The organism is Streptomyces sp. NPDC050535 (genome assembly GCF_044457665.1).
In the GTDB taxonomy this organism is placed as follows: Bacteria; Actinomycetota; Actinomycetes; order Streptomycetales; family Streptomycetaceae; genus Streptomyces.
The window spans coordinates 339,377-396,545 of record NZ_JBITHE010000003.1 but is presented as its reverse complement, the minus strand read 5'-3'; the positions used below and the strand labels follow the sequence as shown (position 1 = coordinate 396,545).

52 protein-coding genes, 3 pseudogenes and 1 riboswitch (2 of these 56 cut by a window edge) are annotated in these 57,169 nt (G+C 69.2%); of the genes and pseudogenes, 26 read left to right on the top strand and 29 right to left on the bottom strand.

The window, feature by feature from the left end; all coding sequences use genetic code 11:
- From ACIBLC_RS09830 to ACIBLC_RS09815, 4 genes and pseudogenes are all read left to right on the top strand, one after another.
- On the top strand, positions 1-3,453 hold the 3' portion of the coding sequence (locus ACIBLC_RS09830; protein ID WP_399210235.1) for a LamG domain-containing protein. It extends 240 nt beyond the left edge of the window; the window shows 3,453 of its 3,693 coding nt (coding positions 241-3,693); its start codon lies beyond the left edge, outside the window; the stop codon is at positions 3,451-3,453.
- A 162-nt stretch (positions 3,454-3,615) separates the two neighbouring features.
- A complete protein-coding gene (locus ACIBLC_RS09825; RefSeq protein ID WP_399210234.1) occupies positions 3,616-10,035 on the top strand; it encodes an RHS repeat domain-containing protein in 6,420 nt (2,139 codons plus the stop codon).
- Between the two features lie 124 nt (positions 10,036-10,159).
- Positions 10,160-10,915: a tetratricopeptide repeat protein gene (locus tag ACIBLC_RS09820; RefSeq protein WP_399210233.1), complete on the top strand. Its 756-nt coding sequence runs from the start codon at positions 10,160-10,162 to the stop codon at positions 10,913-10,915.
- A gap of 321 nt (positions 10,916-11,236) precedes the next feature.
- Positions 11,237-11,546 (top strand): annotated as a pseudogene (locus ACIBLC_RS09815) (transposase family protein); the annotation flags it as partial.
- Here the strand turns inward: ACIBLC_RS09815 and ltrA are convergent.
- Positions 11,493-13,052, bottom strand: coding sequence for a group II intron reverse transcriptase/maturase (gene ltrA / locus ACIBLC_RS09810; RefSeq protein WP_399210232.1), 1,560 nt, complete (start codon positions 13,050-13,052; stop codon positions 11,493-11,495). The pseudogene ACIBLC_RS09815 and the gene ltrA sit on opposite strands and share 54 nt — an antisense overlap.
- Positions 13,053-13,717: 665 nt before the next feature.
- Between ltrA and ACIBLC_RS09805 the strand changes: the two are divergent.
- From ACIBLC_RS09805 to ACIBLC_RS09780, 6 genes and pseudogenes are all read left to right on the top strand, one after another.
- A pseudogene (locus tag ACIBLC_RS09805) lies at positions 13,718-13,891 on the top strand (transposase family protein); the annotation flags it as partial.
- Between the two features lie 232 nt (positions 13,892-14,123).
- Positions 14,124-14,270 (top strand): annotated as a pseudogene (locus tag ACIBLC_RS09800) (IS110 family transposase); the annotation flags it as partial.
- Positions 14,271-14,307: 37 nt separating this feature from the next.
- The gene (locus ACIBLC_RS09795; RefSeq protein ID WP_399210230.1) at positions 14,308-14,886 is read left to right on the top strand and encodes a transposase; all 579 of its coding nucleotides are present in this window, start codon (positions 14,308-14,310) and stop codon (positions 14,884-14,886) included.
- A gap of 3 nt (positions 14,887-14,889) precedes the next feature.
- A complete protein-coding gene (locus ACIBLC_RS09790) occupies positions 14,890-15,189 on the top strand; it encodes a transposase (protein WP_399210451.1) in 300 nt (99 codons plus the stop codon).
- A 385-nt stretch (positions 15,190-15,574) separates the two neighbouring features.
- The gene (locus ACIBLC_RS09785) at positions 15,575-15,802 is read left to right on the top strand and encodes a hypothetical protein (RefSeq protein WP_399210229.1); all 228 of its coding nucleotides are present in this window, start codon (positions 15,575-15,577) and stop codon (positions 15,800-15,802) included.
- Between the two features lie 791 nt (positions 15,803-16,593).
- Positions 16,594-17,718, top strand: a complete 1,125-nt coding sequence (locus ACIBLC_RS09780; RefSeq protein ID WP_399210228.1) for an 8-amino-7-oxononanoate synthase — start codon at positions 16,594-16,596, stop codon at positions 17,716-17,718.
- 18 nt (positions 17,719-17,736) lie between these two features.
- Here ACIBLC_RS09780 and ACIBLC_RS09775 read toward each other — a convergent pair whose 3' ends face one another.
- Together ACIBLC_RS09775 and ACIBLC_RS09770 are read right to left on the bottom strand one after the other, a co-directional pair.
- On the bottom strand, positions 17,737-17,961 hold the full coding sequence (locus ACIBLC_RS09775; RefSeq protein ID WP_399210227.1) for a DUF397 domain-containing protein: 225 nt from the start codon (positions 17,959-17,961) through the stop codon (positions 17,737-17,739).
- A gap of 9 nt (positions 17,962-17,970) precedes the next feature.
- Positions 17,971-18,828 (bottom strand): helix-turn-helix domain-containing protein, encoded by an 858-nt coding sequence (locus ACIBLC_RS09770; RefSeq protein WP_399210226.1) that lies wholly within the window; start codon positions 18,826-18,828, stop codon positions 17,971-17,973.
- 212 nt (positions 18,829-19,040) lie between these two features.
- Here ACIBLC_RS09770 and ACIBLC_RS09765 point away from each other — a divergent pair, with 212 nt between their 5' ends.
- Positions 19,041-19,499 (top strand): ATP-binding protein, encoded by a 459-nt coding sequence (locus ACIBLC_RS09765; protein WP_399210225.1) that lies wholly within the window; start codon positions 19,041-19,043, stop codon positions 19,497-19,499.
- 43 nt (positions 19,500-19,542) lie between these two features.
- Here ACIBLC_RS09765 and ACIBLC_RS09760 read toward each other — a convergent pair whose 3' ends face one another.
- The 4 genes from ACIBLC_RS09760 to ACIBLC_RS09745 all read right to left on the bottom strand — a co-directional run bounded on the left by ACIBLC_RS09760 (position 19,543) and on the right by ACIBLC_RS09745 (position 22,337).
- Entirely contained in the window at positions 19,543-20,061 is a 519-nt protein-coding gene (locus ACIBLC_RS09760) for a DUF6328 family protein (RefSeq protein WP_399210223.1), read from the bottom strand.
- A 222-nt stretch (positions 20,062-20,283) separates the two neighbouring features.
- On the bottom strand, positions 20,284-20,757 hold the full coding sequence (locus ACIBLC_RS09755) for a C40 family peptidase (protein WP_399210222.1): 474 nt from the start codon (positions 20,755-20,757) through the stop codon (positions 20,284-20,286).
- Between the two features lie 3 nt (positions 20,758-20,760).
- Positions 20,761-20,947: riboswitch (cyclic di-AMP (ydaO/yuaA leader) on the bottom strand.
- 438 nt (positions 20,948-21,385) lie between these two features.
- A complete protein-coding gene (locus ACIBLC_RS09750; protein ID WP_399210221.1) occupies positions 21,386-21,694 on the bottom strand; it encodes a hypothetical protein in 309 nt (102 codons plus the stop codon).
- Between the two features lie 7 nt (positions 21,695-21,701).
- Entirely contained in the window at positions 21,702-22,337 is a 636-nt protein-coding gene (locus tag ACIBLC_RS09745) for an ATP-dependent Clp protease proteolytic subunit (protein WP_399210220.1), read from the bottom strand.
- A gap of 262 nt (positions 22,338-22,599) precedes the next feature.
- On the opposite strand from ACIBLC_RS09745, the gene ACIBLC_RS09740 reads away from it, so the two are divergent.
- Complete coding sequence (locus ACIBLC_RS09740; protein WP_399210218.1) at positions 22,600-22,878, top strand: type II toxin-antitoxin system Phd/YefM family antitoxin; 279 nt, start codon at positions 22,600-22,602, stop codon at positions 22,876-22,878.
- 97 nt (positions 22,879-22,975) lie between these two features.
- Here ACIBLC_RS09740 and ACIBLC_RS09735 read toward each other — a convergent pair whose 3' ends face one another.
- Positions 22,976-23,944: an ABC transporter permease gene (locus ACIBLC_RS09735; protein ID WP_399210217.1), complete on the bottom strand. Its 969-nt coding sequence runs from the start codon at positions 23,942-23,944 to the stop codon at positions 22,976-22,978.
- 188 nt (positions 23,945-24,132) lie between these two features.
- Between ACIBLC_RS09735 and ACIBLC_RS09730 the strand changes: the two genes are divergently transcribed.
- From ACIBLC_RS09730 to ACIBLC_RS09695, 8 genes are all read left to right on the top strand, one after another.
- The gene (locus ACIBLC_RS09730) at positions 24,133-24,762 is read left to right on the top strand and encodes a TetR/AcrR family transcriptional regulator (RefSeq protein WP_399210216.1); all 630 of its coding nucleotides are present in this window, start codon (positions 24,133-24,135) and stop codon (positions 24,760-24,762) included.
- 174 nt (positions 24,763-24,936) lie between these two features.
- Positions 24,937-25,239, top strand: a complete 303-nt coding sequence (locus ACIBLC_RS09725) for an urease subunit gamma (protein WP_383688526.1) — start codon at positions 24,937-24,939, stop codon at positions 25,237-25,239.
- Positions 25,240-25,255: 16 nt separating this feature from the next.
- Positions 25,256-25,567, top strand: coding sequence for an urease subunit beta (locus tag ACIBLC_RS09720; protein WP_266580711.1), 312 nt, complete (start codon positions 25,256-25,258; stop codon positions 25,565-25,567).
- Entirely contained in the window at positions 25,560-27,281 is a 1,722-nt protein-coding gene (locus ACIBLC_RS09715) for an urease subunit alpha (protein ID WP_399210215.1), read from the top strand. Before ACIBLC_RS09720 ends, ACIBLC_RS09715 begins: the two co-directional genes overlap by 8 nt.
- 13 nt (positions 27,282-27,294) lie before the next feature.
- Positions 27,295-27,969: an urease accessory protein UreF gene (locus tag ACIBLC_RS09710; protein WP_399210214.1), complete on the top strand. Its 675-nt coding sequence runs from the start codon at positions 27,295-27,297 to the stop codon at positions 27,967-27,969.
- A gap of 160 nt (positions 27,970-28,129) precedes the next feature.
- Positions 28,130-28,807, top strand: coding sequence for an urease accessory protein UreG (gene ureG / locus ACIBLC_RS09705; protein ID WP_399210213.1), 678 nt, complete (start codon positions 28,130-28,132; stop codon positions 28,805-28,807).
- A complete protein-coding gene (locus tag ACIBLC_RS09700; RefSeq protein WP_399210450.1) occupies positions 28,804-29,568 on the top strand; it encodes an urease accessory protein UreD in 765 nt (254 codons plus the stop codon). Before ureG ends, ACIBLC_RS09700 begins: the two co-directional genes overlap by 4 nt.
- A 138-nt stretch (positions 29,569-29,706) precedes the next feature.
- The gene (locus ACIBLC_RS09695) at positions 29,707-31,302 is read left to right on the top strand and encodes an alpha/beta hydrolase (protein WP_399210212.1); all 1,596 of its coding nucleotides are present in this window, start codon (positions 29,707-29,709) and stop codon (positions 31,300-31,302) included.
- A 44-nt stretch (positions 31,303-31,346) separates the two neighbouring features.
- On the opposite strand, the gene ACIBLC_RS09690 is transcribed toward ACIBLC_RS09695, so the two are convergent.
- The 5 genes from ACIBLC_RS09690 to ACIBLC_RS09670 all read right to left on the bottom strand — a co-directional run bounded on the left by ACIBLC_RS09690 (position 31,347) and on the right by ACIBLC_RS09670 (position 36,198).
- Entirely contained in the window at positions 31,347-32,360 is a 1,014-nt protein-coding gene (locus tag ACIBLC_RS09690) for an NAD-dependent epimerase/dehydratase family protein (protein ID WP_399210448.1), read from the bottom strand.
- Positions 32,361-32,415: 55 nt separating this feature from the next.
- Positions 32,416-33,141: a lysophospholipid acyltransferase family protein gene (locus ACIBLC_RS09685; RefSeq protein ID WP_399210211.1), complete on the bottom strand. Its 726-nt coding sequence runs from the start codon at positions 33,139-33,141 to the stop codon at positions 32,416-32,418.
- 392 nt (positions 33,142-33,533) lie between these two features.
- Positions 33,534-34,760 (bottom strand): ornithine--oxo-acid transaminase, encoded by a 1,227-nt coding sequence (gene rocD / locus ACIBLC_RS09680; protein ID WP_399210210.1) that lies wholly within the window; start codon positions 34,758-34,760, stop codon positions 33,534-33,536.
- On the bottom strand, positions 34,757-35,569 hold the full coding sequence (gene ddaH, locus ACIBLC_RS09675; protein ID WP_399210209.1) for a dimethylargininase: 813 nt from the start codon (positions 35,567-35,569) through the stop codon (positions 34,757-34,759). The genes rocD and ddaH overlap by 4 nt, the downstream gene beginning before the upstream one ends.
- Positions 35,570-35,694: 125 nt before the next feature.
- Positions 35,695-36,198, bottom strand: coding sequence for an Lrp/AsnC family transcriptional regulator (locus ACIBLC_RS09670; RefSeq protein ID WP_399210208.1), 504 nt, complete (start codon positions 36,196-36,198; stop codon positions 35,695-35,697).
- A 123-nt stretch (positions 36,199-36,321) separates the two neighbouring features.
- Between ACIBLC_RS09670 and ACIBLC_RS09665 the strand changes: the two genes are divergently transcribed.
- Genes ACIBLC_RS09665 through ACIBLC_RS09650 form a run of 4 tightly spaced genes read left to right on the top strand, consistent with a single transcriptional unit; the run spans position 36,322 to position 40,428 of the window.
- On the top strand, positions 36,322-37,077 hold the full coding sequence (locus tag ACIBLC_RS09665; RefSeq protein WP_399210207.1) for a LytR/AlgR family response regulator transcription factor: 756 nt from the start codon (positions 36,322-36,324) through the stop codon (positions 37,075-37,077).
- A gap of 9 nt (positions 37,078-37,086) precedes the next feature.
- Positions 37,087-37,446: a hypothetical protein gene (locus ACIBLC_RS09660; protein ID WP_399210206.1), complete on the top strand. Its 360-nt coding sequence runs from the start codon at positions 37,087-37,089 to the stop codon at positions 37,444-37,446.
- 2 nt (positions 37,447-37,448) lie between these two features.
- On the top strand, positions 37,449-39,176 hold the full coding sequence (locus ACIBLC_RS09655) for a cation acetate symporter (RefSeq protein ID WP_399210205.1): 1,728 nt from the start codon (positions 37,449-37,451) through the stop codon (positions 39,174-39,176).
- A gap of 46 nt (positions 39,177-39,222) precedes the next feature.
- Positions 39,223-40,428: a sensor histidine kinase gene (locus tag ACIBLC_RS09650; RefSeq protein WP_399210204.1), complete on the top strand. Its 1,206-nt coding sequence runs from the start codon at positions 39,223-39,225 to the stop codon at positions 40,426-40,428.
- Between the two features lie 3 nt (positions 40,429-40,431).
- Here ACIBLC_RS09650 and ACIBLC_RS09645 read toward each other — a convergent pair whose 3' ends face one another.
- The 7 genes from ACIBLC_RS09645 to ACIBLC_RS09615 all read right to left on the bottom strand — a co-directional run bounded on the left by ACIBLC_RS09645 (position 40,432) and on the right by ACIBLC_RS09615 (position 48,655).
- The gene (locus ACIBLC_RS09645) at positions 40,432-40,602 is read right to left on the bottom strand and encodes a hypothetical protein (protein ID WP_399210203.1); all 171 of its coding nucleotides are present in this window, start codon (positions 40,600-40,602) and stop codon (positions 40,432-40,434) included.
- Between the two features lie 92 nt (positions 40,603-40,694).
- The gene (locus ACIBLC_RS09640; protein WP_399210202.1) at positions 40,695-42,650 is read right to left on the bottom strand and encodes a protein kinase; all 1,956 of its coding nucleotides are present in this window, start codon (positions 42,648-42,650) and stop codon (positions 40,695-40,697) included.
- 39 nt (positions 42,651-42,689) lie between these two features.
- On the bottom strand, positions 42,690-44,219 hold the full coding sequence (locus tag ACIBLC_RS09635; RefSeq protein ID WP_399210201.1) for a DUF6777 domain-containing protein: 1,530 nt from the start codon (positions 44,217-44,219) through the stop codon (positions 42,690-42,692).
- A gap of 145 nt (positions 44,220-44,364) precedes the next feature.
- Positions 44,365-45,318 carry a cytochrome c oxidase assembly protein gene (locus tag ACIBLC_RS09630; RefSeq protein WP_399210200.1) on the bottom strand — a complete coding sequence of 318 codons (954 nt, stop codon included), beginning with the start codon at positions 45,316-45,318 and terminating at the stop codon, positions 44,365-44,367.
- A 113-nt stretch (positions 45,319-45,431) separates the two neighbouring features.
- Complete coding sequence (locus ACIBLC_RS09625) at positions 45,432-46,457, bottom strand: 6-phosphofructokinase (protein ID WP_399210199.1); 1,026 nt, start codon at positions 46,455-46,457, stop codon at positions 45,432-45,434.
- Positions 46,458-46,668: 211 nt separating this feature from the next.
- On the bottom strand, positions 46,669-47,397 hold the full coding sequence (locus ACIBLC_RS09620; RefSeq protein ID WP_399210198.1) for a type 1 glutamine amidotransferase: 729 nt from the start codon (positions 47,395-47,397) through the stop codon (positions 46,669-46,671).
- 19 nt (positions 47,398-47,416) lie between these two features.
- Positions 47,417-48,655 carry a MurT ligase domain-containing protein gene (locus tag ACIBLC_RS09615; RefSeq protein WP_399210197.1) on the bottom strand — a complete coding sequence of 413 codons (1,239 nt, stop codon included), beginning with the start codon at positions 48,653-48,655 and terminating at the stop codon, positions 47,417-47,419.
- A 153-nt stretch (positions 48,656-48,808) separates the two neighbouring features.
- Between ACIBLC_RS09615 and def the strand changes: the two genes are divergently transcribed.
- Positions 48,809-49,348: a peptide deformylase gene (def, locus tag ACIBLC_RS09610; RefSeq protein WP_399210196.1), complete on the top strand. Its 540-nt coding sequence runs from the start codon at positions 48,809-48,811 to the stop codon at positions 49,346-49,348.
- 22 nt (positions 49,349-49,370) lie between these two features.
- Here def and ACIBLC_RS09605 read toward each other — a convergent pair whose 3' ends face one another.
- Positions 49,371-50,015, bottom strand: a complete 645-nt coding sequence (locus tag ACIBLC_RS09605; RefSeq protein ID WP_399210195.1) for a TetR family transcriptional regulator — start codon at positions 50,013-50,015, stop codon at positions 49,371-49,373.
- A 170-nt stretch (positions 50,016-50,185) separates the two neighbouring features.
- On the opposite strand from ACIBLC_RS09605, the gene ACIBLC_RS09600 reads away from it, so the two are divergent.
- Positions 50,186-51,412: an acyl-CoA dehydrogenase family protein gene (locus ACIBLC_RS09600; RefSeq protein ID WP_399210194.1), complete on the top strand. Its 1,227-nt coding sequence runs from the start codon at positions 50,186-50,188 to the stop codon at positions 51,410-51,412.
- A 30-nt stretch (positions 51,413-51,442) separates the two neighbouring features.
- Here ACIBLC_RS09600 and ACIBLC_RS09595 read toward each other — a convergent pair whose 3' ends face one another.
- The 8 genes from ACIBLC_RS09595 to ACIBLC_RS09560 all read right to left on the bottom strand — a co-directional run.
- On the bottom strand, positions 51,443-51,964 hold the full coding sequence (locus ACIBLC_RS09595; RefSeq protein ID WP_399210193.1) for a cupin domain-containing protein: 522 nt from the start codon (positions 51,962-51,964) through the stop codon (positions 51,443-51,445).
- A gap of 7 nt (positions 51,965-51,971) precedes the next feature.
- Entirely contained in the window at positions 51,972-53,186 is a 1,215-nt protein-coding gene (locus ACIBLC_RS09590; RefSeq protein WP_399210447.1) for a cytochrome P450, read from the bottom strand.
- 5 nt (positions 53,187-53,191) lie between these two features.
- Positions 53,192-54,256, bottom strand: a complete 1,065-nt coding sequence (locus ACIBLC_RS09585) for a type III polyketide synthase (RefSeq protein WP_399210192.1) — start codon at positions 54,254-54,256, stop codon at positions 53,192-53,194.
- 99 nt (positions 54,257-54,355) lie between these two features.
- The gene (locus ACIBLC_RS09580) at positions 54,356-54,589 is read right to left on the bottom strand and encodes a hypothetical protein (protein ID WP_399210191.1); all 234 of its coding nucleotides are present in this window, start codon (positions 54,587-54,589) and stop codon (positions 54,356-54,358) included.
- Between the two features lie 246 nt (positions 54,590-54,835).
- Positions 54,836-55,075, bottom strand: a complete 240-nt coding sequence (locus ACIBLC_RS09575; protein ID WP_399210190.1) for a DUF6213 family protein — start codon at positions 55,073-55,075, stop codon at positions 54,836-54,838.
- Between the two features lie 25 nt (positions 55,076-55,100).
- Positions 55,101-56,486 (bottom strand): NADP-dependent succinic semialdehyde dehydrogenase, encoded by a 1,386-nt coding sequence (locus ACIBLC_RS09570; protein ID WP_399210189.1) that lies wholly within the window; start codon positions 56,484-56,486, stop codon positions 55,101-55,103.
- 99 nt (positions 56,487-56,585) lie between these two features.
- Complete coding sequence (locus ACIBLC_RS09565; protein ID WP_399210188.1) at positions 56,586-57,053, bottom strand: NUDIX domain-containing protein; 468 nt, start codon at positions 57,051-57,053, stop codon at positions 56,586-56,588.
- Positions 57,050-57,169, bottom strand: the 3' end of a protein-coding gene (locus ACIBLC_RS09560; protein WP_399210187.1) for an ATP-dependent DNA ligase. Its footprint extends 1,419 nt past the window's final position; 120 of the gene's 1,539 nt are visible here — the last part of the coding sequence; its start codon lies beyond the right edge, outside the window; it ends in the stop codon at positions 57,050-57,052. Before ACIBLC_RS09560 ends, ACIBLC_RS09565 begins: the two co-directional genes overlap by 4 nt.

Below are 57,169 nucleotides of genomic sequence, written 5' to 3'. Positions count from 1 at the left end.
CTCGTGAAGCGCGGGGACGGATCCATCGGGCCGAAAGCGGCCACGGTGGATCTGTCCTTCTCCGGTGGGGGTAACGGCAAAGATCTGGTGACGATCGCGGAGGACGGGCAGTCGGTCACTCTGGGCTGGCCCGGGACTCTGCCGGAGCCGCGGCTGGAGGGCACGCGGGCGGTCTACGAGGACGTGCGCCCGGATGTGAACCTGATCCTGACGGCGACGGTCGAAGGCTTCCGGCAGGTGCTGGAGGTCGAGACCCTGGAGGCTGCGAAGGACCCGGCGCTGGCGTCGCTGGACTACTCGATGGGCGTCGAGGGCCTGCGGGTGCGTGAGGGCACGGCCGGAAGCATGGAAGCTGTCGACGGCAACGGGCAGGTCGTCTTCCGTTCGCCCTCGGCGCGGATGTGGAACTCCGCCGGTGATGCCGCAGACAACGAAGGCGTGAGCGCGCAGAGCCTCGCGGTGCGACCGCTCGCCAGGACCTCCTCAGCAGAAAAACCTGTGGCGGCCTCGGAGGAAAGCCCGTCGGCGACCCCTGCCGACGGGCGTCCCGCCGGGCCGGTCGAGGAAGGCGACCCTTTCGCGGGCCCCGGTGCCGGGGACGAAGCGGCGGTGATGGCCGTGGACGTGACGCAGACTCAGGTCACCGTCATCCCGGACGCCGCACTGATCGCGGACACGACGAGCTCCGAACTCCCGCTCTACATCGATCCGTCGGTGGAGATGAACGAGTCCGAGCGAACAGTGCTGTCCTCGGACGGCGACGTGTTCTACAACTTCTCCGGCGGCGACAACGGCATGAGTGTGGGCCGGTGTAGCTCGGCGGTAATTGGCGGAGTGCGCTATTACTGCACCGCCGGCAGCGCCTACACCAACCGCATGTACTTCGAGTTCACGCCGGGCAAGCTCAAGGGCAAGCAGGTGCTGGACGCGACGTTCGCGGTGACGGAGACGTGGTCGTTCTCGTGTGATGCGCGCTGGGTGGACCTGGAGCGCACGGACGGCATCTCGTCCTCGACGCACTGGCCCGGGCCAGGCGGTACGAACTCTGACAACTCCCGGGACCAGATAGGTGACCGGAACGTCTCGGCCGGCCGCGGCGACGCATGCAGTCCGTCGCAGCCTCGCAAGCCGATCGAGTTCAACGACAACCCGGCGGAGCCGGACGAGAACCTCACCTCGACGGTGAAGGCCTTCGCCGACGGCAAGTTCAAGACGCTGACGCTGATGCTGAAGGCCAAGGACGAGTCGGACGCGATCGCGTGGAAGCGGTTCGACGATGATGCCGTCATCAGGGTGACCTACGTCGGCAAGCCGGCCGTTCCCACTGAATACGGCCTGGAGACCGGCACTGACGAGATCTGCTCCAAGAGTCCCACGGCGCCGACGACGTGGAGCGATCCCACCCCGAACCTTGCTTCCACGCCGCAGACGGCCGCAGGCGGTGAGGGCTCGGCCTCGCTGCGCATCTACTTCGATCTCGATGTGAAGAATGCGGACGGCACCTGGTCGGATGCGAAGGAGCCCTCCACTGGCTCCGAGAGCCCTACTAGTGGATATGTCGGTGACGGCGTCGACCAGAACAAGGTGTGGAACGCGGCGCTGGCGGACAAGGGGCAGTACCGCTACCGAGCGTGGACCCGCTCGTACTACAACAGCGGGGACAGCATTCTGGGCGGTACAGCGACGCCGTTCTGCTACTTCACGATCGACAGCACTGCGCCGAAGCCGCCGACAGTCACCTTCACCTCGACGTACTCCGTGTGTGTGACCGGGGGCGACTGCACTCCCAAGGGGCGTCCGGGCATGCCGGGGCTTGTGACGTTCGGGCCTGCCAGCGGGGACACGAACACCGCCTACACCTACATGCTGTCCACGGACAGCGCCTGGCGGCCGTGGAGGACAGGGGCGACGGTGATCGAGACCGTCACCCCTGTCGACTCGGGCACGGTCACGCTGGAGGTCATGGCCAAGGACTCGGTGGGGAGAACGGGATCGAACAAGGTCCGGTTCTTGGTCGGGGAGGGCGGTGGTCCGGTCGGGAAGTGGACGTTCAACGAGGCTTCCGGTGCCGCTGTCGACGTCTCCGCCGCCTCGACTGCCCTGCGGGACGACGCGACCATCAGCGGTGCGACCCGCGTGAATACGGGCCGGCGGGGCGTGGTTACCGAAAACGGTGCGACGGGCGAGGACAAGGCGCTGAAGGTCGGCGGCACCTCGTACGCGGCGACCGCCGGAAAGGTGCTGGAGACGCAGGCGTCTTACACCGTCTCGGCGTGGGTGCGGCTGGATGCTGCCAGCACTACAGCAACCGTCCTGGGGCAGGACGGCACCTACTACAGCCCGTTCTTCCTCGGATACTGCTTGGCGGCGAACCGGTGGTGCCTGCGCCTGGCCGATGTCGACGCGGCGACCAGTCCGATGGACAACCAGCGGGTCAACTCGCTGGACGCGCCGCAGGTGAAGGTGTGGACCCATCTGGCAGCGGTGGTCGACACCGAGGGCAAGACACTCACCCTCTACGTCAACGGCGTTGCGCAGGGCAGCGACACCCTCACCACCGGCAACTGGTCGGCGGCGGGCGCGCTGCAGATCGGCCGGGTGAAGTTCAAGGGCTCCTACGTCGACTACTTCCCCGGCGAGGTGGATGAGGTCACCGTGTGGCAGGACGTCAGGACGCCCGAGTTGATCGCCCGTGAGGCAAACCCGGCCGACACGGCCGGCAAGGCGTACACCGAACTCGTCGCGCAGTACACCCCGGAAGGCGCAACCGGCACCACGCTGACCGACACTTCCGGCTACGGCAACGACCTCACCCTCACCTCGGGTGCGTCGCTGGACGGCGAGGCCCTCGTGCTGGACGGCACAGCGGGGACGGCGACGGCGTCGAGGCCGCTGGTCTCCGACAACGGCTCCTTCACCGTCGCCACCACCGCCAGCGTCAACACCGAGGCGCTGACGGGCAAGCCGGACAACTACCGTGCGCAGATCCTGGGCCAGCGCACGGCGACCGGGTCGTCGTGGAGCCTGTGGGTGGAGAAGACCGGCACGAGGGACGAGCCGAAGTACGACGATGACGGCAACATTGTCCTGGACGATAACGGCGTACCAGTGACCACCACGGTCGCGACGGCCCGATGGCACTTCGGCCAGCTGACCGCTGGCGGCACCGGCACCTCTGTGGCCAGCGACGAGGTGGCAGTCCTGGACAGCGAGGTCGGTCTGGTCGGCGCCTACAACGCGCACACGCGCCAGATCACGCTGTTCGTCGGCAGCATGCGTCAGGGCGATCCGCTCGACTACACCGCCTCCGTCGGAAGCGGCGAGTTCGCCGTGGGCAAGGGCTATGTCGACGGCGCATGGGGCAACCCCCTGTCCGGCAAGATCACCGACATCCGCCTGTGGGCGGGCGCGGTGACCGACCCGACCCAGGTCGAGAACCTCATCGGCTACTAAATCCCAACTGTTGTGCTCGCACCACCCCTGACCAGGGGTGGTGCGAGCACAACAGCCGGTTTTCACCTTCTTGGAGAACTCGCTGTGTCCTTTCGCTTGTATCCACCCGGCCCACGTGGCCGGCGGAGCGCGCTGACCGTTCTTCTCGCGGCGGTGTTGTCCGTGCCGGCCTCGCTGACACCGGTGGCGTCCGCGGCCGAACTTCCGGGCCGTCCTGATGTACCCGGCGTCGAGTCCGCCAAGGTGCGGCAGCTCACCGGCCCTGGGGCCAAAGAGGCCCGGGCTCAGGTGGCCCAACAGAAGAAGACCAACGAGAAGATGGCGGAGTCGGCCCAGGCCGAACGCGAGGCCGCTTGGCCGAAGCCGTCTGACTCCACGACCGACCTGACCGCCGCTGCGAAGACGAAGTCCGTGGTCGCGGTGGAGCCGGTGCAGGCTGGTGCCGCGTCCGCCTCGGGCAAGGCGAAGGTCACGGTCCTGGACCAGAAGGCCGCCCGCCGCGCGGGCGTGACCGGAGTCATCTTCACAGTGGCGGCGGACCAGCCGGGAGCGGCTCAAGTCACCCTCGACTACAGCTCGTTCGCTTCCGTCGTCGGCGGCAACTGGTCCTCGCGCCTCGGCTTGGTGCGGCTCCCTGCGTGTGCCTTGACGACCCCCGCGAAGGCGGCCTGCCGTACGGCGGCTCCAGTGACATCGGACAACGATGTGACCGGGCAGAAGGTCACCTCCCGTACTTCGGTCGCTTCGACCGCCGCCCCAACTGTCATGGCCCTGACTGCCACGTCGGCCACGACTTCCACTGCGGGCTCGGGTGACTTCAAGGCCACCCCGCTCTCGGCGTCGTCGAGTTGGCAGGCCGGCGCCTCCGCAGGGTCCTTCTCCTGGTCGTACCCGATCACCACACCCCCCGCCGCGGCGGGCCCCGCGCCGTCCTTGGCCCTGTCCTACGACTCCGGAAGCATCGACGGGCGGACCGCCAACAGCAACAACCAAGGTTCCATGGTCGGCGAGGGCTTCGACCTGACCTCCTCGTACGTTGAGCGCAAGTACGGCGTCTGTGACGACGACGGCCAGGACGACAAGAACGACCTGTGCTGGAAGTACGACAACGCCTCTCTGGTGTTCAACGGCAAGGCGACCGAACTGGTCAAGGACGACACCACCGGGGTCTGGCACCTCAAGGACGACGACGCCTCCAAGGTCACCCGCCTCACGGACGCGGACAACGACGACGGTGACGGCGAGTACTGGAAGATCGTCACCAGCGACGGCACCACCTACACCTTCGGCCTGAACAAGCTCCCCGGCGTGGGCAGCGAGCGCACCAACTCCGTGTGGACCACCCCAGTCTTCGGCGACGACAGTGGCGAGCCCGGTTACGACAAGGGCAGTGAGTTCAAGAGCCGTTCGGAGACGCAGGCATGGCGCTGGAACCTCGACCTGGTCGAGGACCTGCACGGCAACGCCTCCACGTACTGGTACACGGCGGAAGCCAACCACTACGCCAAGAACGGCGACAAGACGGCCCTGGCGCCATACACCCGTGGCGGTTACCTGGAGGAGATCCGCTACGGCCAGCGCAGCGACACGCTGTTCACGGCTCCCGTCGCCGACAAGGTGACCTTCACCTACAAGGAGCGTTGCACGGCCTCTGACTGCTCCTCCCTGACTGAGGACACCTCCGACAACTGGCCGGACGTTCCGTTCGACGCGATCTGCTCGGCGGACGAGGACGACTGCCTGGCCATGGGGCCGTCTTTCTTCACCCGCAAACGACTGACGGCGATCAACACGTACATCTGGTCGCGGGCGGCGGAGCCGGACGCCTTCGTAGCCGTCGACTCCTACTCGCTGGACCAGGAATTCTTCGACGGTCAGGATATCGGCAACAGTTCGGACCAGGTGCTGGTCCTGAAGTCGCTGAAGCGAACCGGAAAAAACGGCACCGACATAGCCCTCCCGCCGGTTGAGTTCACCTACCAGCAACGCCCCAACCGGGTCGACTCGACCAGCGACGACATCCTCGCCCTGACCCGACCGCGCATCGCCTCGATCGTGTCGGAGACCGGCGCGATCACCTCCGTCACCATCTCCGAACCAGAGTGCGTGCGCGGCACCAAGATGCCCGCGGCCGAAGACAACAACGACCTGCCTTGCTACCCGGTGTACTGGGCCGTCAACGGCGGGGACCCGCAGTTGGACTGGTTTCACAAGTATCGCGTCACCGCGGTCACCACCAACGACCCCGGTGCCGGCAACCCGGGCACGCAGACGGCATACGACTATGCGACCCCGGGCTGGCATTACAACGACGACCCCTTCACGAAGGAGAAGGAGCGGACCTGGTCGATCTGGCGCGGCTACCAGAAGGTCACCGTCTACAAGGGCGACGTGGGCACGACCCGTTCGAAGACGGTGAAGCTGTTCATGCAGGGCATGAACGCCGACAAACGCAAGGACGGAACCACCCGCACCGCCGTCGTCAAGGGCATTGACCTGGACAACGCTGCCGGGGTCACGACCGACAACCTCGACGTGGCCGACACAGATGACCACGACTACTACGCGGGCCAGCTGCGCCAGGAGATCATCTACAACGGCACAACCGCGATCTCGACGACGATCAACAACCTGTGGTCCCAGCAGACCGCGAGCCAGCAAAAGTCGTACGCGGCCATCACTGCGCACTTCGTGCAAACGGCCCGCACCTACAGCGACACGTACCTGACGGCCGCACAGAAGTGGCGTATCGCAGCGACGTCGAACACGTACGACACGACGTACGGCTCAGTCACTTCGGTCGAGAACCACGGTGACTGGTCCGTCACCGGCGACGAGACCTGTACCCGTACATGGTATGCGCGCAACGATGCCAACGGCCTGACCGCACTGGTCTCCCGTACCCGTACGGTCGCCAAGTCCTGCGCCACGACGGATGCCTCGCTCTCGCTGCCGGCCAACTCCGACGCCCGCGGGGACATCCTGTCCGACACGGCGACGGTGTTCGACAACCCGTCGGCCACCGGCTGGGCACCCGACCAGGTCCCGACCCTGGGCCTGGCTACCTGGACGGGCCGCGCGAAGGCCTACCCGGCCGCCTCCGGCACCGCCGAACGCAACCCGCTGCCAGCCACCGGCTGGCAGACCATGACGTCCACCACCTTCGACACGGCCACCGCCAAGTTGGGCCGACCGCTGAAGGTGACGGACGCCAAGGGCCGTACCACGACGACCGCCTACTTCCCGGCGGCCGCGGGCCCGTTGACCACCAAGGTCATCACCAAGCCGAAACTGGCCTCCAACAGCCAGGCGCACCAGACGACCACGGTCTACGACCCGGCACGCGGCGCCGAAAGCTACGCCCTCGACCAGAACCTCAAACGCACCGAGAACACCTACGACGCCCTCGGACGCATCACGGCGACCTGGCTGCCGAACCGCTCCAAGTCCGCGAACGACACCCCGAACGTCAAGTACGCCTACGGGCTGGAGCGCGACAAGGCCCCCTGGTCCTCGGTTGCCACGCTCAAGGCCGACGGCATCAGCTACACCACGACCTACTCCCTGTACGACTCTCAGTTGCGTCCCCTCCAGACCCAGAGTCCGTCGCCGCAGGGCGGCCGGGTCCTGACCGACACGCGCTACGACAGCCGCGGCCTCGCCTACGAGGCGTACGCCGACGTCTACGACAATTCCACTGCCCCCAACGGCACCTACACCCAGACACCGTACGGCGGCGGCAGCCAGACCGAGACGCAATTCGACGGCGCCGAACGTGCCACGACGTCGACGCTGCTGGTGGACGGTGTGAAGAAGTGGGCGACCACCACGACCTACACCGGTGACTCGACGGCCACCACGGCCGTCCAAGGCGGCAACGCCACCCGCACCATCACCGACGCCCTCGGCCGCGCCGCGGAAACGCGTACCTACGCGGGCACCGCGCCCAATGACACCGCCTACGGCTCCACCACCGGCACGTCGTACACGAGGGTCAGCTACACCTACACCCGCGACGGCAAGCAGGAGACGATCACCGGCCCGGACGACACCAAGTGGTCGTACGTGTACGACCTCTTCGGCCGTCAGGTGAGGGCAGTGGACCCGGACAAGGGCACCACGGTCACCGCCTACACCGAGCTGGACCAGGTCGACATGACCAAAGACGCCGAGAACCAGATCCTGCTCTACGGCTACGACGAACTGGGCCGCAAGACAGGCCTGTGGCAGACCAGCCGGACCGACGCCAACAAGCTCGCCGCCTGGACATTTGACAGTATCGCCAACGCCAAGGGGCAGGCGACCGCCTCGATCCGCTACGAGGGAGGCGTGAAGGGCGACGCCTACACCCGGCAGACCACCGCCTACGACAGCCTCTACCGGCCCACCATTACGACTCTCACACTGCCGGACGATGACCCGCTGGTGGCCTCCCTCGCGATCGCGGCCACCAGCACCGTCGAGACGTCCTACCGACTCGACGGAACGGTCGGCACCAGCAAGGAACCGGCCGCCGGCGGCCTCGACGCCGAAACCCTGGAGTACCGCTACAACAGCGCCGGCCTGAACAACGAACTTTCGGGCAAGGCCGGTTACCTGCTCGCGACCGACTACACCGCGCTCAGCCAGATCGGCCAACTACAGATGGGCACGGCGACCAGCACCAAGCGTGTCTTCGCCACCAACACCTACGAGAAGGGCACGGGCCGGCTGCTGAACGCGGCCGTTGACGATCAGACCCGCGGCCCGGTCCAAGACCTGACCTACGGCTACGACCAGGTCGGCAACGTCACGTCCCTCTTCGACAGCGGTGATATCGGCACGGGTACGGACAACCAGTGCTTCGCGTACGATGCCCAGCGCCATCTGACCGAAGCCTGGACGCCGAAGACCGCGGACTGCGCGACCTCCGGCCGGACGGTGACCAACCTCGGCGGCCCGGCCCCGTACTGGACGTCGTACTCCTACACCACCTCCGGCCAGCGCAAGACCGAGAAGCAGAATACCTCCACTCCAGTCACCACCACATACTGCTACGACGCGGCGCGTCCGCACGCGCTGACGGCCACCACGGCCGGCAGCACTTGCACGGGCGTGGCCGCGCAGTACACGTACGACGACACCGGCAACACCGAGAAGCGTGTCGAGAAGGCGGGCTCCGCCACCAGCCAGAGCCTGGACTGGAACGACGAGGGCAAACTCGCCAAGCTCACCGAGGGCACATCGGCAACCAACTACGTCTACGACGCTGACGGTTCGCTGCTCATACGGCGCGACACCGCCAGCGCGGGTGAGACTGTCCTATACCTCGGCGCCACCGAGATTCATCTCAAGTCGGGACAGAAGTGGGCCAACCGCTACTACACGGCGGCCGGCGCCACCATCGCTCTGCGTACCAACCAGGGTGGCACGGAGAAACTCAGCTTCCTCGCCGCCGACCACCACGGCACCAGCTCGGTCGCTATCACCGCAGATGCCACGCAGGCGCTGACCAAGCGCTACACCACGCCGTTCGGCACGCGCAGGGGAGCGACGACCGGCGTCTGGCCGGACGACAAGGCGTTCCTCGGCATGCCGACTGACACCGGTACCGGCCTCACCCATGTCGGGGCACGCGAGTACGACCCGTCGACGGGCCAGTTCATCAGCGTCGACCCGCTTCTCGCTCTCGAACAGCACCAGTCCCTCAACGGCTACAGCTACTCCGACAACAACCCTGTCACCACATCCGACCCCTCCGGTCTCTCGAACCTGATCTCCTGCGAGGGGGATGAGTGCGGTGGGGAGGTTCGGTTCAAGGAGTCCCATGCCGCTCCGGACTTTGGATCGGGGCAGACGTGGGAGGAGAAGTACCCCTGGGAGACCTCGCACTACGAGTACTACGACCCCAACGCGACCTACTGTGACGCGTATTGCCAGATGCAGCTCCAGGCGGTCCTGTTCACTCCGGCCGTCAACCCGGGCCAGTGTGGATCCACTATCGGCGGAACGGCGTGTCCGGGATTCCTGACGCCTGGACAGATCCAAGCCCAGACCGTCCTCTCGATGATGGACCTGACCGGGGCCCTTGCCGGGGTCTCCTGCATACAGAACCCGACCAAACTCGGCTGCGGGTTCGCGATGGCCGGTGCCGTTCCGCTCTTCGGCAAGGGCTTCAAGGGTGGCAAGATCCTGCTCGATGGCATCGACGGTCTGGATAACCTGCCCAAGAAGCTGCCCGGCGAGCTGGACTTCCCGGCCTTCACCGAAGGGAAGACGGCGGCCTTCTCCGACGGCAACTATCTCGTCAGCGGTTACGGCAGTGACGTCGCCGAAGGGTTTGCGCGGGCCCCTGTCGAGGATGTCGGCAACCTTTTCTCGCAGCGTCAGCCGTTCTTCATGGACAACGCGGCGGGCGATGGTGCCTACTACCTCAGCCACGCGGAGAAGCAGGCAGTCACGCTGAGCCCAGGGAGTCCGGTGGTGGTGACGAAGCCGATGTGCGACAACTGCTTCCAAGGATTCACTGATGTCGCACGTGATACCGGTCAGTCGCAATACGTGCTGGATCCCAGTGGGCTTTATGTATTCAAACCCAACTGAAACTGAATAATGAAGGGCGTGTTCGTGCTATAATGCGCGAGTACGCTCTTTATTCTTTATCTTGCACTTATTCCCATTACTTTCTTCCGGAGTCATGATGGATCGCGCTGACAGGAACAACCTCTTGGAGCAGGCTCAGGAGACGGTCCGCGGATTGCGATCCGGGAATTCCGGAGCGGTGCAGCGTATCCGCGAGCTGTTTCCTGACGTGCGGCAGGTCGCGGACTCCGGCGACTCTGAATTCCAGGAGCTGGTCGGTGGCGTCGCGCTGGAGTACATGAAGAATTATGAGGCCGCGTACTGGTATCTCGGCCAGGCTGCGAAGGCAGGGAATCCAGCGGCGCAGCGTGGACTCGGATTCCTTTTCTTCCAGGGTCTGGGTATCGCCAAGGACGTGGAAAAGGCGCTGGACCTCTTCCGGATGGCGGCAGCGGGAGGTGATGCAGCGGCGAAGCTCAATCTGGCTGAAATGCACCTCAGAGGGGATCTGGTGTCGAAGTCCGAGAAAAAGGCGCTCCGATACTTCGAAGAGGCGTCTTCGGCCGGGATGGAGGCAGCCTCGCGTCGTCTGGGGGAATTGAAGCTAGCCGACGGGGATTTCTCTGCGGCCCGGCGGTATCTGGAAGTGGCGGTCGACCAGGGGTCATACCGCGCTCTCAAGGACCTGGCGTCCATGTGCCGGGACGGCGTCGGCGGCGAGGTCGACCGGGTCCGCGCCGTCGGCTGCTACCTGAAATTGCTGGACGTGGGCGACGGCGACGGAATGCACGAGGCGCACCAGTTGGCCGACCTGATGACCGACGCGGAAATCAGGGAAGCGGCCTCTTGGGCGAATCACGTCGCCGAAGGTGAATCTCTCATTAGACGAGCTCGCCGCTGAAGTCGTGCAGGGTGAGTGGCGTGACGGCGGAAGGCCATCCGGTCCACGTCTTGGGAGAGCATTTTGGGCCGTCCTTGCGAGTGCAGAAATCCCAATCCATTTGTCACCGGACAGGTTCATCGTGGAAGGATCAACGGCGTTCGAGGCTCATGGAGTTGCTGTGCGCGGTGGGGTGACGGGGCGGCGATCTTTTCGGTACTCGTCAATGAGCCCTTTCCAAGCTGGCGGTGCTGACCGCGAGTTGGACCATCCTGTGTAACGACGAAACTCCTGGTAGACGGGTTCTCGACCAAGATCACCTGCGTCCGCCAGGAGCTTCGCGTGCTTGTTTACCCGTCCTCGATTGATCTGTCCAGCCGCACCTTGCGGTTCCTGACCGAACAACTGACAGTGCAGGAGGCGGGAGATCGGGACACGGCGGCGCCGACTTTCTGCGGCACGCCAGGCATTGCTCGCCCTGGCCCATCTGTGGTGCGGTGATACCTACGCCCAGCTCGCTGCCGGATTCGACATCGGGATCGCCACGGTCTACCGCTATATACGCGAAGCTGTCGAGGCCCTGGCCGCCCTCGCGCCTTCACTCGCCGAGGCGATGCGGACGATCCACCGGATCGCTGCGGACTCCCCGTACTGTTGAGTCGGCACGGAGCGCGGTGCCGGTGTTGCCATCGGTCCGTTTCTCCGTGCCGCTCGCCGAACCCGGCGTGCGGCTCTCACCGCACCGGGCTCTCCACGGTCTCTGCCGTTCAAGCGTGGTGGAGTGTCCAGGGGTTGGGATCGTGTTGCCCCGGTATCGGTAGCGGGTGACCGCGATCGAGACCATGGGGAACAGTTCGATCCCGTCCGCCGAGAGTTTGTGCCACCGGCCGTTGCGGTCGGTGAAGCGTCGGCGGACGTCCTTCCACCTCCAGCGGTGCAGCACCATCCACCAGCTGGTCACCCGTCGCCATACGAACTGGTCCAGGGATTTCAGCGTGGTCTTGCATACCGCGTGCCTGAAGTAGTTGACCCAGCCGCGCAGAATCGAGTTGATCCTCTTCAGCACGGTCCCCGGGTCCTGCTGCGACGTTCTGTTCGTCAGGGCACGGATCTTGTCCTTCAGCTGCCGGATGGGTCTCTTGGCGATGAAGGTGTAGACGTACCACTTGTTCGAGCCTCGCTTGCGGCGCCACTGGATGTGGAACCCCAGGAAGTCGAACCCGTCCGACATGTGCACGATCTGCGTCTTGGCCGGTGACAGCCTCAGCCCGAGAGGGTGCAGTACGTCGGCGATGTCCTCGCGCAGGCGGGCGACGTCATCACGGCTGCCGTCGACCAGGACGACGAAGTCGTCCGCGTAGCGGACGATGCGCCAGTTCGGGCGGCCGTGGTGACGGTGGTGTGCCCGCCTGCCTCTGGTGGACATCCTCCCGCCCGGCTCCCATGGCTCCATCACGCGCTCGTCGAGCGCGGACAGGGCGATGTTCGCCAGCAGCGGGGAGAGGATGCCGCCCTGCGGAGTGCCGGTGAAGGTCTCCTCGCGACCGCCGCTCTCAGTGAGGACGCCGGCCTTGAGGAACGCCTTGACCAGCAGCAGCACGCGCTTGTCCTTGACTCTCGCGCGCACTCGGTCCATCAGGGCCGTGTGGTCGATGGAGTCGAAGCACGCCTCGATATCCGCATCCAGCACCCAGCGGTAACCGTTGGCGCCGTAGCGGTGGATCTCGGCGATCGCGTCGTGTGCGCGCCGCATGGGCCGGAAACCGTAGGAGACCGGCAGGAAGTCGGCCTCGAAGATCGGCTCCAGCACCAGCTTGAGAGCTGCCTGGACCACCCGGTCGGAGACGGTCGGGATGCCGAGCTTGCGCACCTTCCCGCTCCCGCCGGGCTTGGGGATCTTGCGTTCGCGCACCGGCAGCGGGCGGAATTCACCCGTCTTCAGTACGTGGCGCAGGTCCTCCAGGTAGTCCGGGAGGCAGAGTTCCCGCTCGACGTTGACGACCGTGAGGCCGTCGACGCCCGGGGTCCGGGCTCCCTTGTTGCCCGCGACCCGTTCGAACGCCACGAGCAGCGTCGCCGGGTCGCATATGAGGTTGAACAGATCGTCGAACCTGCGGCCATGGTTGGCCGCCGCCCAACGGTGAAGCTTGGTCTGCATCCCCGATACCCGCTGGTGAGACCCCAACGGGGCCTCGGGAGCACCGCTGTTCAGCGGTGCGTCTTTCGGCATTGCATCATCCTTCCCTTCTCGAAACCGCTGCCGCCCTTCCCCATGTGCCGGGCTCTCCCCGGCTCGGAGTACTACGGCGGCTCCGCCCCGTCCCGGTCCGATCGGCCGACGATGGACCCAGCCCTCCGCCCGAGCCGGATGCGCGGCAGGAGGGCGGAACCGGGACGGTTCCCGTGTTCGCTCGCTGTTCGATCGTCGGGGTAGGAGCCCGGCTATGCCCCCGCGGCCTCGCCACGGCTACCCCGCAGCACTTCACCGTGGCCTCCCCGCGCGACCGAAATAGACCGCTCGGAAAGTTCCCCGCCGGCCGAATATCCAGCAGGGACGCACCGCATCCAGCCCTCATCCACCAGGTTCGAGCTGGCGTGCCTTAAGGAGGCGTAGACGCCGGTTCCTCGCGTTCTCCTCTCCGTCTCGCTTGCCGGACCCGCACCATCTGGCAGTACTGGCACGTCCCGGCTTTGTCGGGGCTGCTTCCCGCCCTCCCCGGCACCTCCCGGTTCAGGCGGCCCCCAGCTTCAACCGCCCTGCTGCGACAGGGCGATGGCGGTGGTCTTTCACCTCCACTCGAACAACAAGCGCCTCACGGCGCACACTCCGGGAAACACAAGCGCCACGGCATGAACATCCAGGTCCTCGCCGATCCGTTCGGACGCCTGCTCTGGGCCTCGCCGGCTCTGCCCGGCGCGACCCACGATCTCACCGCCGCCCGTACGCACGGGATCATCGAAGCCCTCGCCGACGCAGGGCTCAAATGCTGGACGGACAGTGATGATGGGCGATGGCGTCACCGACAGATCTGTCCCTTGGGCTGACTGACCGGAATCTCGTGTCCTTGCCTTGATCCGTCGATATGTCGGTGACGCCATCGCACGTGGCCGGCCAGTGGCATCGTGACTTCATAGGTGCTTGTGCGAGAAGACCCGTCACTGTCGTGTCCGCCTGCCTCGACTGGCGCGTGTTGCCCTGTCAGCACGATGAGAAGGCAGTAGCTCCAACATGATCGACCAGCAGCCCGAGAAGGAAGTCTTCGCCGGAGTCGACACCCACACCGACACCCACCACGCCGCCGTCATGGACCCGCTGGGACGTCCACTCGCCGACCGAGAATTTCCCACGACCACCCAGGGATACCGCGCCCTGTTGATGTGGCTCATCACGTTCGGCCACGTACAGGCGGTAGGTGTGGAGTGCACCGGCTCACGGCGCCGGACTGACGACGGTGCTGAGCGCGGCCGACCTGACGCTGGTCGAGGTCAAAGCCCCCGACCGGGGAACCCGACACGCCCGCGGCAAGTCCGACCCGATCGACGCCTATGCCGCCGCCCGCGCAGCAGCCTCAGGACGAGCTACTGCCATCCCCAAGTCCCACACTGGCACGGTGGAAGCCCTTCGCCAGCTGCGTGTGGCTCGCGCGTCCGCGATCAAGGCCAGAACCCAGGCGATCAACCAACTCATCGGCCTGCGGGTGACCGCTCCCGAACCTCTGCGCGCATCGCTCACAGGGCTCACCCGCGCCACCCTGGTCAACCGCTGCCTTCGGCTGCGGCCAGGAGCTGACCTCACCTGCCCCACGGACGCCGCCCGCTACGCACTGCGGCAACTGGCACGCCGCATCCGCATGCTCACCGAGGAGATCGACGAGGTCACCGAACGCCTGGCATTGCTCACCACGTCCGCCGGTCCTGAGCTCGTCGCACTGTTTGGCTTGGGCACCGAGACCGCCGGTCAACTCTTGGTCACGGCCGGCGGCAACCCCTAACGCCTGCGCGCGGAAGCCGCGTTCGCCGCTCTGTGCGGCGCCGCTCCAGTTCCGGCCTCCTCCGGACGCACCGACCGACATCGACTCAGCCGAGGCGGAGACCGCCAGGCCAACCGCGCCCTCCACATGATCGCTGTGGTGCGAATGCGCTACTGCCCCCGCACTCGCGCCTACGTTGCGCGCCGCACCCAGCAGGGACTGACCAAGAAGGACATCATCCGTTGCCTCAAACGCTTCATCGCCCGCGAGGTCTACCACGCTCTCACCCGCACTCACGCGTGCAGTACTACTTCGACGACTTGACTTCTATAGGAGCATCGGTGATGCTTCCGGGCTGGGATCCTTGATCGACTGCCGTGATGGAGTTCCGGCACGGAGGAACCTTTGGAGTGGCAAGAAGTAGCCGCCGAATCAGTGCTCTCTACGACTTGAGTTCCACAGCCTATGGTGCTGTCTTGGGTGCGGAAATGGGAGCTGACCTATGGAAACGCCTGTGCGCACGCTGGGGCGGGCAGGGCGCTAGGTCCGTACTTCCCGGGTCGCTGAATCAGATGGTTTGACGGTCTTGCCGGCCGTGTTGGTCCGGGTGCGTCGATGATTTCCTGGTCCCCAAGGCTACGGACGGAACGCCCTCGCGTGGAGGTCGTAATTGAGTCCGTGGTGACCAAGCGCCTGGCCGCTCTGCCTGTTGCTGCTGAGTTTCTGCGTCGGCTGGACGTCGCGGGGATCGATCGTCGACGGGCTGCGGCCACCGGATTCGCGGGCGGACCTGACGCACGGCCAGGTGATCGAGGTGCTGGTGGCGAACCAGTTGACCGCTCCTGCGCCGCTGTTCCGCGTCGGGGACTGGGCGTACTCGTGTGAGGCCGTCAAGGGTCTTGGTGGAGGCCGAGGCGTGTCCCGGCTGGTGCGTTGAGGGGTCTCATCGGTGTCTTGCTCGGGGCTTCGGCGACCAGCGGCGTTGTCGCGTCCGGCCGGTGGCAGCAAACCGTCTCCTCAGGGATACCACCGGAACTCGAAGATGTCCATGGCGAGACGCCGACGTATCACGGGTAGGAGGGCCGGGTGACCGGACCTCCTACCCGATTGATGCTCTGTCAGAAGAGCGGCTCAGGCCCAACTTCCGAGAAGTATCCTCCGCGGATACCTACAGCGAGGATCCCGGGGACGACCGTCGGCGACTCCCAGTCGGCGAAGAGCACGACGGCACAGACGACTTGCGCGGACCTGGGCGCGCACACGGAAACGCCCCGGTGGGCGTCAGGGAAGTCACAAGGGTCGTCCGGGCCTCGCAGGGCACTGTCCGCAGGCTCGTTGCTCGCGGCCTGTACGGGCCGTGCAGGGACTGCCTTGACGGCGTCCTGGGCGGCTGGCGCGTTGTGAAGTGCGGCTGCTGCTGGTGCGCCGGTTACAGGCGCTTGGCTGTGCGGTCGCGCAGCAGCAGCCACTGAGTCGCGTCGGCGCCGCCTGCCGCGCGGCCAGTCCGTGCAGTGAGAAACGATCTTCAGTCCAGGATGTGAAATAGCCACTGACCTGCGTTGATCCTGTGCTTGATAATTCTGGCTGTGGGTATCGCCACATCCTGGGCGGCGGGGCCGACCGTTAGGGTCTGTGCACTGCCTACAAAAAGTCACGGCCACGCGAGCACCGGGGCCGATGAGAGCACCGGTGGCGCACCTCCCGTCCCTCCGGTCCGGAGGAGGACCCATGGCGTTCGGCTGGATCGACGAGCAGGCGCGGGCGCGCCGCCGCGCCGGACTCGTGCGCACGCTGCGGCCGCGCCCCGCCGACTCCCCGCTCCTGGATCTCGCGAGCAACGACTACCTCGGCCTCGCCCGCCATCCGGAGATCACCGAGGCCGCCGCCGCGGCGGCGAGAACCTGGGGCGGCGGAGCCACCGGCTCCCGGCTGGTCACCGGCACCACCGAACTGCATGCCGAACTCGAACGCGAGCTGGCCGACTTCTGCGGCTTCGAGTCCGCGCTCGTCTTCTCCTCCGGTTACGCGGCCAACCTGGCCGCTCTCACCGCGCTCGCGCCGCACGGTTCCCTCGTGGTCTCGGACGCGGGCAACCACGCCTCGCTGATCGACGGCTGCCGGCTGGCCCGCGGCACCACACAGGTCGTCGCGCACACCGACCCGGACGCGGTACGCAAGGCGCTCGGCACTCACAGTGGACCGGCCGTCGCCGTCTCCGACACGGTGTTCTCGGTGGACGGGGACGCGGCCCCGCTGGCCGATCTCGCGACCGCCTGCCGCGAGTCCGGGGCCGGACTGATCGTCGACGACGCGCACGGGCTCGGCGTGCTGGGCGACGGCGGCCGGGGTGCTCCGCAGGCGGCGGGCCTCGCGGGCGCCCCGGACGTCGTCGTGACACTCACGCTGTCCAAGTCGCTCGGCAGCCAGGGCGGCGCCGTCCTCGGCCCCGCACCCGTCATCGACCATCTGGTCAACGCGGCGCGCACCTTCATCTTCGACACCGGTCTCGCCCCCGCGGCGGCGGGCGCCGCCCTGGCCGCGCTGCGGCTGCTGCGACGGGAGCCGGAGCGCGCCGCACGGGCGTGCGCGGTGGCGACAGCACTGCACAGCGGCCTGACGGCACAGGGCCTGGAAGCGGTACGACCGGACGCCGCGGTCGTCTCCGTGCGCGCGCCGTCACCCGAACGAGCCGTGCGGTGGGCCGCCGACTGCCGCGAGGCGGGGCTCGCGGTCGGCTGCTTCCGTCCGCCGTCGGTGCCCGACGGCATCTCCCGGCTGAGGCTGACCGCACGCGCGGACCTCACCGACCCACAGATCGAGCACGCCGTACGGGTGATCAGCGCGACCCGATGATGCTCAGCTCGGTGCTGCTCAGCTCAGCGCGGCGATGAATCCCTCCCAGGCGGCAGGGGCGAACAGCAGGGCGGGACCCGCCGTGTTCTTGGAGTCGCGGACGGCCACGAGTCCCGACCAGGTTCCCGGTCCGGGCCGCGCCGTCTCCACGCAGTTGTTCATTCCCGTACTACGGCTGCTGCGCAGCCAGCGCACGTCGTGCAGCGAAGTGCTGGAAGGTACGTACCGAGGCAGTGCAGACATGGTGCCTCCTCACGCGCCGTCACCTATCCCGGCGATGTAATCCAATGAGTCCTCGGGCGAAAGGGCTTGGATCCGAAGGGCGTTGAAGGCCTCGGTGTAGGCCTGAAGGTCTTCTTTCCGTTCGAGATAGAGGCTACTCGTCAAATGGTCGAGAACAACCACATCCAGATCAGATGTGTTCGGAAAAGAGAAGATAACGAAAGGCCCGGTGACGCCGATGTGCGCCCCGGCGCCGAACGGAAGGACCTGAAGCCGCACTTGAGGCAGGGTGGCGGCCTCCCGCAGCCGGTGCAGCTGGCTCGCCATGACGTCCGGGCCTCCGACGTCACGGCGCAGCACCGCCTCGTCCAGGACCGCGCACAGTTCAAGGGGCGGATTCGAACGCAGCACGTCCTGCCGGGCCAGGCGCACCTCGACGAGCGTGTCGAGCTTGCTGTCCTCAAGTCCCCCCACGGCGGCCCGCGTCACCGCACGGGCGTACTCGGGGGTCTGCAGCAGCCCCGGGACCACGGACGTCTCCAGCGTCCGCATCTCGCTGGCCTGGGACTCCAGGCTGATGAAGTCGCGGTACGTCGGCGGCAGGACGCCTCGGTAGGCGTGCCACCAGTGGTGCCGTCCGTGGCCCTCCGAGCCCGCCAGCACGACCAGCAGGTCCCGTAACTCGGGTTCCTCGACGGCGTACGCGTCCAGGAGCCGTTCCACGTCGGCGGGTTTGACCCCGCTGATGCCGGTCTCGATCCGGCTCACCTTCGACTGGTGCCAGCCGAGAATGCGGGCCGACTCACCGCTCGTGAGACCGGCGCCGACGCGCAATGCACGTAGTTCCGCACCGAGTTTGCGGCGGCGCACCGCGGGGCCGTACTCCATGGGCGTACTCCTTACTCCTTCCGAGCCACCCAAATACGGTCCTCCGTCGCAGAGTTCACCGCTTCGAGCGACAGATATATGCATATCTCGGTGGATCGCACCCGTGACCGGCCTGGTAATGGCAGTCTGGCGCGAAGCACCAGTCCGGGACCGTACTCGAACCATCCGCTCCGCGTCGGACCCCGGTCCCGTGGGAAAGGGACGACCGCGCCATGGCTGACCATCAGGAAGCATCCGTCACTCTGCCGAGCGATCCTGCCTCGGTCTCCGCGGCCCGGAAATTCGTCGCCGAAGTGCTGGCCGAATGGGGTCTGCCGGGGGACTCCGAAGGCGCCGACACCGTACGCCTGATCGTGTCCGAGCTAGCCACCAACGCCGTCCAGCACACCTTCGGGCAGTCACCCACCTTCAGGGTGGACGTCCGCCTCGACCGGGACGAGCATCTGCGCCTCGGCGTCACCGACAGCCACCCGCGTTTCCCCAGACGACTGCCGGCCGCCGTCCAGCAGGACAACGGACGCGGGATGGTGATCATCCGCTGGCTGACCGCGGAGTGCGGCGGCAGGCTCACCGTCCGGCCCACTCGTGAGGGCGGCAAGACCATCTTCATCGATCTGCCCTGGACGGCACCGGCCGAGCCGGTGTCCGCCGGGGGACCGCAGGAGCCCTGAGGCCGGGAGTTCCGGGACGCGTCTCCGCTGGGCTGCGCGGCGCTCACGCCGCCGGGCCCGAGTTTTCTCCCCGACCCGCGGTGGACGTGACGCGGTGCCGCACCAGCCGGGGCAGGACGACCCACAGTCCCAGACAGGTGGCCAGAGTGCCCGCGCCGGCGGCGATCCCGGCGCCACGCCCGAACGTCACGTCGACGACGAGAAGCACCGATCCGGTGAACGCCAGCATCAGCACGTACAGGCCGATATGGGTCAGCAGGGCGGAGACGCGCACGATGGCGGGTTTGACGTTCCGCTGGAACAGCGACCGGTGCAGGGCGGCCGGCGCCGTGAAGAGGGCGGCCGCCAGGAACGCGAGCAGGAGCGTGGTGACGTAGGTGGCGCGCTGTGCCATGTCGAGGGACGGGAAGCGCGGGGTGAAGGCGAGGGTCAGCAGGAAGGCGAAGAGGATCTGCACGCCGGTCTGGGTGACCCGCAGTTCTTGGAGGAGCTCGGCGAAATTACGGTCGGCGCGTTCGAGGGGGTTCTCGTCGCGCTCCGTGCGGGGACGTTGTTCCACCATGGTGGACGAGTATCCGGTTCGTCCCCATTTCACGCCTTGGCGGCGAGGGGTTCATGTCGCCCGGCGTGACGGCTGCGCGTCTCGTGAAGCGGCATGCGTCTCGTGGAGCGGCTGGTGCCTACCGCGAGGCTGTTGCGCGTCCCGCGAGGCGGCTGTGCGTCCGTGGGGCCGCTGTGCGTCCCGTGGGGCGGTGGCACACGGCGCCGCCGCCCCACGGACAGGTCAGCTGACCCGCCCGTACCAGACGCTCTTCGTCCAGATCTTCTGAAGCTTCACGACCTCCCCCGACTTCGGGGAGTGCCAGATCTTTCCCTTCCCGGCGTAGATGCCGACGTGGTACACGCTCCGGCCCGAGTGGAAGAACACCAGGTCTCCGGCCTTGCGCTTCGAGGCGGTGACATGGTGCGTCTTGTTGTACTGGGCCGCCGCCGTACGAGGCAGCTTCTTGCCCGCCTTCTTGAACGAGTAGAGCGTGAGCCCGGAGCAGTCGAATCGGCGCGGGCCGGCGGCCCCGTACTTGTACGGGGCACCCTTCTTGGAGGCCGCGATCTGAAGTGCCTTCGTCGCCGGAGTGGCCGCCGCGGCGTCGGATGCGACACCGGGGACCACGAGGCTGCCGCCCACGGCGGCGATGGTGAGAGCCGAGGCCGTCCCGGCCCTCGTCCACAGCGACGGGACACGATTGAGCGCAGTCATACGAAACCCTTCGTCAGCCGCCTGTGAAGGATGACCTGTCGGATTCGGGCTGGCGAAGTAGCCCGGCCGCGTACTGCGGCTTCACCCCAAGGACCGCCCGGATCTCTCCGGCGGACCGTCGTGCTGGGTCCTCCACTCCTGCCGATGCACATCTGTCGACCGGTCATCCGGGTGGCGGCAGGACTCGGCGTCCGCCCGGACCGCCCCGCCGGTGCGGCGGGGGCTTGTCGTCGGAAGGGATCTTCACGCATGGATGTCGGAAAATCCGAGCGGAAGCGGTGGTTTGTGGGCTTAGTCACCACTCACCCGTTCGGGTGGACACCCGCCGTTCGAGCGAGTGTCCAGGAGACCGACGACGCTCGTACCAGCGACGGAGGGCTCAACTCCGCATCCGCGCTACGCGCGTTGCGCAACTTGTCCGCGTCGTCGGAATGACCCGCGTCTACGCCAACCGGGGGTACGTCATCTGGTCCGTTTGAATCGCCGGCCGGACGCTTCGCCGGCCCGCCGCATCCGGTGTTTCAGGTGCCGGCGCGTGACGGCTCCTGGTGCCGACGTGTCAACGGTCCGGGTACCGGAATGTCAAGGGTCCAGGTGTCGGCGTGTCGCCGTTCCGCGTGGGGGCGCGTCAGCTGTCGGAGCTCGGCGGAAGGGTGACGCGGGCCGTCCGCCGTTCGCCGTCGAGGACGCGCAGGGCCTGTGCCAGGGTCGGGGCGTGCACCTCGCTCTCGCCCCGCTGGTGCATCAGCGCGAGGGCGTCCCGCAGTGCCGTCGCCTTGGCCACCAGTGCCTGAGCGGCCCGCAGGCCGCGGTAGGTGTCCCCGGCGCGGGCCGGATTGATGCGGCCGACCAGGTCGACCACGTCCAGGTAACGGTCGATCAACTCGGCTTCCGCGCGCGTCAGTGCGGGCAGCGGGGGCAGTTCGGGTGGGAGCATCTGCCGCTCACCTCGCGCCGGGTGTGGGCCGGGAGGCCTTGCGGCTCGGGATGATCCCGTCGATCAGTCCGTACGCTAGCGCCGCCGGCGCGTCCAGGATCTTGTCCCGCTCGATGTCCGCGGCGACCCGCTCCGGGCTCTGACCTGTGTGCCGCACGAGCATCTCCTCCAGCATCCTCCGAGTACGCGTCAACTCCTCGGCCTGGATGGCCAGATCAGAAGCCTGCCCGTGGATCGGCTCGGGAAACGAGGGCTGGTGGACCAGCACACGGGCACCCGGCAGCGCGAACCGTTTGCCCGGCGTGCCGCCCGCCAGCAGCACCGCCGCGGCCGACGCGGCCTGCCCGAGGCAGACCGTCTCCACTTCGCAGGTGACGAAGCGCATCGTGTCGTAGACGGCCGTCATCGCGCTGAACGAGCCGCCGGGGGAGTTGATGTAGAGCGAGATGTCCCGGTCCGGCGCCGCGTGCTCCAGGTACATGAACTGCGCCATCACGTCGTTCGCCGAGATGTCGTCGATCGGCGTCCCGAGGAACACGATCCGCTCCTCGAGCAGCTTCGAATACGGGTCCATGGTCCGCCGGCCCGAGCTCGTGACTTCGGTGAACTCGGGCAGGACATGGCGGGCGAACGGGTTGTCCATGGCTTGCGCCTCCTCGGTGTCGCGTCTGTAAAAAATGTACAGGACGTACGAATGACGCCGAAGGGTGCTCGCTGACAGCGAAAATCCCCGTGGAGCGTGGTGCTCCACCGGGATGCGGGGTACGGCGAGGATCGGGTGAGGGGTGAGGGGTGAGGGGTGAGCGTGCCGTGGGGCGTAGCCGGGAAGTGGTCCCGGCGGAGCCGAACCCGATCGTCCGCTCGCTCCAGGAGCCGTGTCCGGGCCCCGGTCTAAGCTGGAGGGCATGGCCTACGAGATTCCGGTGACGCAAGCCAGGGCTGAGCTCGCCGATCTGATCAACCGCGTGGTGTACGCGGGCGAGCGCGTCGTCGTGACGCGGCACGGGAAGCCTCTCGTCGCCCTGGTCTCCGCCGCCGACCTCGAACGCCTGGAGGCACTCCAGGACCCCGCCGAGGAGCAGGTGATCAGCTCCTTCTCCAAGGTCCGCGAGGCCGCGCCCGCGCCCCGCGAGCGCCAGAGGTTCGGCATCGCGGCCGAGCACCGGGGGCCCAACGCGTCGTAGCTGCCGGGCGGTTCGGCGGCTCGCGAAAGCCGTTCCCCGTGGGCGCGGTTGAGGTTGCGCGCTTCTCGTGGCGGGCCCGGCCGCGAGGAGATGCGGGTCAGTTCACCAGCACCCGCTCCCGCTCGGTGACCGTCTCGGTGGTGGTCGTACCGCGTCGGCTGAGCGTGTCACCCAGCAGTACCGCTCCCAGGCCGAGCGCGGCCCACCAGGTCAGGGTCAGTGCGGGCCCGGTCGCGGCGGCGCCGTCGAAGAACGACACCGAGCGCAGCAGCGACGTACCCGCGCCCGGCGGCAGCCACTGACCGATGGCCCCGACCGGCTCTGGCAGCATCTCCGGGGCGGAGGACGCTCCGGAGAAGGGGTTGCCGAGCAGGACGACCAGAAGTGCGCCGACCGCGATGCCGGGCGGCCCGACGAGCGCCGCGAGCCCCGCGACGGCGCCACTGACCGCCAGTGTCGACAGGCTCAGCGCGCCGGCCTCGGCCCACCAGTCGCCCGAGAGGATGCCCAGCCAGTTGTGGATGAGCGCGGCGGCCACCACCCCGACGAGGACAGCCGCGCCGGTCAGCGCGCCGACCGCCCGGAACCCGCGCAGCCCGAGCAGCGTGACGACGGATCCCGCCGCCACCCCGGCCAGCCCCATGGGGAGCACGCTCGACGTCAGGGCCGCGCCCCGCGGATCCTCCGCGGGGGCGGGAACCACGTCGACCGTCGTGACACTCGTCCCCTCCGGTGCCTGGCCCGCCACCGACTGCTGGAGCAACTGGGCGACGAGCGGGCTCGCGGCGGAAGCGGTCAGCAGCTTCGGGCCCTGGCCGGTGGCGACGATCACGCCGTATACGGTCCGGTCCTCGACGGCGTCCCTGGCGGCGGCCTCGTCGGCGTACCGGTGGATCTCGAAAGCGCCGTCCTGCCGGGCCAGTTGCTTCTCGATCGGAGCGGTCGCGGTCGCGGAACCCGCCACGCCCAGCGGCAGATCACGGGGCGCGGTACGCGCGGCGGGCCAGGCGAAGGCCCAGAGCGCGAATGCCACCAGTGCGGGGATCAGCATGATCACGGCGGCCATGTGGCGACGGTGTCGCGACGGTGGCGGGGCGGCCTCGGACGGGGGAGTGGAGGCGGAGGGCATGGTCGGTCTCCCTTGGTGCGGGCTTGGTGCGGTTAAAAAGAAGGATCGTTCGTTTTAGGGTCGTCCTCACCGTCCTGCCTCTCTGCCGCCTTGTCAAGAAGGAATGTTCGTTCTACGTTGGGGGCATGGCCCGCGTATCCCAGGAACACCTCGACGCCCGCCGCCGTCAGATCCTCGACGGCGCGGCCCTCTGCTTCGCACGCAACGGGTTCCACGCCACGTCGATGCAGGACGTACTGAAGGAGGTCGACCTCTCCGCCGGGGCCGTATACCGCTACTTCAGCGGCAAGGAGGAGCTGATCGGGGCCATCGTCACCGAGGTGCTCGATGAGGTTCGCGACGCCTTCGAGGAGGGCGCCAGGCAGAGCCCGCCGCCACCGCCGGACGTGCTCGTGGGATGGGTGATGGACAAGATGCTGCACCTGAAGCCGAAGCTGACCGTCGAGGGCGAGTCGGTCCTTCCGCGGCTGATCATCCAGGTGTGGGGCGAGACCCTGCGCAACGCGGAGCTCGCGGCGGTCATCAACGAGGGGTACGCGAAGGTCAGCGGGGTGTGGGAGAAGGTCGTCGAGGCCTACAAGGAGGCAGGGATGATGCGTGACGACGTGTCGCCCGCGAACCTCGCCCGCATCATGATCGCCCTGACCCAGGGGTTCCTGGCACAGATGGCGCTGTTCGGCCCCGTGCCCGTCGCGACGCTCCAGGACGGCCTGCGGGGGCTGATGAGCATGGAGGAGCCGGGTGCGCGGTCATGAGACGGTCACTCATGGCTACGATCGGAGCTCGCGCGGTCATGAGTGGATCAAAGGCTCGTTAACGTCGTTGAAACTCCGCCCAACTAGCCTGCGCATCCACGCCACCAGGGGTTTTGGTGGCTACGGCCACCGGACCCCGCACGGTCCGGAGCGAGGACTGTGAGGTGGGACGCCGTGCAACTGACCCCGCACGAGCAAGAGAGGCTGCTGATTCACGTGGCCGCGGATGTGGCCGAGAAGCGCCGGGCACGCGGGCTGAAGCTGAATCATCCCGAGTCCGTCGCGCTCATCACGTCGCACATCCTCGAAGGCGCGCGTGACGGCCGTACGGTCGCCGAGCTGATGTCCTCCGGACGCAAGATCCTCACCCGGGACGACGTCATGGACGGTATCCCCGAGATGATCCACGACGTCCAGGTCGAGGCGACCTTCCCGGACGGCACCAAGCTCGTCACCGTCCACGATCCGATCGTCTGACGGGGGAGCGAGCGTCATGATTCCCGGAGAGATCCTGTTCGCCGACGGACCCGTCGCCTTCAACGAAGGCCGTGAGGTCACCCGGCTGACCGTCCTCAACGCCGCCGACCGGCCCGTCCAGGTCGGCTCCCACTACCACTTCGCCGAGGCCAACCCGGGCCTGGACTTCGACCGCGCCGCCGCGCGCGGCAAGCGGCTGAACGTCGCCGCCGGCACCGCCGTGCGCTTCGAGCCCGGAATCCCCGTCGACGTCGAACTCGTCCCGCTCGCCGGTGCCCGCGTGGTGCCCGGACTGCGCGGCGAGACCGGAGGTGCCCTCGATGCCTGAGATCTCGCGTGCCGCGTACGCCGATCTGTTCGGCCCGACCACCGGCGACCGCATCCGGCTCGCCGACACCGATCTGCTGATCGAGATCGAGGAGGACCGCAGCGGCGGCCCGGGACTCGCCGGTGACGAGGCGGTGTTCGGCGGCGGCAAGGTCATCCGCGAGTCCATGGGCCAGTCACGCGCTACGCGCGCAGACGGCACCCCGGACACCGTCATCACCGGGGTGGTGATCATCGACCACTGGGGCATCGTCAAGGCAGACCTCGGCATGCGCGACGGACGGATCACCGGCATCGGCAAGGCGGGCAACCCCGACACCATGGACGGTGTGCATCCCGACCTGGTCATCGGTCCGGAGACCGAGATCATCGCGGGCAACGGGCGGATCCTGACGGCCGGCGCCATCGACGCGCACGTCCATCTGATCTGTCCGCAGATCGCCGACGAGGCGCTGGCCTCCGGTGTCACGACCCTGGTCGGCGGCGGTACCGGCCCTGCCGAGGGGTCGAAGGCGACGACGGTCACTCCCGGCCCCTGGCATCTGGCGCGGATGCTGGAGGCGATGGAGGGGTACCCGCTCAACTTCGGTCTGCTGGGCAAGGGCAACACCGTCTCGCGGGACGCGATGATGTCGCAGATCCGCGGCGGGGCGCTCGGCCTCAAGATCCACGAGGACTGGGGGTCCACGCCGGCCGCCATCGACGCGGCGCTGACCGTCGCCGACCGGACCGGCATCCAGGTCGCCATCCACACGGACACGCTGAACGAGTCCGGCTTCGTCGGGGACACCCTCGCCGCCATAGCCGGACGCGGTATCCACGCGTACCACACCGAAGGCGCGGGCGGCGGCCACGCGCCCGACATCATGAGCGTGGTCTCCGAGCCGCACGTACTGCCCAGCTCCACCAACCCGACCCGGCCCTACACCGTCAACACCGCCGAGGAACACCTCGACATGCTGATGGTCTGCCACCACCTGAACGCGTCGGTGCCCGAGGACCTGGCCTTCGCCGAGTCCCGTATCCGGCCGTCGACGATCGGGGCCGAGGACATCCTGCACGACCTCGGCGCCATCTCGATCATCTCCTCGGACGCCCAGGCCATGGGCCGGGTCGGCGAGGTCATCATGCGGACCTGGCAGACGGCGCACGTGATGAAGCGACGCCGCGGTGCCCTCCCCGGCGACGGCCACGCGGACAACCGCCGAGTACGTCGCTATGTCGCCAAATACACGATCAACCCGGCGCTCGCGCAGGGTCTCGCCCGGGAGATCGGCTCCGTCGAGACCGGCAAGCTCGCCGACCTCGTGCTGTGGGAGCCCGCGTTCTTCGGGGTCAAGCCGCACCTGGTCATCAAGGGCGGGCAGATCGCCTACGCGCAGATGGGCGACGCCAACGCCTCCATCCCCACTCCGCAGCCGATCCTGCCGCGGCCGATGTTCGGGGCGATCGGACGGGCACCGGCGTCCAACTCGTTCAACTTCGTCGCTCCGCTCGCCATCGAGGACGGGCTGCCCGAGCGGCTCTCCCTCGGCAAGCGCTTCGTCGCCATCGAGTCGACGCGAGCGGTCACCAAGGCCGACATGCGCGAGAACGACGCGCGGCCACGCGTGCAGATCGACCCCGACAGCTTCGCCGTGCACATCGACGGGGAGCTGGTCGAGGCGACTCCGGCCGCCGAACTGCCCATGGCCCAGCGTTACTTCCTCTTCTGATGAGCAGGTTCTGATGAGCAGGGCAGCGCTTCTCGTCCTGGCCGACGGCCGCTTCCCCGCCGGGGGGCACGCGCACTCCGGCGGAGCCGAGGCGGCCGTCAAGGCCGGGCGGATCACGGGCGCGGCGAGTCTTGAGGACTTCTGCCGGGGACGGTTGCACACGGCGGGGCTCGTGTCGGCCTCGCTTGCCGCGGCCGCCGCGATCGGGGTCGACCCGTCGGCGCTGGACACGGCCGCGGACGCCCGTACGCCGTCTCCCGCGTTGCGTGCCGCGGCGCGCCGGCTCGGGCGACAGCTCATGCGGGCGGCTCGTGCGACCTGGCCGTCCGCCGAACTCGACGCGCTGGCGCGGGAGTTCCCCAAGGGGGCGCATCAGCCGGTGGTGCTCGGGCTGGCGGCGCGGGCTGCCGGGCTGGGGCCGGAGGACGCCGCGTACTGCTCCGTGTACGAGGCGGTCAGTGGGCCGGCCTCGGCGACGGTGCGGTTGCTGAGTCTGGACCCCTTCGACGCGACCGGGGCGCTGGCCCGGCTGGCGCCGGAGCTGGACCGGGTGGCCGGGCAGGCGGCCGACGCGGCTCGCCGTGTTGTCGCAGAGGGAGTGGATGCGCTGCCTGCCGCCTCGGCTCCGTTGCTGGAGATCAGCGCGGAGGTGCACGCGGCCTGGTCTGTACGTCTGTTCGCGTCGTAGGAGTTTTTTCGCCCCCTCCGCCCCTTCCCGTCCCTTGTCTCTGGGGGCTGCGCCCCAGACCCCCCTGTCGCGCTTCGCGCTCGTCCTCAAACACCGGACGGGCCAGAAAAGATCTTCAGCCTCGGCCGGGGCTGAAAAGCCGTCATCTGGAGCCGCCGTCATGCACCTCGACCACTCCCACGAAGGATCCTCCGCTCTCAGCGCCGACGCCCACCGTCCCGACGGGGCTCGCCGTGCCCTCCGGATCGGGCTCGGCGGGCCCGTGGGCTCGGGGAAGACCGCGACCGTCGCCGCGCTCTGCCGGTCGCTGCGCGAGGAGTTGTCCCTCGCCGTCGTCACGAACGACATCTATACGCGGGAGGACGCCGAGTTCCTGCTGCGGGAAGCCGTGCTGCCGCCCGAGCGGATCACCGCCGTCGAGACCGGGGCCTGCCCGCACACAGCCATCCGGGACGACATCTCCGCCAACCTCGAAGCGGTCGAGGACCTGGAGGACGAGGTCGGGCCGCTGGACCTGATCCTCGTCGAGTCCGGCGGTGACAACCTCACCGCGACCTTCTCCAAGGGGCTGGTCGACGCGCAGATCTTCGTGATCGACGTGGCGGGCGGGGACGACATCCCGCGCAAGGGCGGACCCGGGGTCACCACCGCAGACCTGCTGGTCGTCAACAAGACCGACCTCGCGCCGTACGTCGGGTCTGATCTGGCCCGGATGGCGGCCGACGCCAAGGCGCAGCGGGCCGAACTGCCCGTGGTGTTCCAGTCGTTGCGGGCCGAGAGCGGGGTCACGGACGTCGCCGCGTGGGTGCGGGAGCGGCTCGCCGCGTGGACGGCATGACGGCGGGGGTACGGGCCCACGCGCGGATCGCGGCTCGGGACGACGGCCGGGGCGGTACCTCGCTGCCGGTACTGGAGGGCGACGGGCCGCTCGCCCTGCGGCGCACCCGGGGGCTCGGATCCGAGGCGCGGGTCATGCTCGTCGGCGCGATGAGCGGCCCGCTCGGCGGTGACCACTTCACCGTGGAGGCGGCGGTCGCCGAAGGCGCCCGGCTGCACATCGGATCGGCGGCCGCCACCATCGCCCTGCCGGGACAGGCCAAGGGCGAGTCGCACTACGACGTACGCCTGAAGGTGGCCGACGGCGCTGAACTGCACTGGCTGCCCGAGCAGTTGATCTCCGCCAACGGAAGTGACCTGAACGTCTCCTCGCGCGTCGAACTGGCGGCGGGCGCCCGCCTCGTCTTCCGGGAGGAGCAGGTGCTCGGCCGCGCGGGTGAGGAACCCGGGCGGATCGGCAGCCGTCTCACCGTGCTGCTCGGCGGAAAGCCGCTGCTGGACCAGGAGGTGACGTGCGGACCCGGCGCCCCCGGCGGCTGGGACGGTCCCGCCGTCCTGGCGGGACATCGCGCGCTCGGGCAACTCCTCGTCGTACGGCCGGAGTTCGCACGAGAGCCGGTCCAGGCGCAGCTGCTGGGGGAGTGCGCCTCGCTCGTGCCCCTCGCCGGGCCCGCCGCACTCGTGACCGCGCTGGCGTCCGACGCGCTGCGGCTGCGGCGGGTGCTGGACGAGGCGCTGAACTCGCTCTGCGGAGACGCGTGACGGGGGTTTCTCCGCTCAACGGAACAACTCTCACCGGTTATCGGATTAGTAAAGAAACCATCGCCGCATCTGTTCTCAGGTACCTCACAGCCGAAAGGATCCCCGTACCAATCGAAACGATGTACGGGGAGGTCCCACTTGAGGGGCATCAGACCGACGAAACGGGTGACAGCGCTCGGTTCGGCCGGAGCGCTCGTCACGGCGACCCTGATAGCCGGAGCGGTGGCGGCTCCGTCGGCCACCGCGAGTGCCGGCCGTGGTCAGGACCGTGAGGCCCGTGGCGCGGCCGTCGCCGCGGCCAAGGCCGCCAAGGCCGGGATCGACTGGCAGGACTGTCCGGCCGACTGGGGCTTCGTGAAGCCGATCCAGTGCGGCTGGGTCACTGTCCCGCTCGACTACGCCCACCCGAACGGCAAGCAGATCAAGCTCGCTGTCGACCGGATCGGCAACACGGGCACGAAGGCGGAGCGACAGGGCGCCCTCGTCTACAACCCGGGCGGCCCCGGCGGTTCCGGTATGCGTTTCCCGACGCGGGTGACCAACAAGAACCCGATCTGGGCGAACACGGCCAAGGCGTACGACTTCGTGGGCTTCGACCCGCGCGGTGTCGGGCACTCGGCGCCCATCTCCTGCATCGACCCGCAGGAGTTCGTGAAGGCGCCCAAGGCCGACCCCGTGCCGGACTCCGAGGCGGACAAGCGTGCACAGCGCAAGCTGGCCGCCGAGTACGCGGACGGCTGCGCCGAGCGCAGCGGCGCGATGCTGCCGCAGATGACCACGCCGAACACCGTGCGCGACCTGGACGTCATCCGGGCGGCGCTCGGCGAGAAGAAGCTCAACTTCCTGGGCGTCTCCTACGGCACCTACATCGGCGCCGTCTACGGCACGATGTACCCGGGGCACGTCCGGCGCATGGTCGTCGACAGCGTCGTCAACCCGTCGCGCGAGAAGATCTGGTACGAGGCCAACCTCGACCAGGACGTCGCCTTCGAGGGCCGCTGGAAGGACTGGGAGGACTGGGTCGCCAAGAACGACGCGACCTTCCACCTCGGCGACACCCGGGCCGAGGTGCAGGACCAGTGGCTGAAGCTGCGGGCCACCGCGAAGGCGAACCCGATCGGCGGGGTCGTCGGTCCCGCCGAACTGATCGGCTTCTTCCAGAGCGCGCCGTACTACGACTCCTCGTGGGTGCCGGTCGCCACGGTGTTCAGCCAGTACGTCGCCGGTGACACCCAGGCGATCATCGACGCCGCCGCACCCGACCTGTCGGACACCGCGGGCAACGCCTCCGCGGAGAACGGCAACGCCGTCTACACGGCCGTCGAGTGCACCGACGCCAAGTGGCCCACCAGTTGGAAGAAGTGGGACCGGGACAACACCCGGCTCAACAAGAACTACCCGTTCATGACCTGGGCCAACGCCTGGCTGAACCTGCCGTGCGCGACCTGGCCGGTCAAGCAGCAGACCCCGGTCAACGTCAGGACGGGCAAGGGTCTGCCGGCTGTCCTGATCGTGCAGTCCACGAATGACGCCGCCACTCCGTACGAGGGCGCCGTCGAACTGCACAAGCGTTTCAAGGGCTCCCGCCTGATCACCGAGAAGGGCGCGGGCTCGCACGGCGTGACCGGTCTGGTCAACCCGTGCATCAACGAGCGGGTGGACACCTACCTGCTCACCGGGAAGACGGACAAGGCCGACGTGACGTGCGCGCCGCACGCCACGCCCAAGCCGTAACCACGCGTGAAGGAGGGGCGGCCGGTTCCCCGGCCGCCCCTCGCTCATGACGCCGACCAGGCGTCCTCCGCCGCGTAGTCGAAGAGATCGCCGTACGCCTGGAACATCTTGGGATAGGCCTCCCGCCAGTCCCGTCCGGCCAGTTGGCGTTCGATCGAGGCGACCGTCTCCGGCAGCGACTCGGCGTACCGCACCACCGGGCGGTAGCCCAACTCCCGTCCGGCCGCCGACATGTCGCACACCACCGGAGCCGGGACGGTCCACGGTGTGTCACCCACGGCCGGAGCCGGCGGCGGACCGTCCACCGGCACGCTCTCCGTCTCGACGCCCATCACGGCGTCGATCGCCGCGCAGATCTCCGCCACGGTGGGCGCCTCGGGGTCGCAGGCGTTGAGGACGCGCGACCCCGGCCGGGCGGCAGCCAGGCGGATCAGCTCGGCGATGTTGTGGACGCTCGCCGGATGGAAGCGGCTCGTACCGCCGAAGGCGAGGATCCGCCGGGGCCGGCCGTCGAGGTTGCGCTTGACGACGTACAGCTCGCGGGGTGTGCGGCAGTACGGTCCGTGGACGGCGCCCGCGCGCAGCAGTGTCGTCGGCAACCGGTCCGCCGCGGCGAGGAGTTCGCCTTCCAGCGCGGCCTTCCGGCTGCTGTAGGTGTCGTCACCCGGTTGTACGGTGCGCAGGCTCTCCGGGATCGGCACCGGGTACTCGGGGAACCCCTCCGGTTCGGACTGTGTGTCGAAACCGCGCCCCTTGTCGTCCTCGTACACCGACACGCTGGAGATCACCACGGCCGAGCCGACGCGGTCGGCCAGGCCCGTCAACTGCCGTGCGTGTCCGGCGCCGAAGGCGACCATGTCGACCAGGACGTCGCAGCCGTCCCCGATCACCTCGGCGAGCGCCGCGTCGTCCTCCCGGTCCAGCCGCGCGGCCCGCACCTCCTCCGGCCAGCCGTCGTCCCGGCCGCCCCCGCGCGACGCGGCGGTCACCTCCCAGCCGTCCCCTGCGAGCGCGCCCACCGCAGCGCGCCCGATCTGCCCTGTCGCTCCGATCACCACAGCACGTCTCATACGTAAAAAATGTACAGGACGTACTAGGAGTGCGGTCGGTCTTTCACCTTCGCGGCAGCCGGGGGAACTTACGGGCGTTCGCCGCGTGCTCGGCGGCTTCCTCGGCCTTGACGACGGCCGCGTACCGGTCGACGTACTCCTGCTCGGAGAGGTGGAGGATCGCGTACATGATCTCGTCGGTGATGGCGCGCAGAATGGCCTTCTCGTTCTCCATCCCGGCATAGCGGGAGAAGTCGAGGGGCTTGCCGAAGCGGATGGAGACGGGGCGGATCCTGGGGAGCTTGCGGCCCGGCGGCTGGGCCTCGAAGGTGCCGATCATGGCGCAGGGGATGACGGGCGCCTGGGCCTTCAGGGCCATCACCGCGACGCCGACCTTGCCCTTGTAGAGTCGGCCGTCGTGGGAGCGGGTGCCCTCGGGATAGATGCCGAGCAGTTCGTCCTTGCTCAGGACGCCGAGGCCCTCGCGGATCGCGGCCTGGCCCGCGTCCTTGCCGGAGCGGTCCACCGGGATCTGTCCGGCGCTGCGGAAGAAGAAGGCGATCAGGCGGCCCCTGATGCCGGGACCGGTGAAGTACTCGGCCTTCGCGAGGAAGGTGATGCGGCGCTTGAGGATCGCGGGCATCAGAAAATGGTCGGAGAACGACAGATGATTGCCCGCGATGATCGCCGCGCCCGATGACGGAATGTGCTCAAGGCCCTCGATCCGGGGCCGGAAGGCCAGCCTCAACAGTGGACCCAGAAGCACGTATTTGAGCACGTAGTAGAACATCGGGGCGCTCCTCACTCCGGCGGATCGGCTCAACCGCGCCGTGTTCTAGCAGGTCAGCAGGCATGCAGTGAGGTGTCAGTGTATGGGCAGGCGCGGTCCGGTGGAACGGTGTCCGACCGGACTCGTGGCAAAGCCCCGTCGCATACCTGACGGTATGTCACGCCGCCCGGGGCGGGGCCGATGAGCCCGGCACACCCGAACGGCGTCGATCGCCCCCGAAGCCGGGGCGGCGCCAGAAGCTGTTGGACCCAACCGTCCGGCGCCTTCGCTCGCAGGCCTGCTGAACGCTCTTCCCGGGTGACCCCGAGCGCGTGAGGTAAACGTTCCTCCGGCGCGTCGCCGGCCCGGCGCGCGGCGTGACCGGCCCGCGGTACGCCCCGCGCCGGCCTCTCTCAGGCCCCCTGCCCGAGCACCTTCTCCAGCGATCCCAGGGCCGATCGCAGTTCCTCGCCGGTGATGGTCAGCGGCGGAGCCAGCCGGATCGTCGAACCATGGGTGTCCTTGACCAGAACGCCCTCACGCATCAGGCCCTCGCTGATCTCACGGCCCGTGCCGATGGCGGGGTCGATGTCCACGCCCGCCCACAGCCCCCGCGCGCGGAAGCCCTCGACACCCCGGCCGACCAGCGCCGCGAGGCCGTCCCGCAGAACCACGCCCAACTCGGCCGCCCTGCGCTGGAACTCGCCGGTCTCCAGCAGCCCGACGACGGCCGAACCGACCGCCGCGGCGAGCGGATTGCCGCCGAACGTCGAGCCGTGCTCACCGGGACGCAGTACGCCGAGCACGTCCCGACGGCCGACCACCGCGGAGACCGGCACGATGCCGCCGCCGAGGGCCTTGCCGAGGAGGAGCAGGTCCGGGACGACACCCTCGTGGTCCACGGCCAGCGTCGTGCCGGTGCGGCCGAGGCCCGACTGGATCTCGTCCGCGATGAACAGGCAGCCGTTGCGGCGGGTCAGTTCGCGGACCCCCGTGAGGTACCCGTCGGCAGGGATGACGACGCCGGCCTCACCCTGGATGGGCTCGATCAGCACGGCCGCCGTCGTCTCGTCGACGGCCGCCTCGAGCGCGGCGAGGTCGTTGTACGGGACGATCCGGAAACCCGGCGTGAACGGGCCGAAGCCGGTGCGGGCCGTCTCGTCCGTCGAGAAGCTGACGATGGTGGTCGTACGGCCGTGGAAGTTGTCGGCTGCCACGACGATCGTCGCCCGGTCCGGTGCGACGCCCTTCACCTCGTACGCCCACTTGCGGGCCACCTTGACGGCGCTCTCCACCGCCTCCGCGCCCGTGTTCATGGGCAGCACCATCTCCAGACCCGTCAACTCGGCGAGCGACCGGGCGAACTGGGCGAGACGGTCGTTGTGGAAGGCGCGCGAGGTGAGCGTCAGCCGGTCGAGCTGGCGGTGGGCCGCCTCGATCAGCACCGGGTTGCGGTGCCCGAAGTTGAGGGCCGAGTAGCCCGCCAGCATGTCGAGATAGCGACGGCCCTCGACGTCCTCGACCCAGGAGCCCTCCGCGCGGGCGACGACCACGGGCAGCGGGTGGTAGTTGTGCGCGAGGACGGGCCCCTCGGCGCTGATCAGTTCCTCGGACGTGTGCGCGAGCGCGGGAGCGGTCATGAGCGGATCTCCTGAGTGCAGCACTTGATGCCGCCGCCGGCCTTGTGGAACTCCGACAGGTCGACGGGGACAGGGATGTAGCCGTGGCCCGCGAGCCGGCCGGAGAGCGCCTCGGCCTGCGGCGAGACGAAGACGTGACGGCCGTCGGAGACGGAGTTGAGGCCGAAGGCCATGGCGTCTTCCTGGGTGGCGAGCACCGCCTCGGGGAAGAGCCGCGCGAGCACCTCACGGCTGCCGGGCGAGAACGCCTCGGGGTAGTAGCAGATGTTGTCGTCGTCCAGGACGAACAGCGCGGTGTCCAGATGGTAGAAGCGAGGGTCCACCAGCTGGAGGCTGATCACCGGGACGCCGAAGAACTCCTGTACCTCGTGATGGGCCTCGCGGGTCGTACGGAATCCGGTGCCGGCCAGGACGTACCTGCCGACCGGGATCAGGTCGCCCTCGCCCTCGCACACCGACTCGGGGCGGTAGACGTCGTAACCCGCCGCCTTGAACCAGGTCTCGTAGGCGGTTGACTCGGGGCGCCGCTGGGGCGCGTGGAAGAACGAGCCGAAGACACGGCCCGCCAGGACGAGCGCGGAGTTCGCCGCGAACACCATGTCCGGGAGATCCGCCACCGGCTCGACGGCGTCGACGGTGTGACCGTGGGTGCGATACGCGTGGATCAGCGCCTGCCATTGGTCACGGGCGAGGTCCACGTCCACCGGGGTGTCCGGGTGCATCCAGGGATTGATCGCGTACTGCACGGCGAAGTGTCTGGGTTCGCAGACGAGAAAGCGCCGAAGGCGCGGCACACGGTTGTCAGGCACAGAGAGATTCCTCCGCTTTTCCCGCGTTGTGGGCTGGGGGTGCCTCCACGGTAAGAAACGGGGGTGACGTGCGACAAGCGACGAGAGCTGCGTGTTGGCGCAGGTTTGCTGCGTGTTCGGGCCGTTCAGCGGATGTTTGTTGCGTCCTCCGGCGCGGGGTGGGTCGCCCCCGCCTCCGGAGCCTCCGGCAGCAGATGGGACAGCACCATGTAACTGATCGTCTTCCGGATGAACGGCTCGGCCCGGATCCGCTCCAGCACCTCCTCGAAGTGCTCCACGTCGGTCGCCCGCACATGCAGCAGCGCGTCCGCGCCGCCGGTCACGGTCATCGCCGCGGCGATCTCGGGGTAGTCGCGCACCACCTCGGCGATCCGGCGGGGCGGAGCCGCGCCCTCGCAGTACACCTCGACGTACGCCTCGGTACGCCAGCCGAGCGCCGCCGGTTTCACCGTCGCCGTGAACCCGGTGATCACGCCGGTCTCACGCAACCGGTCCACCCGGCGCTTGACCGCCGTGGCCGACAGCCCGACCGCCGCGCCGATCTCCGCGAAGCTGGTCCTCGCGTTGGCCATCAGCGCGGTGATGATCTTGCGGTCGAGATCGTCGAACGTCGCGGGCTTGCTGCTCATGGCGGCACTGTATCCAGCGACACCCTCCGGGCCGGTGCGTCGGCGGAGGCCACGCCAGGCCGGTGGAAAGCTCCACGTCCCCGACATGTCCAGACGTGGGATTTCCTCCTACAATCCACCTTCATGCTGCGTGCCCTCGCCGTCGACGACGAGCAACCGTCTCTCGAGGAACTCCTGTATCTGCTGAACGCCGATGCCCGAGTCTCCAGCGCCGAGGGTGCGAGCGACGCGACCGAGGCGCTGCGCCGGATCAACCGGGCGCTGGAGTCCGGCCCCGACGGTCCGGAGGCCATCGACGTCGTCTTCCTCGACATCCACATGCCCGGACTCGACGGCCTCGACCTGGCCCGGCTGCTCACAGGGTTCGCCCAGCCGCCGCTCGTCGTGTTCGTCACCGCCCACGAGGGCTTCGCCGTCCAGGCCTTCGACCTCAAGGCCGTCGACTACGTACTGAAGCCGGTACGCCGGGAACGCCTCGCCGAGGCCGTACGCCGGGCCGCGCAGCTCATGGACGCCGCCCCGCTGATCCCGGTGCACGAACCCGACCCGGACCACATATCCGTGGAACTCGGCGGAGTGACCCGCTTCGTGGCCGTCGAGGACATCACCCACGTCGAGGCGCACGGTGACTACGCGCGCCTGCACACCGCCCAGGGCACCCACCTCGTCCGCATCCCGCTGTCCACCCTCGAGGAACGCTGGCGCTCCCGGGGCTTCGTCCGCATCCACCGGCGCCATCTCGTCGCCCTGCGCCACATCGGCGAACTCCGCCTGGACGCCGGCACGGTGAGCGTCCTCGTGGACTCCGTCGAGCTCCAGGTCAGCCGCCGGCACGCCCGCGAACTGCGCGATCTGCTGCTGCGCCGGACCACGAGCTGAGGGGCCCGCGTGCCACCTGATCCAACCGAACGCCGCGTCACCGTCACCGGTGTGCCCCGGCGCACCCGCAGGACGTCCGGCTACTACCGGCCCCGAACCGAGATCGACGAGCAGACCACCCTCGGTCACACCTACGTCCGCTCCCTGATGCGCAGCCAACTCCGGGTGGCGCTCGTGGTGTTCGCGGTCCTGGTACTGCTCGTGGGACCGCTGCCCCTGGTGTTCGCCGCCATGCCGGACGGCGCGAGCCTCGAGTGGGCCGTGCTCGGATTCGGCGTGTACCCGCCGCTGGTGCTGCTCGCCCGCTGGTACGTCCGACGCGCCGAACGCAACGAGAGGGACTTCGTGCGCCTGGTCGAGGACCGCTGAACGTGGACCAGAACTACGCCGTCCCCGCGGTCGCCCTCGTGGTCGTGGCGACCGTCCTGGTCGGCGCGTTCGGCCTGCGCATCTCCCGGACCACCTCCGACTTCTACGTCGCCTCGCGCACGGTCGGACCACGGCTCAACGCGGCCGCGATCAGTGGCGAATACCTCTCCGCCGCCTCCTTCCTGGGCATCGCGGGCCTGGTGCTCGTCCAGGGCCCGGACATGCTCTGGTACCCCGTCGGCTACACGGCCGGCTATCTCGTCCTGCTGCTCTTCGTCGCGGCCCCGCTGCGCCGCTCCGGTGCGTACACCCTGCCCGACTTCGCCGAGGCGCGGCTCGGCTCCCAGGCCGTGCGACGCCTGGCCGGAGCCTTCGTCGTCGGCGTCGGCTGGCTGTATCTGCTGCCCCAACTCCAGGGCGCGGGGCTGACCCTGGCCGTGCTGACGGACGCGCCCGACTGGTTCGGCGGCGTGCTCGTCGCGGTCGTCGTGGTCGCCACCGTCGCCGCCGGGGGCATGCGCAGCATCACCTTCGTCCAGGCCTTCCAGTACTGGCTGAAGCTCACCGCGCTGCTGGTCCCCGCGCTCTTCCTCGTCCTCGCCTGGCAGAGCGACGGCGCCCCGCGCGAGGCCTTCGACGAACCGGCGACCTTCCGCGAGCAGAGCGTCGTCCGCGTCGACGACAGCCTCGACCTGAAGCTCTCCGAGCCACTGGGCGTCACCGCGACCGGCACCGTCGACGGACGCCGGTACGACGACGAGCGCGTCGAACTCCCCGTAGGTGTCCACCACATCCAGCGCGGCACCCGGCTCACTTTCACCAAGGGAGACCCGGTCCCGAAGGCCGACCGCGTCAGCAACGGCGGCATGTCGACCTCGCTGGCGTCGGGCCGCGAGGAACGCCCGCTGTACGCCACGTACGGACTGATCCTCGCCACCTTCCTCGGCACGATGGGACTGCCGCACGTGGTCGTCCGCTTCTACACCAGCCCGCACGGCGTGGCCGCCCGCCGTACCACCGTCGTCGTGCTCGGCCTGATCGGCGCCTTCTACCTCCTCCCGCCCGTGTACGGGGCGCTGGGCAGGCTGTACGCCCCGGAGCTCACCCTCACCGGCGACGCGGACGCCGCCGTCCTGCTGCTGCCGGACCGCGTGATCGGGGGAGTCGGCGGCGACCTGCTCGGCGCGCTGGTCGCGGGCGGGGCCTTCGCGGCGTTCCTGTCGACGGCCTCGGGACTGACCATGGCGGTGGCGGGCGTCATCACCCAGGACGTGCTGCCTTCACGCGGGGTGCGGCACTTCAGGCTCGGCACCGTGTTCGCGATGGCGGTTCCGGCCGCGGCGAGCATGCTCGTGGGCGGCCTGCCGGTCGCCGACGCCGTCGGGCTCGCCTTCGCCGTGTCCGCGTCCTCGTTCTGCCCGCTGCTCGTCCTCGGCATCTGGTGGCGGCGGCTGACCCCGCCGGGCGCGGCCGCCGGGATGCTGGTCGGCGGCGGTTCCGCGCTCGTCGCCGTCGGCGCGACCATGGCGGGCTACCCGGGCACGGGCTCCCTGCACGCCCTCCTCGCCTGGCCCGCCCTGTGGTCGGTGCCGCTGGGCTTCGTGACGATGGTGCTGGTGTCCCTCGCCACGGCGGGACGGGTCCCGGCGGGCACGGCGGCGATCCTGGCACGGTTCCACCTGCCCGAGGAACTGGCGGAGGACCACGTGCGCGCGGAGGCCAAGGTATGACCGGAGGCCACCTCACGGAGGGGCGAGCGCGCGGGGAGGCGGGCTCGTGAGCGGCTTCATCGCCGGCCTCTGCGTCGCCGTACTGCCGCTGCTCGCGGCCGGGTTCTGGCTCGGGAGGCGCACCGCACGGCCCGAGAGCCTCGGCGGCCTCGGTACCCCCGTCGAGCACGCCACCTTCCAGACGCTGCACACCGCCTCGCTCGCCGCGCCCCCGCTGCGGGCGGGTCTCACCGAGGAGACGGCGGGGCGGTCCGCCCACCGCCTGCGCACGCTCCTCGGCACCGACGCGCTGTGCCTGACCGACCAGGAGACCGTGCTCGCCTGGGACGGCGTGGGCGAGCACCACCGCACCGAGATCATGGCGAGGCTCTCCGGCCCGCTGGAGAACGGCCGCGGCGAGGCCTTCCGGCTCACCTGCGAGGAGCCCGACTGCCCGCTGCGCTGGGCGGTCGTCGCCCCGCTCACCGTCGACAAACGGGTGCACGGAGCGCTCGTCGCCTGCGCACCCCGCGAGTCCGCCGTCCTCGTACGTGCCGCGGGCGAGGTCGCCCGCTGGGTCTCGGTGCAACTGGAACTCGCCGACCTGGACCAGTCCCGTACACGGCTGATCGAGGCCGAGATCAAGGCACTTCGGGCCCAGATATCCCCGCACTTCATCTTCAACTCGCTCGCGGTGATCGCGTCCTTCGTCCGCACCGACCCCGAACGCGCACGCGAACTGCTCCTGGAGTTCGCCGACTTCACCCGCTACTCGTTCCGCAGGCACGGCGACTTCACCACCCTCGCCGACGAACTGCACGCCATCGACCACTACTTGGCGCTGGTCAGGGCCCGGTTCGGGGACCGTCTCTCGGTCACCCTCCAGATCGCGCCCGAGGTGCTGCCGGTCGCCCTGCCCTTCCTCTGCCTGCAGCCGCTCGTGGAGAACGCCGTCAAGCACGGACTCGAGGGCAAGACCGACAAGAGCCACATCAGCATCACCGCGCAGGACGCGGGCGCCGAGGCACTGGTCGTCATCGAGGACAACGGCACCGGAATGGACCCCGACCGGCTGCGCCGCATCCTGGCCGGCGAGGTCAGCCCCTCGGGCGGCATCGGGCTGTCCAACGTCGACGACCGGCTGCGCCAGGTGTACGGGGACGACTACGGCCTCGTCATCGAGACCGCGGTGGGAGCGGGCATGAAGATCACCGCCCGGCTGCCGAAATACCAGCCGGGCGTGCACTCGGCCGCGCGACTGCCGCGCCCGTGAGCGTCAGGAGGCGCGCGAGGCCACCATCCCCAAGGTGATCAGGCCGAGCACGACCCAGCCGAACCACAGCCAGCCGTTGCTGCCGAGCGCCACCGTGTAGGCCGTCACCATGACGAGCCCGCCTACGGTGAGCACCCCCATCGCCTTCGTCGAACCGGGCGTCGAACCGGGCATCTGAGCACCCTCCTCCGGGCAGGGCGGCGACGTACGCCGTGACCTTGGCCCATTTTCACCCGGCAGCGCTTGATTCGCCAGGGCCGGGCGGCCTACTCGCCCCCGCGCATCTGCCTCTTGTCCAGGCGCTCGATGCCGCAGACCACCAGGTAGTACTTCTTGTGCCACAGGCCCGTGCTGCGCAGACCGTGGCTCCAGTGGGTCTCGGAGCTGTAGCCGAACCTCTCCGGCCCGGCGTCCTTCGCGCACCGCGCGTCCGCCGCGTTGTCGGCGTCCTGGCCGGACGGCGCGGTCCTGAGGTGGGTGATCTGCACGACCCGCCCGGTGTGCTCCCTGTCGCAGGCGACCAGCTCGTAGTGCGTGTTCGCCTGCGCGTCCCCGTCGACATGGCCGAGGCAGTCCCCTCGCTGTATCTGGGTCGCGTCCTCGAAGGTCATTCCGTACGGGCGGAGCTCGCCGAGCGGGCCGTACACCGGGCCGTGCTTCCCGACCAGCAGGCAGGCGACCTCGCCGCCGGCCGCGTCGAAGCCCTCACGGGTCGGCACCACCGCCATGCTCCGTACATGCCACGCGAGTCTCCCCGCCGTCTTCGCCGTCAGCTCCGCGCACCTGGCCGCTCCCCGGCTGCGCGCCTCCTCGAACGAGGAAGCCCTGAACAGCCCCATCACCTGTCCGTCCGGGACCAGTTCCCCGCAGCTCGGATCCAGCGTGAGCGGCGGGACGCCGGCCACCTGGGAGGGAGGCGGATCGCCCCGGACACAGTCGCCCTTCCGGAGCGGTTCGGAGAGTCCGACCGCGGATCCGTACGGTTGCACCGACTTGTTCGCCATGGCGTACCAGACCCCGCCCGCGGCGATGCCCAGCGCGAGAAGCAGCGCCGCCAGTCCCCGAAGGAGGACGGGGCGTTTGCGGCGCCGCCTGCCCGAGGGGCCGATTGCCGGGGCGGGCGGGTCTCCGTGCCATGGCGGGACGTAGCGGTGTCCTGGCACGGGGATGCCCGGGGCCCTCGGTGGCGGGCCGAAGCCCTGGCTCGCCTGTGACCGGCCCGCTGGACCCTGACCCGGTTGCCCGGGTGGAGTCCGTGCCGGCGTGCTGAGACCCGCCGGAGTGCCGTCGGCGGTGACGAACCCCGCCCAGGGCGGCTGCGACCCGCCGTCTACCTGGGTACGCGGATGGGGCTCGGGCGTGATGATCCGCGCCAGGGCCGCCGCCGTGTCCTCCGCGGAGATCCGCCGCGCGGGATCCTTGGCCAGCAGCGCCTCGATGACCGGCCGCAGGGCCCCGGCGCGCCGCGGGGGCGGTGGCTCCTCCAGGACCACGGCGGTGACCGCGGCGAGATCGGTGTCGCGGTCGAACGGACCGAAACCCTCCACGCCGAAGTACAGGGTGCAGCCCAGCGAGAACAGATCGGCCGCCGCGGTCGGCGGCCCGCCCGTGGCACGCTCCGGCGCCAGATACCCGGCCGTGCCGACCAGGATGGACGTCAGGGTCCAGCGCGTCTCGGCGGAGTCCGGCTGGACCGAGATGCCGTAGTCGGTGAGCAGGACCCGGGACCCCGGTGTGCCGGCGCGGTCCGGAGCGAGCAGGATGTTGGCGGGCTTGACGTCCCGGTGCATGATGCCGCGTTCATGACCGGCGGTCAGCGCGTCCAGGACCGCGAGGCCGACACGGGCACACTCGTCGGGGGCCAGCGGGCCGCGCCGGATCAGCCGGCCGCGCAGGTCCTCCGCGCCCGCCACGTACTCCATCACGATCCACGGCAGGCCCTCGTGCTCCAGGACGTCGTGCACGGTCACCACGTGCGGATGCCCCCGCAGCACCGCCGCGTGCCGTGCCTCGGCACGGGCCCGGGCGATCCGGGACTCGTGCTCCTCACCCGTCTCGGGCGCCGAGCGGAACCTGATCTCCTTGAGCGCGACGTCGCAGTCGAGCCGCCGGTCGTGGGCGAGCCAGACCCGACCCATCCCGCCGGAGCCCACCTGGTCCATGAGCTCGAACCGGCCGGCGATGATCCGGCCCACTCCCGACTGCGGTGATCCTGGTGCCATCAGGTCGCTCCCGGGTTCTGCGCTGGTTCGTCGCGCGGGTCAGGACGGGGCGCTCGACGCCGTTGTGCCGCTCGGCGTCGGCCCTGTCGATGCCGAGCCCGTCGGGGTCTGGCCGGCCGGGACGGACTGCGTCCTCGTGGGACCGGCCAACTCGCTGGTCGGCGTGCTCGGCGGAGGTGTACCTGGCTCGGGCGTGCTCGACGTCGGACTCCGCACCGGGGGCGACGAGTCGGCCGGCGTGGACGTCCCCCCACCCGAGCCCGGCGTCGTCGAAGTGCGAGGCGACCCGGTGTCGCCGCCGGACGGCGATCCGCCGTCCGGCGACGAGGGGCCGGACTCGCCGCCGGACGGCGTCGACGGCGTCGTACCGGGAGCGGTGCTGGACCCGGCAGGGCCGGTACCGGACTCTCCGGGCGCGGTGCTCGATCCGCCGGATCCCGAGCTCGGTCCACCCGGCCCCGTGCTCGCTCCACCGGAGTCCGAGTCCGAGTCCGGGTCCGGGGGAGTGGTCCGCCCGTCACCACCGTCTTCAGCCGGGGCCTCCACGAACAGGGTCACCGCCGCGCCCCACTCCAGCGTGCTGCCCTGGGTGGGCTGGGACGCGGTGACGAGGGCGTCGTCGGCCGGCAGGGAGTCGCCGTCGTGGGCGGTCGCGAGCCCCGCGTCGGCCAGCCGCTGTGCCGCCGCGGCGAACGTCGTCCGTGTGACGGCCGGAACCCTGAGTTCCGCGTGGGTGTCGAAGGACTTGTCCTTGTCGCCCCGGGTGCCGAGCGGACGGTTGATCCCGTGATCGGGGTCGTGGACGTCGACGAGCTGGAGCCGCTCGACGCCGGGAGCCCCGGGTGGCGGCTCGACGACCACGATCCGGGCCCGCTGATAACCGGACCACCGCTTGTTGCCGTCCGCGAACCGCACCGACGTCTTCTCGGCGTCTCCCTGGTAGGGGAGCAGCGGATTACCGCAGGAGCACTTCACCGCCGGAAGTCCCTGCGGGTCGACCAGAATCGCGATTCCCGCCTGCAACAAGGCGCGGAAAGGTACGGCCTTGCCATTCCTGTACTCGTGATTCGTCACGAGGGTGTCGTGGCGCAGTACGACGGGTGTGAGTCGATCGATATGCCCCGGGATCTCATCGGTGCCGATATTCCGTACCCGCGCCCATTCCCGAGCCTTCGCGGAGTTTTTGCTGTCGGTGAGGAAGTTCTTGAGCTTCTCCACGTCACAGGTGCCGGGTTCGGTCGAACCGCCGAACTCACCGGTGGCCCCACCGTCATCTTCCTGCCCCGAGGAGTCGTCGTCCCCGCCCGTCGCGCCGCCGTACAGCCCTGGACTGTTGCTGGCCTGTATGCCACCGCTCGGCCGCGCCTCGGGGAGGCGCATGTCCTTGCCGAGGCGGCCGTCCTCCTCGAAAAAGGGATTGGCCTGCGAAATCCCCGCGGCCACAGCCCGCACCACGGACAGCTGTTGGGATTTACTGCATCCGCCGGCTATCAACACGGCGACCAGCACCAGAGCGATCCTGCGGACCGCTTTCCATCCCGCCCTTTGCATGGACATGCGAATTGTCATGGCCGCTCCCCCTGCGGTTTCCCCCTGGACCTCGCGTGCGGACAAGAGACCGAGCAAAAGACCGGACAAGAGAACGGACGCGAAGCTTCGCACCCATGCTACTGAATGGAAATGCGTTTCACGCAAGCTGAGAAAAGAAGGTAATTCAGCGACCGCGTGCGTTGAGTGAGGCCAGATAGGCGTTGTACGCCTCGAGTTCCTTGTCCCCGTCGCGGTCCGCCGCCCGGTCCGCGCGGCGGGACTGCCTGCTCTCCGAGGCGTGCCACTGGAAGAGCAGCGCGAGCAGGACGAGGACGGACGGGATCTCACTGAACGCCCAGGCGATGCCGCCCGCCGCGGTCTGGTCGGCGAGCGCGTCGATACCGAGCGAGGCAGGCGGGTTCTCGTACGACTCCACCATCGGCCCGGAGGCCATCATCAGCGCGATGCCGAAGAACGCGTGGAACGGCATCCCCGCGAACAGCTCCAGCATCCGCATCAGATAACCCGGCCGGTGCGGCCCCGGGTCCACCCCCATGATCGGCCAGAAGAAGACCAGGCCGACGGCGAGGAAGTGACACATCATCGCGATGTGTCCCACCTTGGAGCCCATCAGGAAGTCGAAGATCGGCGAGAAGTACAGCCCGTAGAGACTCGCGATGAACAGCGGGATGGTGAACGCGGGGTGCGTGACGATCCGCATGAACCGGCTGTGCAGGAACATCAGCAGCAGCTCGCGGGGGCCCTTGCCGCCGCGCTTGGAGGCGACCGGCAGTGCCCGCAGCGCCAGCGTGATCGGCGCGCCCAGCAGGATCAGGATCGGCGACAGCATGCTGATCACCATGTGCTGCACCATGTGCACGCTGAACATGACCATGCCGTAGTCGTTCAGCCTGGTGCACATCACGAGCATCACGGTGAGCACGCCGACGACGAAGGAGACCGTGCGGCCCACCGACCACTTGTCACCGCGCCGGGCCAGCCGTACGACACCCCACCCGTACAGCCCGATGCCCGCCAGACAGGCGACCAGGAAGAACGGGTCCGGCGACCATTCGAGCCCCCGCCCCAGCGTGAACGGCGGCAGATCCATGGTCATGCCGTGCCCGCTGTGATCCATCCGCCGGCTCCTGTTTCGTACTGGTTGTGCGCTGTCTGTCCGCACCAGACTAGAACTGCCCCCGGTCGCGGCTGCGACCGGGGGCAGTTCCTGCTATTTCCACCACATGCGGCTCAGAGCACGCACTCCGCCTCGGCGTACCGCTCGTCCGGAACCGTCTTGAGCGTCTCGACCGCCTCCGCGAGCGACACCATCACGATGTCGGTTCCGCGCAGAGCCGTCATCCTGCCGAAGTCACCGCGGTGCGCGGCCTCCACGGCGTGCCAGCCGAACCGGGTGGCGAGCACACGGTCGTACGCCGTTGGGGTACCGCCCCGCTGGACGTGCCCGAGTATCACCGGCCGGGCCTCCTTGCCGAGGCGCTCCTCCAGCTCGATGGAGAGCTGGCGGGCGATACCGGCGAACCGCTCGTGCCCGTAGACGTCCTTGCCGCCCTCGTCGTACTCCATCGAACCCTCACGGGGCTTGGCGCCCTCGGCGGCCACGACGATGGCGAACCGCTTGCCCGCGTCGAAGCGTTCGCCGACCTTGGCGGCCAACTCCTCGATGTCGAAGGGGCGTTCCGGTACGACGATGGCGTGGGCACCCGCCGCCATGCCGGAGTGCAGCGCGATCCAGCCGGTGTGACGGCCCATGACCTCCACGATCAGCACGCGCTGGTGGGACTCGGCGGTGGTCTTCAGCCGGTCCAGCGCCTCGGTCGCGACACCGACGGCCGTGTCGAAGCCGAAGGTCACGTCCGTGACGGCGATGTCGTTGTCGATGGTCTTCGGCACGCCGACGATCGGCAGGCCGCTGTCCGACAGGAGGCGGGCCGCCTTGAGGGTGCCCTCGCCGCCGATCGGGATGATCGCGTCGAGACCGAGGTCCTCGACATGGCCCCTGGCCCGCTCCACACCGTCACGCAGATGCTCGGGCTGTACCCGGGAGGAGCCGAGGATGGTGCCGCCGCGAGCCAGGATGCCGCTCACCGCGTCGAGGTCGAGTTTGAGGTAGTCGCACTCCAGGAGGCCTTTCCAGCCGTCGCGGAAACCGATGACCTCGTCGCCGTGGTCGACGACGGCACGGTGCACCACGGACCGGATGACGGCGTTCAGACCGGGGCAGTCGCCGCCGGACGTGAGGACACCAATGCGCATAGCCCGAAATACCTTCTCCACGTGGGCCGGGTCCGGACCACGCTGTCCGGCTCGATCCCCGCCACCCTACCGGCGGGAGGGGGCGGGGCCGTACGGGGCGTCCGCCTGCTGGACGACCCCGCACACGTGAGCGGAAGCCCTGTCAGACGGGCTGCGTGGCCGTGCTCCGGCAGGCCTGTCCGGTGGTGCCCGGGCAGCCCGTGCGCTGTGCTCAGGCGGGCTGCTGCGCGGCCGTGATGCGCTCGCCCCGCAGCGCCTCGTACCAGCGGTCGTCGACCGGCGGCAGCGCGTTCACGTCCAGCGCCAGCTTCAGCAGCAGGTCCGCGATCTGCGGGTTCCGGGCGAGGACGGGCCCGTGCATGTACGTACCGAAGACGGTGTCGTTGTACGCGCCCTCGGTGCCGTCGCCGGTGCCGTTGCCCTTGCCGAGCCGCACGTTCGCGAACGGGCGCGCGGTGGGGCCGAGGTGGGTGATGCCCTGGTGGTTCTCGAAGCCGGTCAGCTGGGGGAGGCCCAGGCGCGGGTCGATGTCCCCGAGCACGTCACCGACGCACCGCTCGCCCTCGCCGCGCACGGACGTCACGTCGAGCAGGCCGAGACCCGGCTCGCGCTGTCCCAGGTCGTTGATGAACTCGTGGCCGAGGATCTGGTATCCGGCACACACCGAGAAGACGATCGCGCCGTTGCCGACCGCGCGGTGCAGACCGCCGTCCCGGCGCAGCCGCTCCGCCGCGAGCCGCTGCGGCCTGTCCTCGCCGCCGCCGATCAGGTAGATGTCACCCGAGGTGGGGATCGGCTGGTCGCTGCGTACGTCGAGACGGGCCACGTCGAGGCCGCGCTGACGGGCCCGGCGCTCCACGACCAGGGCGTTGCCCTGGTCGCCGTAGGTGCTCAGCAGGTCCGGGTAGATCCACACGAGACGCAGGCTGTTGTCACTCATCTTCTTCGTCCTTCGTGGCTCAGTTGCCGACACGACGCCTCAAGTCCTGGAAAGCGGTGTAGTTCGCGACGACCTCGATGCGCCCGGGCGGTGCCAGCTGGACGGCCTGGTCGAGGTTCTCGCAGACCTGGAACTGCTGGTTCGCCACCTCCAGCCGCACGGCGAGGTCCAGTTTGCGATCGCCGAGAACGAAGATCTGGTGACCGGTGAGCTGTGTGTAGTCGACGTCCCACAGCCAGGACGTGTCGGTGCCGTCGGCGCCGCGCGCGTTCACCGAGAGGATGACCGGAGTCGGCGGCGGGTCGATCAGGGAGAACGTCTCCAGCCAGCCCGCGGGGTTCTTGGCGAGCAGCAGACGCAGGTCGCGCTGCATGAACTGCACCACGTCGTATCGGCCGGCCACCGCCTGCACCTGGTACATGCGCTCCAGGGCGACCTGGGGCGGGACGCCGAAGACGGCGGCGACGGCCGCCGAGGAGGCGGCGTTCGCCTTGTTGGCGCGGCCCGGCAGCTGGAGGTGGATCGGCCAGGCGGAGCCGTGCGGGTCCAGGACGTGGTCGCCGGTGAGCGCCCAGCTCGGCGTCGGACGGCGGAAGCCGCACTCGCCGCAGAACCAGTCGTCGCCGGGGCGCTGCATCACACCGCCGCAGGACGGGCAGGACCAGGCGTCGTCCTTCCACATCTGACCGGCGGCGACCCACACCACGTTGGGCGAGGAGGACGCGGCCCACACGACCAGCGGGTCGTCGGCGTTGGCGATCACGACGGCCTTGGAGCCGGCCAGGCCCTCGCGCCAGTGCTCGGCCATCATGCGGGTCTCGGCGGCCCGGTCGAGCTGGTCGCGGGAGAGGTTGAGCAGCGCGATGCACTTGGGGTCGGTGTCACGCGCGACACCGGAGAGGTACTTCTCGTCGACCTCGATGACCGCGTACCTGGCGTCCGAACCCCCGGCGAGCGCCGAGGTGATGCCGGCGGGCATGTTCGCGCCGAGTGCGTTGGACACGACCGGGCCCGCGGCGCGCAGCGCCTCCGCGATCAGCCGGGTCGTGGTGGTCTTGCCGTTGGTGGCCGACACCAGGATGACGTCCAGGTGCGTGGCGAGCCGTGCGAGCAGGTCGGGGTCGAGTTTGAGTGCCACCCGGCCGCCGATCACCGATCCGCTGCCGCGTCCGGCGGCCCGCGAGACGGCCGCTGCCGCCTTGCCCGCCGTCACGGCCAGCTTGGCCCGCGGTGTCAGCGGGTCCGAGTTGCCTGACATCGTGTCCGATCCTCCTTGCGTACGCGCCGCGCCTCTGCCCCCGGCATCGTGTGGCCCTCAGCCTATCGAGATCCACTCACGTGCCCGAATCGCGGCACCGTGCCGGTGCCCGCGCGACATCCGCGCGCCTTCCAGGACCGTACCCTTGCGGCCATGCGACAAGGCTTCATCCCGGGCTCCCGAGGGCGCGTCCGGCCCATCACCCTGCTCGGCGACCCCGTCCTGCGCACACCGTGCGCGGAGGTCACCGACTTCGGCCCCCAACTGGCGCTGCTCGTCGAGGACATGTTCGCCACGATGTACGCCGCTCAGGGCGTCGGCCTCGCCGCGAACCAGGTCGGCGAGTCCCTGCGGGTCTTCGTATACGACTGCCCCGACGACGAGGACGTCCGGCACGTCGGTCATGTGGTGAACCCGCGTCTCGTCGAGGCGGACGGAGTCGTCCTGCGCGGGCCGGAGGGCTGTCTGTCCCTGCCGGGCCTGGAAGCGGGAACGGAGCGGTACGACCACGCCGTGGTCGAGGGGTTCACGGTGACCGGGGAGCCGGTGCGGGCGCACGGCACCGGCTGGTTCGCCCGGTGCCTCCAGCACGAGTGCGACCACCTCGACGGCGGCCTGTACGTGGACCGGCTCACCGGCTGGCGCCACCGCCGCGTGATGAGGCAGGCGGCGCGGGCGGACCGGCGACGCTGAGACCCGGGGAACCGTCCCGCCGTCAGAACGCCGGACCGCCGGCCTTGTCCCCGGCCGCGGCCAGCCGGCCCCAGAGCAGATCCGCCAGGCTGCGGACCAACTCGGCGCGGGAGCAGGGCCGTTCGCCCATCCACCAGTCGCCGGCGGCGTGCATCATGCCGACGATGCCGTGCCCCCACACCCGGGCGAGCTGCTGACTGCCGGGTCCGAGGTCCACCCGCTCCTCGATGACCTCGGCGAGTTCCTCGCCCATGCGGCGCAGCAGCGGCGCGGAGTGCCTGCCCACGTCGAACCCCGGGTCGCCGGGCTGGCCGCCCTCGGTGGGGTGCATCAGGAACCGGTAGACCTGAGGGTGCGCCTCGATGGCCGCCAAGTACGTGTCCAGCGTGGCCTCGACGCGCTCGCGGCGCCCGGCCGGCGCGTCGAGCGCGGCACGCAGCGATCCGAGGAGGGCGTCCGTGTGCCGCTTGGCGAGGGCGGCGTAGAGTCCGCCCTTGTCGCCGAAATGGCGATAGAGGATCGGCTTGGTGATCCCCGCCTCGGCCGCGATGGCGTTCATCGAGGCTCCGGGGCCGTCACGGAGCACCACCCTGTCGGCGGCCTCGAGCAGTTCGCGCCGGCGGAGGTCTGCGGACCTCTGCTGATCGGTCCGCTGTGTGGTGTCCATGGTTTCTCCCCACCCGTGCTGATTCGGTGACGCCTGCGCAAACTAACACTCAATGGCGCATGTGTATCGAACGGGCTGCCGAGCCAGGCTCGGGAGTTGACTTTTTCTACTGGTGAGTAACAGACTCGAGTTACCGCAAGTAACACTTTAGTGCATTAGCTGGAGGGGCCATGGTCGAGTTCACGATGGATCTCAACGACGATCAGAAGGAGGTGCGGGACTGGATCCACGGGTTCGCCGCCGATGTGATCCGCCCCGCCGCCGCCGAATGGGACGAGCGTGAAGAGACGCCGTGGCCGGTCATCCAGGAGGCCGCGAAGGTCGGCATCTACTCCCTGGACTTCTACGCGCAGCAGTACTTCGACCCCACCGGGCTCGGCATACCGATGGCCATGGAGGAACTGTTCTGGGGCGACGCGGGAATAGCCCTGTCGATCGTCGGCACCGGCCTCGCCGCCGTGGGCGTCCTCGCCAACGGCACCGAGGAGCAGATCGGCACCTGGATCCCCCAGATGTACGGCGATGCCAACGATGTCAAGGTCGCCGCCTTCTGCTCCTCCGAGCCCGACGCCGGCTCCGACGTGGCCTCCATGCGCACCCGTGCCGTCTACGACGAGGCGAAGGACGAGTGGGTCCTCAACGGCACCAAGACCTGGGCGACCAACGGCGGCATAGCCAACGTCCACGTCGTGGTCGCGGTCGTGGACTCCGGGCTCGGCTCCAAGGGCCATGCCTCCTTCATCGTCCCGGCCGGCACGCCGGGTCTGTCCCAGGGGCAGAAGTTCAAGAAGCACGGCATCCGCGCCTCGCACACCGCGGAGGTCGTTCTGGAGAACGCCCGCGTCCCCGGCTCCTGCCTGCTCGGCGGCAAGGAGAAGCTGGACGAGCGTCTCGCCCGGGCCCGCGAGCGCGCCAAGTCGGGCGGCGAGCGGGTGAAGAACGCCGCGATGGCCACGTTCGAGGCGTCCCGCCCGGCCGTCGGCGCCATGGCGGTGGGCACCGCGCGAGCCGCGTACGAGGTGGCGCTCGAGTACGCCACGACGCGTGAGCAGTTCGGCCGGCCGATCATCGACAACCAGGGCGTCGCCTTCCAGCTCGCCGACATGCGTACGGCGATCGACGCGGCGCGTCTGCTGGTCTGGCGCGCGTCCTGGATGGCGGTCAACGGCAAGCCGTTCACCGCCGCCGAGGGCTCGATGTCGAAGCTGTTCGCCAGTGAGACCGCGAAGAAGGTCACGGGGCAGGCGATCCAGATCCTCGGCGGCAACGGCTTCACCCGGGAGTACCCGGTCGAGCGCATGCACCGAGACGCCGCGATCTACACGATCTTCGAGGGCACCAGTGAGATCCAGCGCCTCGTGATCGCCCGCACCCTGTCGGGGATGCCCATCCGCTAGGCGCCCGGACCGCTGGCGCCCGGACCGGGCTCAGCGGTGTTTCAGCGGGGTGAGCTGCTCGATGTCGTACCTCGCCCGGAGTTCCTCGATCGCCGTGAGCTCCGGTGGGCCGCCGGTGCCCAGGATCTCCAGCAGTTCCTCGAAGTACCGTTCGTGGTCCGGCGGCGGCGACGCCTGGAAGAACATCTTCGCGGGCGTCTCGGTGGGGTTGGAGAACGCGTGCGGGCATCCCGGCGGTACGACGATGACCGTGCCCGGGGTCGCCCGCACCACGCGGGTGCCCGAACTCGACTCCCACCGCTGCCAGTTGTCGGCTGTCCTGATCCGTGGCTCGAAGGCGAGGACGTCCAGCTCGCCTTCGAGCACGTAGAACAACTCCTCGCTGCGCGTGTGCACATGAGCGCCCACGTCGAAGCCCGGAGGCACCACGACCTCGAAGGTGGACGCCATGCGCGAGTGCGAGCCGGTGACCTTGAACGTCACGTGCTGGGCGGGCGTCTGCACGACCCGCCCGTGACCCGGCGGTACGAGCAGCCCCTCGGGCGCTGTCATCCGCCGCTCACCACGTCACGGGCAGGGCCTCGGGACCACGGATCAACGCGCCCTTCCTGAAGGGAACTTGTTCCGGCGGCACGGCGAGCCGCAGCCCCGGCACCCGGTCGAGCAGCGCGTCGACGATCAGCTCGGACTCCATCCTGGCGAGCATCCCGCCCGGGCAGTAGTGCGGGCCGAAGCCGAACGACACGTGCGGGTTCGGGTTGCGCGAGAAGTCGATCACCTCGGGGTCGGGGAAGACCTTCGGGTCGCGGTTCGCTGCCAGGTACGACACGTACACCGCGTCGCCCTCCCGGATCCGTACGCCCTTGATGTCGACGTCCTCCACGGCGATCCGGGACAGGCCGACGGCGCTGCGATGCGGGATGTAGCGCAGCAGCTCGTCGATGGCCTGCGGCCGGATCCCCGGATCGGCGCGGAGCTGGTCGGCCAGCCTGGGGCGGGTCAGCAGGATGTAGAGCATCTGCCCGCTGTTGTTGGTGACCGCCTCGCCGCCGATCTGGAGGAGTACCGCCAGACCCACGGCCTCGTCCAGGGTGATCTCGTCCCGGCCCACGGCCGCGCCGAGCAGCGAACCGACGTCCTCGCCGGTGCTCCCGGCGCGCTCGCCGACGAGCTTCGTGAAGTACGCGCCCATCTCGTTCTTGGCCTTCTCGCTGACGTCGGCGCCGTGCGAGGAGGACAGGATCAGCTGGGTCCAGGTGTGCATGAGATGCCGGTCGGCGGCCGGGACGCCCATCAGCTCGCAGATGACGGCGATGGGGAAAGGGCTCAGGACCGTCTCGGTGAGATCGGCGGGCGCACCGGTTTCGAGCATCTCGTCGACGAGTTCGTCGAGCATCCGCCGGGCGCTGTCGCGCAGCCGCTCGACTCCGCGCGCCGTGAAGGCGGCGGCCACCGAGCGGCGCAGCCGCGTGTGGTCGGGCGGGTCCAGGAAGCCCACCGCGCCCGCCGAGGGGATGAAGTGCGGGGCGAGCCGGGTGACCTGCCGCCCCATGACGGCCTCACGGCTGAAGCGAGCGTCGTTCGTCACCATGCGGACGTCGTCGTACCGCGTCACCAGCCACGCCCAGCCGTCACCGTTGGGCAGCTGGATCCGGGTGACCGGGCCCTCGCCCATCAGCTCGGTCAGGACCGGGTCGAAGTCCACCCCGGTCAGGTTGAGCGCCGGCCAGTGGCGGACGGGAGGCAGGGCCTCGGTGATCGTCTTCTCGGTCATCCAGGTCACGTCGTCTCGTTGGTTGCGTTGGTCCAGCGGCCCAGCGACATCTCCGCGGTGATACCGGGGCCGAAGCCGGCCAGCATTCCGCGCGCGGACTCCTCCGCGCCGCCCTCGTCGAACAGCCGGCGCAGCGCGTCCAGGACGACGGCGCTGGCGATGTTCCCGTACTCGGTGAGGGTGGCCCGGCTGAAGCGGAAGGCCTCCGGCGGGACCTCCAGGAACTTGCTCAGGTCGTCCAGGATCCTGGGGCCGCCCGCGTGGATGATGTAGAAGTCCAGGTCGGAGGCGTTCCAGCCGTGCTGGCGTGCGAGGTTGTGGAGCGCCGGGGCGAGCGGCTCCATGGTGGCGGGCACCCGCTTGTCCAGCAGGAAGTGGAAGCCGGTGGCGCGGACGTCGTACATGATCCAGTCCTCGGTCTTGGGGATCAGGTACGAGGCGTTGCGCTCCAGGGTGATGCCGGTGCCGCCCCTGCCACGGACGACCGCCGCGGCGATGCCGTCGCCGAACAGGCCGTTGCACAGCAGCGAGCCGACGCCGAGGTCGGTGGGCTGGTAGCAGAGCGAGCAGAACTCGCAGGCGACGATCAGCGCGTTGGCCTCGGGGTAGGCCGTGCAGAAGTCGTGCGCCCGGTTGACCGCGGCACCACCGGCCGCACAGCCCAGCTGGGCTATGGGTATCTGCCGGGTGTCGCTGCTGAAGTCCATCGCGTTGATCAGCCAGGCCGTCATCGAGGGCATCATGAACCCGGTGCACGACACGTAGATGATCACGTCGATGTCGGTGGTGAGGAGCTCGGCGTCGTCCAGCGCCCGCTGCACGACGGCGGGGACCCGGGCCTTCGCCTCGTTGCCGTAGACCCTGTTGCGGTCCTCGAAGCCCGGGTGCTTGAGGGTCTCCTCGATGGGCTGCACGATGTGCCGGGTGAGCACCCCGGTGTTCTCGATCAGCCGCAGGGCGAGCGGGAGTTGGGGGTGGTCGGCGTGACGGGAGCGTGCCAGCTCCAGCGTCTCCTCCATTGTGATCACGTACTCGGGGACTGACACCGCGGGTCTGCACAAAGTCGCCATGAGGAAGCGCCTACTTTCGCCTTCCGGGGAACCGATCGTCGCCCGGCGCAAGGGTGGTTCACCCACGATCACCCGGCAGTGCCTGGATATCTCGTCGGATTACGCCAGATCGGGGACATGCCCCAAAGCGTGGGACCCTCGTCCGAGGAGCTCGGCGACCGCCGAACCGAGGGGGCGGGCGATGACACGCACGGCCACTGACCTGCGGGGGAGCGTCACCGGGAAGCTCGCTCCCGACCCCCACGCCAACCGGTTGCCGCCCTTCGCCGCCCGCGGCGCGCCACGCTCGCCGCCCTCGCCCTCGAACAGCGCCAGGTGGTCGCCGCGGACCACCGCGCGTTCCTGCGTCTGGCGGCACGGCCGGACAACGGCCCGAGTGCGCCGCCTTCTTCGACGGGCCCGCGCCGGAGCCGGCCCGCCTCGTGCCGGCGGCCGTGCGGGCCGGGCCGGACGCCGGACAGGTCGACGAGGACAGGGCGCTCGGCTACGGCCGCCTGCCGCAGGGCTGCGAGGCGAAGTTCTGGCACGCCCTGTGGGAGCTCGACCAGCGGCCCGGCCGGCCCCGCCCATCAAGGGGGGTCAGTCGGACGTCGTTCCGCTGCTGTGCGCGATGCAGGCCACGTCGATGCGGTCGGCGAGCTTGGCGAGTTCGATCGTGAGCGCCGCCACCGTGTCCTCGTCGAGTCCGTCCTGGCCGGCCTCCACCAGATGCAACCACCGGCCGCCCACCGTGCGCAGCAGTTTGCTGACGTCGGCGGCCGAGACCTGCAACGTGCCGCGGTCGTCGACGATCAGAGGCAGGGTCACTTCGCGGTTCACAGAGGGGATCGTAACCGCGGAACGCTCACGCTCCGTGCCATACGGTGGTGATGTTGCAGAACTCGCGGATTCCGTGCCCCGACAGTTCACGCCCGTAGCCGGACCGCTTCACCCCGCCGAACGGGAAGGCGGGGTTCGACGCCGTCATCCCGTTGACGAACACGCCGCCCGCCTCCAGGTCACGTACGAACCGGTCCACCTCGGCCTCGTCGTGCGTCCACACGTTCGAACTCAGTCCGAACGGCGTGTCGTTGGCCAGGGCCACCGCCTCGTCGAGGTCGGCCACCCGGTAGAGGGTCGCCACGGGCCCGAACGCCTCCTCCTGGTGGATGCGCATCTCGGGGGTGATGTCGGCGAGGATCGTCGGCGCGTAGTACCAGCCGGGCCCTTCGGGGCGCTCACCACCGCAGAGGACCGTCGCGCCGGCCTCGACCGCGTCGTCGACCAGTTCCTCCAGATCGCTGCGGCCCTGTTCGGTGGAGAGCGGCCCGACGTCCGTGGCCTCCTCCAGCGGGTCACCGACCTTCAGGGCCTTCATGCCCGCGGTGAAGCGCTCGGCGAAGGCGTCGAACACATCCGTGTGCACGATGAACCGCTTGGCGGCGATGCACGACTGCCCGTTGTTCTGCACGCGGGCCGTGACCGCGGTCTTCGCGGCCCGCTCGACGTCGGCGGACGACATGACGACGAACGGGTCGCTGCCGCCCAGTTCCAGCACCGTCTTCTTGACCTCGTCCCCGGCGACGGCGGCCACCGCACGCCCCGCCGGTTCACTCCCCGTGAGCGTGGCCGCCTTGACCCGCGGGTCGCGCAGGATGTCCTCGACGGCACCGGAGGCGATGAGCAACGTCTGGAAACAGCCCTCCGGGAAGCCCGCGCGGCGGAAGAGGTCCTCCAGGTAGAGGGCGGTCTGCGGCACGTTCGAGGCGTGCTTGAGCAGGCCCACGTTGCCCGCCATCAGCGCGGGCGCGGCGAACCGGATGACCTGCCAGAGCGGGAAGTTCCACGGCATCACGGCCAGCACCGGGCCCAGCGGGCGATAGCGCACGAGCACGCGCGAGGCGCCGGAGTCCTTGGCGTCGGACTCCGCGGGCACCTCGTCGGCGAGGAGTTCCTCGGCGTGGTCGGCGTACCAGTGCATCGTCTTCGCGCACTTCGCGGCCTCCGCGCGGGCCTGCTTGACCGGCTTGCCCATCTCCGTGGTCATCACCCGGCCGATGCTCTCCTGATCCTCGTCCAGGAGGTCGGCGGCCTTGTGGAGCAGTCGCGCCCGCTCGGCGAAGGACGTGGTGCGATGGGTACGGAACGCGGCCTCGGCGGTCGCGAGCCTGCGCTCGATCTCCTCGGCGCCGAGTGCGTCGTACGTCTTGAGCGTCTCGCCGTTCGCCGGGTTCACCGTGGCGATGGGCATGGCCGACCTCCTGAAGCTGGCTGTTCCTCGACCCTCCCGCGCGGCGGGGTGCGGCGCAACGTGGAGGGCTCACTCACGAGCCGGCGCGGACACCGGCTCTCACCCCGTGTGCTCCACCAGCCGGTCCAGAAACTCCGCCTGCGCCTTCACGATCAGCTCCCGGGCCCGGTCCGGACCCAGCCACTCCACCCGGTCCAGCTCGGGAAACCGCTGCCTGCGTCCCGACTTCGGCGGCCACTCCATCTCGAACGTGCCCGGGACCACGGTCGCCGGGTCGAGATCGGCCTCGATCGCCCAGGCGGTGACGATCTTGCCGCCCGTCTGCCGGACCTCGCCGAGCGGCAGGGCCCCGCCGTCGGGCGGCGGCAGCCCCAGCTCCTCCTGGAACTCGCGGCGCGCGGCGTCCCAGGCGGTCTCGCCGGGTTCGTACTCGCCCTTCGGCACGGTCCACGCGCCTGCGTCGCGGCGTGCGAAGAAGGGGCCGCCCATGTGGCCCAGCAGCACCTCAATGCCGTGGTCGGTGTGCCGGAACAACAGCAGACCCGCGCTGCGCCTGGCGGTCGTCACGGGGTGACCTCGGGGTGCGCGGCGAGCAGGGTCCCGACCGTGTCGGCCTCGGCCGGGGTCTTGTCCTCGCGGTAGCGCACGACGCGGGCGAAGCGGAGGGTGACACCGGCCGGATA

Coding starts and splice junctions, on each gene's coding strand:
- ltrA (WP_399210232.1), bottom strand. CDS start 13,052: ATGCAGACCAAGCTTCACCGTTGGGCGGCGGCCAACCATGGCCGCAGG.
- ACIBLC_RS09780 (WP_399210228.1), top strand. CDS start 16,594: ATGGCGTTCGGCTGGATCGACGAGCAGGCGCGGGCGCGCCGCCGCGCC.
- ACIBLC_RS09775 (WP_399210227.1), bottom strand. CDS start 17,961: ATGTCTGCACTGCCTCGGTACGTACCTTCCAGCACTTCGCTGCACGAC.
- ACIBLC_RS09770 (WP_399210226.1), bottom strand. CDS start 18,828: ATGGAGTACGGCCCCGCGGTGCGCCGCCGCAAACTCGGTGCGGAACTA.
- ACIBLC_RS09765 (WP_399210225.1), top strand. CDS start 19,041: ATGGCTGACCATCAGGAAGCATCCGTCACTCTGCCGAGCGATCCTGCC.
- ACIBLC_RS09760 (WP_399210223.1), bottom strand. CDS start 20,061: ATGGTGGAACAACGTCCCCGCACGGAGCGCGACGAGAACCCCCTCGAA.
- ACIBLC_RS09755 (WP_399210222.1), bottom strand. CDS start 20,757: ATGACTGCGCTCAATCGTGTCCCGTCGCTGTGGACGAGGGCCGGGACG.
- ACIBLC_RS09750 (WP_399210221.1), bottom strand. CDS start 21,694: ATGCTCCCACCCGAACTGCCCCCGCTGCCCGCACTGACGCGCGCGGAA.
- ACIBLC_RS09745 (WP_399210220.1), bottom strand. CDS start 22,337: ATGGACAACCCGTTCGCCCGCCATGTCCTGCCCGAGTTCACCGAAGTC.
- ACIBLC_RS09740 (WP_399210218.1), top strand. CDS start 22,600: ATGGCCTACGAGATTCCGGTGACGCAAGCCAGGGCTGAGCTCGCCGAT.
- ACIBLC_RS09735 (WP_399210217.1), bottom strand. CDS start 23,944: ATGGCCGCCGTGATCATGCTGATCCCCGCACTGGTGGCATTCGCGCTC.
- ACIBLC_RS09730 (WP_399210216.1), top strand. CDS start 24,133: ATGGCCCGCGTATCCCAGGAACACCTCGACGCCCGCCGCCGTCAGATC.
- ACIBLC_RS09720 (WP_266580711.1), top strand. CDS start 25,256: ATGATTCCCGGAGAGATCCTGTTCGCCGACGGACCCGTCGCCTTCAAC.
- ACIBLC_RS09715 (WP_399210215.1), top strand. CDS start 25,560: ATGCCTGAGATCTCGCGTGCCGCGTACGCCGATCTGTTCGGCCCGACC.
- ACIBLC_RS09710 (WP_399210214.1), top strand. CDS start 27,295: ATGAGCAGGGCAGCGCTTCTCGTCCTGGCCGACGGCCGCTTCCCCGCC.
- ureG (WP_399210213.1), top strand. CDS start 28,130: ATGCACCTCGACCACTCCCACGAAGGATCCTCCGCTCTCAGCGCCGAC.
- ACIBLC_RS09700 (WP_399210450.1), top strand. CDS start 28,804: ATGACGGCGGGGGTACGGGCCCACGCGCGGATCGCGGCTCGGGACGAC.
- ACIBLC_RS09685 (WP_399210211.1), bottom strand. CDS start 33,141: ATGTTCTACTACGTGCTCAAATACGTGCTTCTGGGTCCACTGTTGAGG.
- rocD (WP_399210210.1), bottom strand. CDS start 34,760: ATGACCGCTCCCGCGCTCGCGCACACGTCCGAGGAACTGATCAGCGCC.
- ACIBLC_RS09670 (WP_399210208.1), bottom strand. CDS start 36,198: ATGAGCAGCAAGCCCGCGACGTTCGACGATCTCGACCGCAAGATCATC.
- ACIBLC_RS09665 (WP_399210207.1), top strand. CDS start 36,322: ATGCTGCGTGCCCTCGCCGTCGACGACGAGCAACCGTCTCTCGAGGAA.
- ACIBLC_RS09645 (WP_399210203.1), bottom strand. CDS start 40,602: ATGCCCGGTTCGACGCCCGGTTCGACGAAGGCGATGGGGGTGCTCACC.
- ACIBLC_RS09640 (WP_399210202.1), bottom strand. CDS start 42,650: ATGGCACCAGGATCACCGCAGTCGGGAGTGGGCCGGATCATCGCCGGC.
- ACIBLC_RS09635 (WP_399210201.1), bottom strand. CDS start 44,219: ATGACAATTCGCATGTCCATGCAAAGGGCGGGATGGAAAGCGGTCCGC.
- ACIBLC_RS09630 (WP_399210200.1), bottom strand. CDS start 45,318: ATGGATCACAGCGGGCACGGCATGACCATGGATCTGCCGCCGTTCACG.
- ACIBLC_RS09625 (WP_399210199.1), bottom strand. CDS start 46,457: ATGCGCATTGGTGTCCTCACGTCCGGCGGCGACTGCCCCGGTCTGAAC.
- ACIBLC_RS09620 (WP_399210198.1), bottom strand. CDS start 47,397: ATGAGTGACAACAGCCTGCGTCTCGTGTGGATCTACCCGGACCTGCTG.
- ACIBLC_RS09615 (WP_399210197.1), bottom strand. CDS start 48,655: ATGTCAGGCAACTCGGACCCGCTGACACCGCGGGCCAAGCTGGCCGTG.
- def (WP_399210196.1), top strand. CDS start 48,809: ATGCGACAAGGCTTCATCCCGGGCTCCCGAGGGCGCGTCCGGCCCATC.
- ACIBLC_RS09605 (WP_399210195.1), bottom strand. CDS start 50,015: ATGGACACCACACAGCGGACCGATCAGCAGAGGTCCGCAGACCTCCGC.
- ACIBLC_RS09600 (WP_399210194.1), top strand. CDS start 50,186: ATGGTCGAGTTCACGATGGATCTCAACGACGATCAGAAGGAGGTGCGG.
- ACIBLC_RS09595 (WP_399210193.1), bottom strand. CDS start 51,964: ATGACAGCGCCCGAGGGGCTGCTCGTACCGCCGGGTCACGGGCGGGTC.
- ACIBLC_RS09590 (WP_399210447.1), bottom strand. CDS start 53,186: ATGACCGAGAAGACGATCACCGAGGCCCTGCCTCCCGTCCGCCACTGG.
- ACIBLC_RS09585 (WP_399210192.1), bottom strand. CDS start 54,256: ATGGCGACTTTGTGCAGACCCGCGGTGTCAGTCCCCGAGTACGTGATC.
- ACIBLC_RS09570 (WP_399210189.1), bottom strand. CDS start 56,486: ATGCCCATCGCCACGGTGAACCCGGCGAACGGCGAGACGCTCAAGACG.